General features: G+C 71.4%; 58 protein-coding genes and 1 pseudogene. 22 read left to right on the forward strand and 37 right to left on the reverse strand.

Annotated features, from left to right (window positions below; genetic code table 11):
* Positions 1-95 precede the first annotated feature (95 nt).
* Complete coding sequence (locus AB0M76_RS14155) at positions 96-578, reverse strand: CarD family transcriptional regulator (protein WP_003953493.1); 483 nt, start codon at positions 576-578, stop codon at positions 96-98.
* 649 nt (positions 579-1,227) lie between these two features.
* On the opposite strand from AB0M76_RS14155, the gene AB0M76_RS14160 reads away from it, so the two are divergent.
* Positions 1,228-1,911: a DUF461 domain-containing protein gene (locus AB0M76_RS14160; protein WP_365953116.1), complete on the forward strand. Its 684-nt coding sequence runs from the start codon at positions 1,228-1,230 to the stop codon at positions 1,909-1,911.
* Positions 1,912-2,045: 134 nt separating this feature from the next.
* Here the strand turns inward: AB0M76_RS14160 and AB0M76_RS14165 are convergent.
* The 3 genes and pseudogenes from AB0M76_RS14165 to AB0M76_RS14175 all read right to left on the reverse strand — a co-directional run.
* Positions 2,046-2,117, reverse strand: a pseudogene (locus AB0M76_RS14165) (DNA-binding response regulator); the annotation flags it as partial.
* Between the two features lie 123 nt (positions 2,118-2,240).
* Positions 2,241-2,921, reverse strand: coding sequence for a response regulator transcription factor (locus tag AB0M76_RS14170; RefSeq protein WP_007265514.1), 681 nt, complete (start codon positions 2,919-2,921; stop codon positions 2,241-2,243).
* A gap of 52 nt (positions 2,922-2,973) precedes the next feature.
* On the reverse strand, positions 2,974-4,200 hold the full coding sequence (locus AB0M76_RS14175; RefSeq protein ID WP_365953117.1) for an ATP-binding protein: 1,227 nt from the start codon (positions 4,198-4,200) through the stop codon (positions 2,974-2,976).
* A 213-nt stretch (positions 4,201-4,413) separates the two neighbouring features.
* Between AB0M76_RS14175 and phoU the strand changes: the two genes are divergently transcribed.
* Positions 4,414-5,091, forward strand: a complete 678-nt coding sequence (gene phoU / locus AB0M76_RS14180; RefSeq protein WP_053787880.1) for a phosphate signaling complex protein PhoU — start codon at positions 4,414-4,416, stop codon at positions 5,089-5,091.
* Positions 5,092-5,209: 118 nt separating this feature from the next.
* The gene (locus AB0M76_RS14185; RefSeq protein WP_266665998.1) at positions 5,210-5,359 is read left to right on the forward strand and encodes a hypothetical protein; all 150 of its coding nucleotides are present in this window, start codon (positions 5,210-5,212) and stop codon (positions 5,357-5,359) included.
* Positions 5,360-5,554: 195 nt separating this feature from the next.
* Here the strand turns inward: AB0M76_RS14185 and AB0M76_RS14190 are convergent, their stop codons facing one another.
* Together AB0M76_RS14190 and AB0M76_RS14195 are read right to left on the reverse strand one after the other, a co-directional pair.
* On the reverse strand, positions 5,555-5,890 hold the full coding sequence (locus AB0M76_RS14190) for a hypothetical protein (protein WP_365953118.1): 336 nt from the start codon (positions 5,888-5,890) through the stop codon (positions 5,555-5,557).
* Between the two features lie 272 nt (positions 5,891-6,162).
* Positions 6,163-6,921, reverse strand: a complete 759-nt coding sequence (locus tag AB0M76_RS14195; RefSeq protein ID WP_365953119.1) for a phosphoglyceromutase — start codon at positions 6,919-6,921, stop codon at positions 6,163-6,165.
* Between the two features lie 152 nt (positions 6,922-7,073).
* Between AB0M76_RS14195 and AB0M76_RS14200 the strand changes: the two genes are divergently transcribed.
* Positions 7,074-8,336, forward strand: a complete 1,263-nt coding sequence (locus AB0M76_RS14200; RefSeq protein ID WP_365953120.1) for an MFS transporter — start codon at positions 7,074-7,076, stop codon at positions 8,334-8,336.
* A 70-nt stretch (positions 8,337-8,406) separates the two neighbouring features.
* Here the strand turns inward: AB0M76_RS14200 and AB0M76_RS14205 are convergent, their stop codons facing one another.
* Positions 8,407-8,910: a YbjN domain-containing protein gene (locus AB0M76_RS14205; RefSeq protein ID WP_365953121.1), complete on the reverse strand. Its 504-nt coding sequence runs from the start codon at positions 8,908-8,910 to the stop codon at positions 8,407-8,409.
* Positions 8,903-10,240 carry a D-inositol-3-phosphate glycosyltransferase gene (gene mshA / locus AB0M76_RS14210; RefSeq protein WP_365953206.1) on the reverse strand — a complete coding sequence of 446 codons (1,338 nt, stop codon included), beginning with the start codon at positions 10,238-10,240 and terminating at the stop codon, positions 8,903-8,905. Before mshA ends, AB0M76_RS14205 begins: the two co-directional genes overlap by 8 nt.
* A gap of 254 nt (positions 10,241-10,494) precedes the next feature.
* On the opposite strand from mshA, the gene AB0M76_RS14215 reads away from it, so the two are divergent.
* The 3 genes from AB0M76_RS14215 to AB0M76_RS14225 all read left to right on the forward strand — a co-directional run bounded on the left by AB0M76_RS14215 (position 10,495) and on the right by AB0M76_RS14225 (position 14,165).
* A complete protein-coding gene (locus AB0M76_RS14215) occupies positions 10,495-11,304 on the forward strand; it encodes a class I SAM-dependent methyltransferase (RefSeq protein WP_365953122.1) in 810 nt (269 codons plus the stop codon).
* 224 nt (positions 11,305-11,528) lie between these two features.
* Complete coding sequence (locus AB0M76_RS14220) at positions 11,529-12,590, forward strand: NlpC/P60 family protein (protein WP_365953123.1); 1,062 nt, start codon at positions 11,529-11,531, stop codon at positions 12,588-12,590.
* 285 nt (positions 12,591-12,875) lie between these two features.
* Complete coding sequence (locus tag AB0M76_RS14225) at positions 12,876-14,165, forward strand: fused response regulator/phosphatase (RefSeq protein WP_365953124.1); 1,290 nt, start codon at positions 12,876-12,878, stop codon at positions 14,163-14,165.
* A gap of 20 nt (positions 14,166-14,185) precedes the next feature.
* On the opposite strand, the gene AB0M76_RS14230 is transcribed toward AB0M76_RS14225, so the two are convergent.
* From AB0M76_RS14230 to AB0M76_RS14270, 9 genes are all read right to left on the reverse strand, one after another.
* Entirely contained in the window at positions 14,186-14,533 is a 348-nt protein-coding gene (locus tag AB0M76_RS14230; protein ID WP_266665990.1) for a DUF2516 family protein, read from the reverse strand.
* A gap of 144 nt (positions 14,534-14,677) precedes the next feature.
* Positions 14,678-15,265 (reverse strand): hypothetical protein, encoded by a 588-nt coding sequence (locus AB0M76_RS14235; protein WP_365953125.1) that lies wholly within the window; start codon positions 15,263-15,265, stop codon positions 14,678-14,680.
* Positions 15,266-15,291: 26 nt separating this feature from the next.
* Positions 15,292-15,690 carry a helix-turn-helix transcriptional regulator gene (locus AB0M76_RS14240; protein WP_365953126.1) on the reverse strand — a complete coding sequence of 133 codons (399 nt, stop codon included), beginning with the start codon at positions 15,688-15,690 and terminating at the stop codon, positions 15,292-15,294.
* Between the two features lie 51 nt (positions 15,691-15,741).
* Complete coding sequence (locus AB0M76_RS14245) at positions 15,742-16,161, reverse strand: VOC family protein (RefSeq protein ID WP_365953127.1); 420 nt, start codon at positions 16,159-16,161, stop codon at positions 15,742-15,744.
* Positions 16,162-16,171: 10 nt separating this feature from the next.
* The gene (locus AB0M76_RS14250) at positions 16,172-16,606 is read right to left on the reverse strand and encodes a helix-turn-helix transcriptional regulator (protein WP_365953128.1); all 435 of its coding nucleotides are present in this window, start codon (positions 16,604-16,606) and stop codon (positions 16,172-16,174) included.
* Positions 16,607-16,615: 9 nt separating this feature from the next.
* Entirely contained in the window at positions 16,616-17,125 is a 510-nt protein-coding gene (locus AB0M76_RS14255; RefSeq protein ID WP_365953129.1) for a hypothetical protein, read from the reverse strand.
* Between the two features lie 283 nt (positions 17,126-17,408).
* Positions 17,409-18,227 carry a putative protein N(5)-glutamine methyltransferase gene (locus tag AB0M76_RS14260; protein ID WP_365953130.1) on the reverse strand — a complete coding sequence of 273 codons (819 nt, stop codon included), beginning with the start codon at positions 18,225-18,227 and terminating at the stop codon, positions 17,409-17,411.
* Positions 18,228-18,247: 20 nt separating this feature from the next.
* Positions 18,248-19,492 (reverse strand): GNAT family N-acetyltransferase, encoded by a 1,245-nt coding sequence (locus AB0M76_RS14265; RefSeq protein ID WP_365953131.1) that lies wholly within the window; start codon positions 19,490-19,492, stop codon positions 18,248-18,250.
* Between the two features lie 62 nt (positions 19,493-19,554).
* Positions 19,555-20,175, reverse strand: a complete 621-nt coding sequence (locus AB0M76_RS14270) for an AmfC protein (protein WP_365953132.1) — start codon at positions 20,173-20,175, stop codon at positions 19,555-19,557.
* Between the two features lie 162 nt (positions 20,176-20,337).
* Between AB0M76_RS14270 and dtd the strand changes: the two genes are divergently transcribed.
* Positions 20,338-20,763: a D-aminoacyl-tRNA deacylase gene (gene dtd / locus AB0M76_RS14275; RefSeq protein WP_053787895.1), complete on the forward strand. Its 426-nt coding sequence runs from the start codon at positions 20,338-20,340 to the stop codon at positions 20,761-20,763.
* A gap of 7 nt (positions 20,764-20,770) precedes the next feature.
* Here dtd and AB0M76_RS14280 read toward each other — a convergent pair whose 3' ends face one another.
* The 13 genes from AB0M76_RS14280 to AB0M76_RS14340 form a co-directional block, all read right to left on the reverse strand.
* Entirely contained in the window at positions 20,771-21,739 is a 969-nt protein-coding gene (locus AB0M76_RS14280) for a glycine cleavage T C-terminal barrel domain-containing protein (RefSeq protein ID WP_266665982.1), read from the reverse strand.
* 33 nt (positions 21,740-21,772) lie between these two features.
* Positions 21,773-22,228, reverse strand: coding sequence for a transcriptional repressor (locus tag AB0M76_RS14285; RefSeq protein ID WP_365953133.1), 456 nt, complete (start codon positions 22,226-22,228; stop codon positions 21,773-21,775).
* Positions 22,229-22,306: 78 nt separating this feature from the next.
* Complete coding sequence (locus AB0M76_RS14290) at positions 22,307-22,879, reverse strand: FABP family protein (RefSeq protein ID WP_365953134.1); 573 nt, start codon at positions 22,877-22,879, stop codon at positions 22,307-22,309.
* A gap of 274 nt (positions 22,880-23,153) precedes the next feature.
* A complete protein-coding gene (locus AB0M76_RS14295) occupies positions 23,154-24,077 on the reverse strand; it encodes a hypothetical protein (RefSeq protein ID WP_365953135.1) in 924 nt (307 codons plus the stop codon).
* Positions 24,074-24,979: a hypothetical protein gene (locus AB0M76_RS14300; RefSeq protein ID WP_365953136.1), complete on the reverse strand. Its 906-nt coding sequence runs from the start codon at positions 24,977-24,979 to the stop codon at positions 24,074-24,076. The genes AB0M76_RS14295 and AB0M76_RS14300 overlap by 4 nt, the downstream gene beginning before the upstream one ends.
* Positions 24,976-25,749 (reverse strand): hypothetical protein, encoded by a 774-nt coding sequence (locus AB0M76_RS14305; RefSeq protein ID WP_365953137.1) that lies wholly within the window; start codon positions 25,747-25,749, stop codon positions 24,976-24,978. Before AB0M76_RS14305 ends, AB0M76_RS14300 begins: the two co-directional genes overlap by 4 nt.
* 113 nt (positions 25,750-25,862) lie before the next feature.
* Positions 25,863-26,126: a DUF3099 domain-containing protein gene (locus tag AB0M76_RS14310; protein WP_030300849.1), complete on the reverse strand. Its 264-nt coding sequence runs from the start codon at positions 26,124-26,126 to the stop codon at positions 25,863-25,865.
* Positions 26,127-26,274: 148 nt separating this feature from the next.
* On the reverse strand, positions 26,275-26,565 hold the full coding sequence (locus AB0M76_RS14315; protein WP_365953138.1) for a DUF1416 domain-containing protein: 291 nt from the start codon (positions 26,563-26,565) through the stop codon (positions 26,275-26,277).
* A 58-nt stretch (positions 26,566-26,623) separates the two neighbouring features.
* Complete coding sequence (locus AB0M76_RS14320; protein WP_365953139.1) at positions 26,624-27,469, reverse strand: sulfurtransferase; 846 nt, start codon at positions 27,467-27,469, stop codon at positions 26,624-26,626.
* A gap of 216 nt (positions 27,470-27,685) precedes the next feature.
* Positions 27,686-27,775: an Ms5788A family Cys-rich leader peptide gene (locus AB0M76_RS14325; protein WP_350875872.1), complete on the reverse strand. Its 90-nt coding sequence runs from the start codon at positions 27,773-27,775 to the stop codon at positions 27,686-27,688.
* A gap of 156 nt (positions 27,776-27,931) precedes the next feature.
* On the reverse strand, positions 27,932-28,642 hold the full coding sequence (locus tag AB0M76_RS14330) for a DUF2993 domain-containing protein (RefSeq protein ID WP_365953140.1): 711 nt from the start codon (positions 28,640-28,642) through the stop codon (positions 27,932-27,934).
* Between the two features lie 118 nt (positions 28,643-28,760).
* A complete protein-coding gene (locus AB0M76_RS14335) occupies positions 28,761-30,488 on the reverse strand; it encodes a hypothetical protein (protein ID WP_365953141.1) in 1,728 nt (575 codons plus the stop codon).
* Between the two features lie 10 nt (positions 30,489-30,498).
* Positions 30,499-30,753, reverse strand: coding sequence for a MoaD/ThiS family protein (locus tag AB0M76_RS14340; RefSeq protein ID WP_266665974.1), 255 nt, complete (start codon positions 30,751-30,753; stop codon positions 30,499-30,501).
* Between the two features lie 462 nt (positions 30,754-31,215).
* Between AB0M76_RS14340 and AB0M76_RS14345 the strand changes: the two genes are divergently transcribed.
* The 5 genes from AB0M76_RS14345 to AB0M76_RS14365 all read left to right on the forward strand — a co-directional run bounded on the left by AB0M76_RS14345 (position 31,216) and on the right by AB0M76_RS14365 (position 37,008).
* Positions 31,216-32,049, forward strand: a complete 834-nt coding sequence (locus tag AB0M76_RS14345; RefSeq protein ID WP_365953142.1) for a response regulator transcription factor — start codon at positions 31,216-31,218, stop codon at positions 32,047-32,049.
* 24 nt (positions 32,050-32,073) lie between these two features.
* The gene (locus AB0M76_RS14350; RefSeq protein WP_266665972.1) at positions 32,074-33,096 is read left to right on the forward strand and encodes a LacI family DNA-binding transcriptional regulator; all 1,023 of its coding nucleotides are present in this window, start codon (positions 32,074-32,076) and stop codon (positions 33,094-33,096) included.
* Between the two features lie 309 nt (positions 33,097-33,405).
* On the forward strand, positions 33,406-34,590 hold the full coding sequence (locus tag AB0M76_RS14355) for a trypsin-like peptidase domain-containing protein (protein WP_365953143.1): 1,185 nt from the start codon (positions 33,406-33,408) through the stop codon (positions 34,588-34,590).
* 232 nt (positions 34,591-34,822) lie between these two features.
* The gene (locus tag AB0M76_RS14360; RefSeq protein WP_365953144.1) at positions 34,823-35,575 is read left to right on the forward strand and encodes a response regulator transcription factor; all 753 of its coding nucleotides are present in this window, start codon (positions 34,823-34,825) and stop codon (positions 35,573-35,575) included.
* Positions 35,572-37,008, forward strand: coding sequence for a HAMP domain-containing sensor histidine kinase (locus AB0M76_RS14365; RefSeq protein WP_365953145.1), 1,437 nt, complete (start codon positions 35,572-35,574; stop codon positions 37,006-37,008). Before AB0M76_RS14360 ends, AB0M76_RS14365 begins: the two co-directional genes overlap by 4 nt.
* On the opposite strand, the gene AB0M76_RS14370 is transcribed toward AB0M76_RS14365, so the two are convergent.
* Both AB0M76_RS14370 and AB0M76_RS14375 read right to left on the reverse strand, forming a co-directional pair.
* Complete coding sequence (locus tag AB0M76_RS14370; RefSeq protein ID WP_365953146.1) at positions 36,988-37,878, reverse strand: phosphatidylinositol-specific phospholipase C; 891 nt, start codon at positions 37,876-37,878, stop codon at positions 36,988-36,990. The genes AB0M76_RS14365 and AB0M76_RS14370 overlap by 21 nt on opposite strands.
* 102 nt (positions 37,879-37,980) lie before the next feature.
* Positions 37,981-38,550, reverse strand: a complete 570-nt coding sequence (locus AB0M76_RS14375; RefSeq protein WP_365953147.1) for a TetR/AcrR family transcriptional regulator — start codon at positions 38,548-38,550, stop codon at positions 37,981-37,983.
* A gap of 127 nt (positions 38,551-38,677) precedes the next feature.
* On the opposite strand from AB0M76_RS14375, the gene AB0M76_RS14380 reads away from it, so the two are divergent.
* A complete protein-coding gene (locus tag AB0M76_RS14380; RefSeq protein ID WP_365953148.1) occupies positions 38,678-39,463 on the forward strand; it encodes an alpha/beta hydrolase in 786 nt (261 codons plus the stop codon).
* Positions 39,464-39,604: 141 nt separating this feature from the next.
* Here AB0M76_RS14380 and AB0M76_RS14385 read toward each other — a convergent pair whose 3' ends face one another.
* Positions 39,605-41,419 (reverse strand): bifunctional metallophosphatase/5'-nucleotidase, encoded by a 1,815-nt coding sequence (locus tag AB0M76_RS14385; RefSeq protein WP_365953149.1) that lies wholly within the window; start codon positions 41,417-41,419, stop codon positions 39,605-39,607.
* Between the two features lie 175 nt (positions 41,420-41,594).
* Between AB0M76_RS14385 and mshD the strand changes: the two genes are divergently transcribed.
* The 7 genes from mshD to pstB all read left to right on the forward strand — a co-directional run bounded on the left by mshD (position 41,595) and on the right by pstB (position 50,406).
* Positions 41,595-42,527 (forward strand): mycothiol synthase, encoded by a 933-nt coding sequence (mshD, locus tag AB0M76_RS14390; protein ID WP_365953150.1) that lies wholly within the window; start codon positions 41,595-41,597, stop codon positions 42,525-42,527.
* A 231-nt stretch (positions 42,528-42,758) separates the two neighbouring features.
* Entirely contained in the window at positions 42,759-45,032 is a 2,274-nt protein-coding gene (locus AB0M76_RS14395; RefSeq protein ID WP_365953151.1) for an RNA degradosome polyphosphate kinase, read from the forward strand.
* Complete coding sequence (locus AB0M76_RS14400; protein WP_365953152.1) at positions 45,013-45,969, forward strand: CHAD domain-containing protein; 957 nt, start codon at positions 45,013-45,015, stop codon at positions 45,967-45,969. The genes AB0M76_RS14395 and AB0M76_RS14400 overlap by 20 nt, the downstream gene beginning before the upstream one ends.
* Before the next feature lie 288 nt (positions 45,970-46,257).
* Positions 46,258-47,397 carry a phosphate ABC transporter substrate-binding protein PstS gene (gene pstS, locus AB0M76_RS14405; RefSeq protein WP_365953153.1) on the forward strand — a complete coding sequence of 380 codons (1,140 nt, stop codon included), beginning with the start codon at positions 46,258-46,260 and terminating at the stop codon, positions 47,395-47,397.
* A 130-nt stretch (positions 47,398-47,527) separates the two neighbouring features.
* Positions 47,528-48,517, forward strand: a complete 990-nt coding sequence (gene pstC, locus AB0M76_RS14410; RefSeq protein WP_365953154.1) for a phosphate ABC transporter permease subunit PstC — start codon at positions 47,528-47,530, stop codon at positions 48,515-48,517.
* On the forward strand, positions 48,517-49,599 hold the full coding sequence (gene pstA, locus AB0M76_RS14415) for a phosphate ABC transporter permease PstA (protein WP_365953155.1): 1,083 nt from the start codon (positions 48,517-48,519) through the stop codon (positions 49,597-49,599). Before pstC ends, pstA begins: the two co-directional genes overlap by 1 nt.
* Positions 49,600-49,629: 30 nt before the next feature.
* The gene (pstB, locus tag AB0M76_RS14420; RefSeq protein ID WP_365953156.1) at positions 49,630-50,406 is read left to right on the forward strand and encodes a phosphate ABC transporter ATP-binding protein PstB; all 777 of its coding nucleotides are present in this window, start codon (positions 49,630-49,632) and stop codon (positions 50,404-50,406) included.
* Positions 50,407-50,547: 141 nt separating this feature from the next.
* On the opposite strand, the gene AB0M76_RS14425 is transcribed toward pstB, so the two are convergent.
* Positions 50,548-51,549: an inorganic phosphate transporter gene (locus AB0M76_RS14425; RefSeq protein ID WP_365953157.1), complete on the reverse strand. Its 1,002-nt coding sequence runs from the start codon at positions 51,547-51,549 to the stop codon at positions 50,548-50,550.
* 5 nt (positions 51,550-51,554) lie between these two features.
* Complete coding sequence (locus AB0M76_RS14430) at positions 51,555-52,175, reverse strand: DUF47 family protein (RefSeq protein ID WP_030157116.1); 621 nt, start codon at positions 52,173-52,175, stop codon at positions 51,555-51,557.
* Positions 52,176-52,382: 207 nt separating this feature from the next.
* Between AB0M76_RS14430 and AB0M76_RS14435 the strand changes: the two genes are divergently transcribed.
* Positions 52,383-52,721 carry a metal-sensitive transcriptional regulator gene (locus tag AB0M76_RS14435; protein WP_365953158.1) on the forward strand — a complete coding sequence of 113 codons (339 nt, stop codon included), beginning with the start codon at positions 52,383-52,385 and terminating at the stop codon, positions 52,719-52,721.
* A gap of 27 nt (positions 52,722-52,748) precedes the next feature.
* Here AB0M76_RS14435 and AB0M76_RS14440 read toward each other — a convergent pair whose 3' ends face one another.
* Together AB0M76_RS14440 and AB0M76_RS14445 are read right to left on the reverse strand one after the other, a co-directional pair.
* Positions 52,749-52,901, reverse strand: a complete 153-nt coding sequence (locus tag AB0M76_RS14440; protein WP_266673446.1) for a hypothetical protein — start codon at positions 52,899-52,901, stop codon at positions 52,749-52,751.
* 162 nt (positions 52,902-53,063) lie between these two features.
* Entirely contained in the window at positions 53,064-53,897 is an 834-nt protein-coding gene (locus AB0M76_RS14445) for a hypothetical protein (protein WP_365953159.1), read from the reverse strand.
* Between the last annotated feature and the right edge of the window lie 48 nt (positions 53,898-53,945).

Raw genomic sequence — 53,945 nt, forward strand, 5'->3', positions numbered from 1 at the left:
GCGCCCGGCAACAGCCCTCTCGTGGAGGAGAGGGCGTGTCATCGGGCACCGCGGCACAACCGTGTGAACGCTGTTTTCCTGGGCGGCACGCCGCGTCAGGACGCGAGAACCTCGTCGAGGAGGGCTTCCGCCTTGTCCTCGTTGGTGTTCTCGGCGAGCGCGAGCTCGCTCACCAGGATCTGGCGCGCCTTCGCGAGCATGCGCTTCTCGCCCGCGGAAAGCCCGCGCTCACGCTCACGACGCCACAGGTCACGCACCACTTCGGCGACCTTGATGACATCGCCAGAAGCGAGCTTCTCCAGATTTGCCTTGTAGCGCCGGGACCAGTTCGTCGGCTCTTCGGCGTACGGTGCACGCAGCACCTCGAAGACCCGGTCCAGCCCGTCCTGGCCGACTACGTCGCGAACGCCGACGAACTCCGCATTGTCCGCAGGCACACGAACCGTCAGGTCGCCCTGGGCGACCTTGAGCACCAAGTAGGTCTTGTCCACGCCTTTGATCTGGCGAGTTTCGATGGCCTCGATCAGCGCGGCCCCGTGATGGGGATAGACCACGGTGTCGCCAACCTTGAACGTCATGTGACAGGTACCCCTTCCGTGGCTATCCAGGGTAACACGAGAACTGACTGTTATGAATGGCGTTTTCGCAGGTCAGGGCACATCTCGGGGCTTGACAACAGCGACACGAACGTGCTGCGAAGGGCTTCCGGAGGGGGGTATTCGCAGGTCGGAGCCGCTGTGCGGACCGGGCGAAACGGCCACGTTACACCCCGGTGAGGGCCCCACCCCTGTGACGTACGTCCCGTTTTGCCGGTTTCGAAGCCGGGAAACCGAACTACTCCGTTCGACTGGCGACCACCCGTACGGAGCGGTTCCGGCCCAATCCGGAATTGATCACCGGGGGCCGTTCGAAGGAATCCCGGAATTGATCACGGCAGGTCCGGCGGGCGATATGCGGGCGGCACATGATCGGCAGATGAACGGCGCGGGAAGTATCCGGCAGGAAGACGGCCGGAAGGACCGCCGGAAGGGCGCACGGAAGAGCGGACGGAATGGAAGATCGCGGGGCCGGTGCAGGGCGGCCCGTGCCCTGCGGAGGGTCGGGTGCGGGGGCGGGGCGGCGGCTCGGTAACCTAAGCGCGCTGACACACCCTTAGGACGGCTTTACCTCGGCCGCCCTGGGACTGCCCACCCTTCCGTTCCGTACGTCCAAGGAGTTGCCGCCGCCGTGAGCCGCAGCCTTCGACGCGGCGCCCTCGCCGCCACCGCCGTCGTGTTCTCGATCGCCTCGCTGGCCGCTTGCGGTGCAGGCAGCAACGCGGAGACGCTCCAGATCAAGCCGGACAACGCCGCCGTCACCAAGGGCGACATCAAGATCCAGAACGCGCTGGTGATCACCAAGGGCGAGAAGGAGAAGAAGGGCCCGGCCGCGGTCTCCGCGACGGTCTTCAACACCGGCGAAACGCCGCAGACCCTCGACGCCATCACCCTCCCGGGTGGCAAGTCCAAGGTCGTCCTGAAGGGCGCCGAGGGCGCGGCCGGCAAGGTCACCGTGCCGGCCGGCGGCTCCGTGGTCATCGGCGGCAAGGGCAACCCCTCCGCCGTGATCGAGGGCGGCGAGGCCGTGCAGAACGGCAACGCGCAGAGCGTCGTCTTCCAGCTGAGCAAGGCGGGCGACGTCGAGCTCGAGGCGTTCGTCGTCCCGGGCACCGGCATGTACGCGGGCTTCGGCCCGACCGAGGCCCCGGCCGCGGCCCCCGGCGCCGCCCCGTCGGGCAGCCCCTCGGGCACGCCGTCGGGCAGCCCGTCCGGCTCCCCGGCCACGACCCCGTCGGGCGCCGCTTCGGGCACCCCGTCGGGCGCGGCCTCGGGTTCGCCGTCGGGTTCCCCCTCGCACAGCGCCGGCCACTGATCCGGTAGCACCACGTACGAAAGGGCCCCCCTCCGCTCCGGCGGAGGGGGGCCCTTTCGTATACGACGGCGATGCGATCTGACGGCTACGGACTACGGCTCGGGGCGCAACCGCCGAAGGCCACGGCCTACGGCCTACGGCTCGAACTTGTAGCCCAGACCACGGACCGTGACCAGGTAGCGCGGCGCGCCCGGGTCCGGCTCGAGCCCCACCCCACGTGCGCCCCTCGCACCGATCGGCCCCAGGGGCCTCCCGGGCTTCGGGACGCTGCGCCGGCCTCCGACCGGCCACGCGCAGCCAGAGCCCCCGCAACCGCCGGAGGCTACGGCCTACGGCTCGAACTTGTAGCCCAGACCACGGACCGTGACCAGGTAGCGCGGCGCGCCCGGGTCCGGCTCGATCTTGGCGCGGAGGCGCTTCACGTGGACGTCCAGGGTCTTGGTGTCGCCGACGTAGTCCGCGCCCCAGACCCGGTCGATCAGCTGCATGCGGGTCAGTACGCGGCCCGCGTTGCGCAGCAGCATCTCGAGCAGGTCGAACTCCTTCAGGGGGAGGTCCACCTTGGCTCCGGCGACGGTGACCACGTGGCGGTCGACGTCCATCCGTACGGGGCCGGCCTCCAGCGCGGCCGGGGTGACCTCCTCCGGCTCGCCGCGGCGGCGCAGGACCGCGCGGATGCGGGCGACCAGCTCCCGCGAGGAGAAGGGCTTCGTGACGTAGTCGTCGGCTCCTATCTCCAGCCCGACGACCTTGTCGATCTCGCTGTCCTTGGCCGTCACCATGATGACGGGGACGTTGGAGCGGCCGCGCAGCTGCCGGCAGACCTCCGTGCCGGGCAGGCCGGGGAGCATCAGGTCGAGGAGGACGAGGTCGGCGCCGTTGCGCTCGAACTCGTCGAGCCCGTCGGGCCCGGTCGCGGCGATGGCGACCTCGAAGCCCTCCTTGCGGAGCATGTAGGACAGGGCGTCGCTGAAGGATTCCTCATCCTCGACGACGAGCACTCGGGTCACGGAAGGACCTCCAGGGCAGGGATGGCTGGCGTGGTTCTTTGAGGAGGGTGGTTCAGGCAGGGGTGGGGTGGCTGGGTGCGGGGGCGGGCTCCGCGGCCGGGCCGGCCGTGGATGCCGGAGCCGGAGCGGCTGCTTCCGGCAGGCGCAGGGTGAACGTGGAGCCCTGACCCTCCGAGCTCCATACGGACACCTCCCCGCCGTGCGAGGCCGCTACGTGCTTCACGATCGCAAGGCCGAGGCCGGTTCCTCCCGTGGCACGGGAGCGGGCCGGGTCCACGCGGTAGAAGCGCTCGAAGATGCGCTCGCGGTCCTTTTCCGGGATGCCGATGCCCTGGTCGGTCACGGCGATCTCGATCAAGTCTCCCCCAGGTGCCGCGACCCTGCGTCCGGCTATGCCGACGCGGGTGCGGGCGGGGCTGTAGTTGACGGCGTTCTCGACCAGGTTCCCGAGGGCTGCCGCGAGCTGGCCGCGGTTGCCCCAGACGCGCAGGTCGGCGGTGCCGCCCGAGGCCATGATGATCTGCTTGGAGGACGCCGTGTGGCGGCAGCGGTCGATGGCTTCGGCCACCAGGGTGTCCACCCGTACGGGCTCCGCGTCCTCGAGCGGGTCGTCGTTCTGTACCCGGGAGAGGTCGATGAGCTCCTGCACGAGGTTGATCAGGCGGGTGGCCTCGATCTGCATGCGGCCGGCGAAGCGGCTGACCGCCTCGGGGTCGTCCGAGGCGTCCATGACGGCCTCGGACAGCAGGGAGATGGCCCCGACCGGCGTCTTCAGCTCGTGCGACACGTTCGCGACGAAGTCGCGCCGTACGGCCTCGATTCGGCGGGCCTCGGTGAGGTCCTCGACCAGGAGCAGGACGAGCCGGGAGCCGAGGGGGGCGACGCGCGCCGAGACCGCGAGGGCCTCGCCGCGGCCGGTGCCGCGCCGGGGAAGGTCGAGCTCGACCTGGCGTATCTCCCCGTCGCGGCGGGTGTCGCGGGCCATGTGGAGCATGGGCTCGACGGCCAGTTTGCCGCCGCGTACGAGCCCGAGGGCGTAAGCGGCGGACGAGGCCTTGACGACGGCGTCCCCCTCGTCGAGTACGACGGCGGAGGAGCGGAGCACGGAGAGGACGGTGTCCACGCCGGGCGGGAGCACCGCATTGATGTCGGGGCGCATGGAGCTCCGGGTGGGGCGGGCTTGGTCGCGCTCGCTCCAGCGGAACGCCAGCATCGCGATCACACCGGTGCAAAGACCGGCGATCGCTGCAGCTGCGGCGACCGCCGCGTTCACGTCCATGCATCCAGGTTAAGCAGGCACGACGGCACTTCCACAGCCGTTCGGGGGGCACCTCGAACAGTCGTCGCCCAGAGTTCACCGTGGCGACGGGGTTGATTCACTTGTGATGCCGGAGTCGGACGCGTTTGCGGCCCACCGTGTCAACGTGGGGGCATGAGGCCGCCCCGGCCCGGCCCGTGGGGCAAGAGGCAGTAGGCAAGAGAGGGACAACCCATGCGTGACGCGTACCACGAGGAACTGGACTCGATCGGAGAAGGCCTGGTCGAGATGGCACGGCTCGTCGGTTCCGCGATCGGGCGGGCCACGACGTCCATGCTCGACGCCGATCTGAAGCTCGCCGAGAGTGTCATCGCCGCCGACCAGAAGGTCGACGACCTCCAGCACGACCTGGAGGCCCGTGCCATCGCGCTGCTCGCGCGCCAGCAGCCCGTCGCCACCGACCTGCGCATCGTGGTGACCTCGCTGCGCATGTCCGCCGACCTGGAGCGCTCGGGCGACCTGGCCCAGCACGTGGCGAAGCTGGCCCGGCTGCGCTTCCCCGACACGGCGGTGCCGCGCGACCTGCACGCGACCATCCTGGAGATGGGGCAGCTGGCGCAGCGCCTGATGGCGAAGGCGGCCGAGGTCATCATCACGAAGGACGTCGACCTGGCGCTCCAGCTGGAGCAGGACGACGACGAGATGGACCAGCTGCACCGCACGCTGTTCCAGCACCTGATGGACGACCGCTGGAAGCACGGCATCGAGACCGCGGTGGACGTGACCCTGCTGGGCCGCTACTACGAGCGCTTCGCGGACCACGCGGTGTCGGTGGCCAAGCGCGTGGTCTACCTGGTGACGGGCGAGCACGCGGACGAGCTGCAGGCTCCGACGCAGGTCGACGGCGTCTGAGCCGTTCTGCCCCCGTGCGCCGTTGACGCGCCGGTGCGGCTGGGCATGAATGAGGGCGAAGGCAGTAAGAGGCACGGAAAGCAGAAGACGCCACGCACTCCGCCTGCGAGGAGGATCCATGCCCGATTCCCCCGTCCCCATCACCCCGGACCACGAGCAGCAGCCCCGGCCCGAACCCCTGCGGCTCCCGCTGCTCGCGGCCTGCGGCTGCGGCTCGGGCTGCGGCTGCGGCTGCCAGTCCGGCGCGCCCTGCCAGTGCGGCGGCTGACCCCGCCCGGCATCCCGTACGTGAAGGGCCCCGACCGCATCCGTCGGCCGGGGCCCTTCACGTGCCCTGCGCGGCTCCGGGTCCGCCGCCCGCCCGGGGGCGGACCCGGGATCCCCGTCATGCGGGGCGGGGGACGGGCTCGCCCTTGAGGTGCGGGCCGTTGTCGGTCGGAGGCCGGTTGTCCTGGGCGCCCGGCTAGTCCGTCACATCGCGTTCCGCAGGCGTGACGCACTTGCCGTCGCCCTCCCAGGCGTCACGCCAGACGTACCCCGACTGGCACTGGTTGCTCCCCGGCTGACGGTTGGGGTTCCAGGCATGCGCCTCGTCACGCTCTGCCGACGTGACGCAGAGGCCGTCGCCATCGAAACTGTCACGCCAGACGTAGCCCGGCTGGCAGTGGTTGCGCCCGGGCTCGCGGTTGGGATCGTCGGCGCGGACGCCGGTGACCGGGGACCGGACCGGCGGCCCGGTCGCCGCGGATGCCGGCAGCGCGACGGCTCCGGAGATGAACGCTGCCGCGGTGAGGGCCACCCGAAGCGCGTGATGCGGCGCCGCTTGGACGTGGCGGGGGCCGGGTGTGAAGGTCGTGGGACATGGGTGCTCCTTGAGAGTCTGCGTCCGGCGGGAGAGGCAGCCGGATCCGTGCCCGGTCACGGCGTGACCAGACCTCAAGTACGCGCGAGGCGGGCCTTCCCGTCATGACACGGATGTACGTGACTTGACGGGAGGCAGCAAACCGGAACAGCGAAAAGCCCCCTGCCGGCGGGGAAACTGCTGGCAGGAGGCTGTTCCGTGGGTCAGGGTTACTTCTTGCCCTGGTTCTTGACGGCCTCGATGGCGGCCGCGGCGGCGGCCGGGTCGAGGTAGGTGCCGCCCGGGTTGAGGGGCTTGAAGTCGGCGTCCAGCTCGTAGGAGAGCGGGATGCCGGTCGGGATGTTGAGGCCCGCGATGTCGGCGTCGGAGATGCCGTCCAGGTGCTTGACCAGCGCGCGGAGGCTGTTGCCGTGCGCGGCTACCAGGACGGTGTGGCCGTCGAGGAGGTCCGGGACGATCGAGTCGTACCAGTAGGGGAGCATGCGGACGACGACGTCCTGGAGGCACTCGGTGCGCGGGCGCAGCTCCGGCGGGATCGACGCGTAGCGCGGGTCCTCGGACTGGGAGAACTCCGTACCGTCCTCGAGGGCCGGCGGCGGGGTGTCGTACGAGCGGCGCCACAGCATGAACTGCTCCTCGCCGAACTCGGCGAGGGTCTGGGCCTTGTCCTTGCCCTGGAGCGCACCGTAGTGGCGCTCGTTCAGGCGCCACGAGCGGTGGACCGGGATCCAGTGGCGGTCGGCGGACTCCAGGGCGAGCTGCGCGGTGCGGATCGCGCGCTTCTGGAGGGACGTGTGGACCACGTCGGGGAGCAGGCCGGCGTCCTTGAGCAGCTCACCGCCGCGGACCGCCTCCTTCTCGCCCTTCTCGTTGAGATTGACGTCCACCCAGCCGGTGAACAGGTTCTTCGCGTTCCACTCGCTCTCGCCGTGACGGAGGAGGATCAGCTTGTACGGTGCGTCGGCCATGCGTACGAGCCTAATGGACGCGCGGGGGCGCCCGCGCGCGGTGTCCACGGCCGTGGATTGACGGTGCGCGTCAATCCGGTGGCCTTCGCAGACCCCCCACCCGTAGGGTGCGGTGAGCAGGAGAGCCACTTACATCGCCGGGGGGATTCCGTATGTCCGTTGCCAGTCTCAGACGGGCGGCGCGCGAGAGCGTGTCGGGGCTGCCGCGGGAGTTCTGGTGGCTGTGGACCAGCACGCTGGTCAACCGGCTCGGGGCCTTCGTCGCCACGTTCATCACCTTGTACCTGACCGTGGACCGGGGCTATTCGGCCTCCTTCGCGGGACTCGTGGTGGCGTTGCACGGGCTCGGCGGGGTGATCTCCTCGCTCGTCGCGGGCGTGATGACCGACCGGCTGGGCCGGCGCCCGACGCTGATGGCGGCTCAGGCTTCGACGGCGTTCTCGGTGGCGCTGCTCGGCTTCATGGAGCACCCGGCGGCCATCGCGGCGGTGGCGCTGCTGGTCGGTATGACCTCGAACGCCTCGCGCCCCGCGGTGCAGGCGATGATGGCGGACATCGTCCGGCCGCAGGACCGGGTCCGGGCCTTCGCGCTGAACTACTGGGCGATCAACCTCGGCTTCGCCGTCTCGGCGACGGTGGCGGGCTTCGTCGCCGAGTACAGCTACCTCGCCGGGTTCCTCGGCGAGGCGGCGCTGACGCTGGTCTGCGCGGTGCTGGTGTACGTGAAGCTGCCGGAGTCGCGGCCGGAGCGGACCGCCGCGGAGAAGGCCGCCGCCGAACCGGAGATCGGGCTCGGGAGCGTGCTGCGGGACGGGCGCTTCATGGGCGTGGTCGGGCTGTCGTTCCTGATCTCGCTGATCTTCATGCAGGGGTCGTTCGGACTGCCGCTGGCCATGGGCACGGGCGGCTTCTCCGCCGGGGACTACGGGCTGGTCATCGCCGCCAACGGGGTGCTGATCGTGCTGCTGCAGATCCCGGTGACCCGGTTCATCGAGCAGGGCGACCCGCAGAAGCTGCTGGTGGTCTCGGCGCTGCTGGCCGGGTACGGGTTCGGGCTGACGGCCTTCGCCGGCTCGGTGTGGAGCCTGGGACTGACCGTCTGCGTGTGGACGCTGGCCGAGATCATCAACTCCCCGACCCAGATGGGCCTGGTCGCCCGGCTCTCCCCGCTGCACGGGCGCGGCCGCTACCAGGGCATGTACACGATGTCCTGGGCGGTGGCCTCGCTGCTGGCTCCGCTGATGGCCGGGTTCATGATCGACCAGTGGGGCGCGGGCTGGCTCTGGGCGTCCATGGCGCTGCTGGGCACGGTGGCGGCGCTGGGCTACTGGCTGCTGATGCGGAACCTGGCCGAGAACGAGCCCGCGTCCGTGGTCTCGGCATCGGCTGCGGCCCCGGCAGCCGTCGAGGCCTAGAGCGGGTGCTGCCCCGCCGTACGAAGCCTCCGCGCGCGCGGAGGCTTCGTACGTACAGGGCGTGCTGCGCTCAGGACGACGGCTGCGTCAGGTGCTTGAAGGCGTCCAGGTTGTACGTCGGCTCGCCGCGCGAGACGCGCCATTCGTACTCGCGGCGGATCGCGCTCGCGAAGCCCAGCTCCAGCAGGGTGTTGAAGGCTCCGTCCGCCGCCTCCAGGACCGTGCCGAGCAGCCGGTCCAGGTCCTCCGGGGTGACCACGGACAGCGGGAGCCGGGCCGTCAGGTAGACGTCGCCGAGGGCGTCGACCGCGTAGGCCATCCCGTACAGCTTGAGGTTGCGCTCCAGCAGCCAGCGGTGGACGCCCGCCTCGTTCTCGTCGGGGTGCCTGATGACGAAGGCGTTCACCGACAGGGAGTGCCGGCCGGCCCGGACCGAGCAGGTGGTGCTCAGTTTGCGGGTGCCGGGGAGCTGGACCACGTACGAGCCCGGCTCCGGGCTCTCCCATGCGAGTCCGGCCTCGGCGAGGGTGCTCTCGATGATCGCGGTGGTGTCGGCGGTGTCAGCGTCAGCCATGGTGGGAGCGTACGCGACGGCGGTGATCATGCATGGCTGCGGTGTACACGTCGGCCGTGCCGCTCGCCGCCGTGTCCCAGCCGAAGAACTGCGCGTGCCGCGCGGCCTCGCCGCCCATCCGGCCCGCGAGCCCCGGGTCGTCCACGAAGCGCCGCAGCTCCCGTGCGTAGTCCACCGGGTCGTGCCCGGGTACGAGGATGCCCGTCACCCCGTCGTTGACGGCGACCGGCAGCCCGCCGACCTCGGCGGCCAGCACCGGTGTGCCGGTGGCCTGGGCCTCGATCGCGACGAGCCCGAAGGACTCGCTGTACGAGGGCATGACCAGCACGGACGCCGCCCGGAACCAGTCGGCGAGCGCGTCCTGGCGGACCGGCGGGTGGAAGTGGACGAGGTCGGCGATGCCGAGCTTCGCCGCGAGCTTCTGCAGCCCCTCCGGCTTGGCCAGGCCGCTGCCGCTGGGGCCGCCGACGACGGGGACGAAGAGGTGGCGGCGCAGCGAGGGGTCCCGGTCGACGAGCTCGGCGACCGCGCGCAGCAGGATGTCGGGGGCCTTGAGCGGCTGGATCCGGCCGGCGAAGAGCGGGATGACGGCGTCCTGCGGCAGGCCGAGGCGGGCCCGGGCGGCGGCCCGGCCGTCGGCGACGGTGAAGCGGTCGAGGTTCACGCCGGGGTGGACGACGGCGACCTTGCCGGGGTCGGCGTCGTAGTGCCGGACCAGCTCGTCGGCCTCTTCGGTGGTGTTCGCGATGAGCCGGTCGGCGGCGGCCACGATCTGGGTCTCGCCGATGACGCGGGCGGCGGGTTCGGGCGTGTCGCCCTCGGCCAGCGCGGCGTTCTTGACCTTGGCCATGGTGTGCATGGCGTGGACGAGGGGGACGCCCCAGCGCTCGGCGGCGAGCCAGCCCACGTGGCCGGAGAGCCAGTAATGGGAGTGGACGAGGTCGTAGTAGCCGGGCCGGTGGCCGGCCCAGGCCTGCATGACGCCGTGGGTGAAGGCGCACAGCTGGGCCGGGAGCTCCTCCTTGGCGAGGCCTTCGTACGGGCCCGCGTCCACGTGCCGTACGAGGACCCCGGGGGCCAGCTCGACCACGGACGGGAGGCCGCCCTCGGTGGCGCGGGTGAATATCTCGACCTCGATGTTGATCGCGGCGAGGCGCTTGGCCAGCTCCACGATGTACACGTTCATACCGCCGGCGTCGCCGGTGCCGGGCTGGTGCAGCGGTGAGGTGTGCACGCTGAGCATGGCGACGCGGCGCGGCTTGCGGTGGTGGCCGACGGCCGGCAGGCGCAGGCGGGGCGGCTCGTGGCGGGTGCCGCGGGCGGCGGCGATCCGGCCGCTGAGACTGCCGCCGAGGCGGGACACGTACTGACTCAAGAGAGCAGTTCCTCTCGCTCGGACGGCGGCGTGCTGGACGGTACGGGCAGGGGCAGGGCACGGCGGACGGAGCGCGCGGGGCGCCCTCCAAGGAGTGCAACCCGGACGGCCGTGTCCCGCATTCCGGGAGCCGGTGTTTTTTCCTCGGTGTTTGCCGCGCGGTCTGCCCTCTTTTCATCCGGCGGGGGCCCTCCGCTTACGCTCGGCGCATGTCCTCCCGCTCCGCCCCGCCCCCGCGCCGCCCTGTGGGCACGGTGACCCGCGGGACGACGAACCCGAACCGGCTGCGCCGGATGGACCGCTGGATCGCGGCCACGCACGGGGCGGTGCTGCGGCGCTCGCAGGCGCCGGTCGCGGTGGACCTCGGCTACGGGGCCGCGCCGTGGACGGCGGTGGAGCTGCTGGGGCGGCTGCGGGAGGCGGCGCCCGGGGTGCGGGTGGTCGGCATCGAGATCGAGCCGGCGCGGGTCGCGGCGGCGAAGCCGTACGAGCGCGAGGGGCTCAGCTTCCGGCACGGCGGGTTCGAGGTGCCGCTGGAGGGCGGGGCCCGGCCGGCGCTGATCCGCGCGGCGAACGTGCTGCGCCAGTACGACGAGGAGCAGGTGGCGGCGGTGTGGGAGCGGCTGTGTGCGCGCCTGGCCCCGGACGGGCTGCTCGTCGAGGGGACCTGTGACGAGATCGGGCGGCGTCATGTGTGGGTTGCGCTGGGGCCCGAGGGGGCGCGCACGGTGACGTTCGCGACCCGGCTGGGTTCCCTCGAGCGCCCTTCGGACCTGGCGGAGCGGCTGCCGAAGGCGCTCATCCACCGCAATGTGCCGGGCGAGCCGGTGCATGCGTTCCTGCGCGACTTCGACCGGGCGTGGGCGGCGGCGGCCCCATACGCCTCGTACGGGGCGCGTCAGCGCTGGATCCGGACGGCGCGGGCGCTGGCCGCGGACTGGCCGCTGGCGGACGGGCCGGGGCGGTGGCGGCAGGGGGAACTGACGGTGCGTTGGGAGGCGTTGCGCCCGGCGGGGTGAATGTGGCGGTGCGGGGAACCGGTTGCCGGGGTGGCCCGTTGAGCCGTCGGGATGTGTGTGGGGGACTGAGGAAGATCGGGATGACACCCGTGAGGGTGTTGGAATTCACCGACTCGTGGCACCATCCCGAAGGCAGTGCAAAGTTACTGACGAATAGTCAGATGTGATGTCGGATCCGGTGCGGATCCGGCGTCGGGTCGGACTCGGGGCACCTTGGGGGGACCATGGGGACCGTGGAGCGTAGGCGGCGCAGCGGTGCGTCCGCTCTCACGCTGCTGTGTGCGACGGCGCTGCTCGCCGTGGCGGGCATGAGCGGTGTGGCGCAGGCGGCGCCACTGCCGGAGCCGGGCGCCAAGTCCCTTGAGCAGGTGCGCAAGGAGATCGACGAGCTGTACCGCCAGGCGGGCACGGCGACGGACGCCTACAACCTCGCCGAGGGCGAGGCCAAGGCCCAGTCCGCCAAGATCGTCGAGATCGCGAAGCAGGTGGTGGCGGGGCAGGACCGGATCACGGCCCTCAAGAACCGCGCGGGGGCCGCCGCGCGCGCCCAGTACCGCTCGGGCGGGATGCCGGCCGGCGCGCAGCTGGCGCTGAGCAGCAGCCCGAGCCAGTTCCTCGACGGGGCGGACCGGATCCGCCGGGGCGAGAAGGCCGCCACGGACCTGATGTCCGAAATGAACCGCACGCAGAGCGACTTGCAGCAGTACGCGAAGGACGCGAGCGCGCAGTGGGAGAAGCTCGAAGCCAACCGGATCAAGCAGGAGACCTCGAAGAAGCAGATCGAGCAGAAGATCAAGGCGGCGGAGGCGCTGGAGAGCAAGCTCCAGGCCGAGGAGAAGGCCCGGCTGATCCAGCTCGAGCAGGAGGCGCAGTACAAGGCGCAGTCGGCATGGCTGTCGACGGGCGTGCTGAAGGAGATCAACAGCTCGGCGTCGGAGTCGGGGAAGAGGGCGATCCAGTACGCCACGGCGCAGATGGGCAAGCCGTACGTGTGGGGCGCCGAGGGCCCGGACTCGTTCGACTGCTCCGGCCTCACCTCGCAGGCCTGGCGGGCGGCGGGCAAGGGCATCCCGCGCACCTCGCAGGAGCAGCTGCGGCTGCTGCCGAAGGTCGCGATCAAGGACATGCGGCCGGGTGACCTGATCATCTACTTCGACGACGCCAGCCATGTCGGGATGTACGTGGGCGACGGCGCGATCGTCCACGCCCCCCGCCCGGGCCGCAACGTCACCCTGACGGGCGCGGGCTCGATGCCGATCAAGGCAGTGGTCCGCCCGGACGCATAACCGCACCCGGCGGGCTGCGGCCACCGGCCGTGAGGGATCCGCGACGCGGAGTGGGAAAGGCCGTGGCGGAGGGAACCCGCGGGGGGTTCCGGACGTCTCGCTGGGCGGGACGGCTACGGCCTCCGTCGTGACGTTGGTCATTCAGTGGTCAGTCAGTGAGGCGCATTCCCCCGCGATAACGGCATATGACGGCGGCCCTGTCCCGGAACACCATTCCGTTCTGCGGCCACCGACCGCTAGGGTCTGCCGGACGCACCCTCGGGGGGAGGGAAGGAACCGGAGACGATGGCCGTACCCGTACCGCGGCAGAGGGAGACCCCCGCCACGGAGAGCGCCCAGGCCGCTCAGCTGCCCGCAGCCCCGCACGCCACCGCACCCCAGGCGTCCCTGACCCTGCTGGTGATCGAGGACGACCCCGCCGGCGGGCTCACCGTGCCCGAGATCCTCGACGCCGACCGGCACCGCATCCGGCTCCGCACCGCCCGCAACCTCACCGAGGCCGCGCGCCTGCTCACCCACGACGTGCACTGCATCCTGCTGGACCTCTCCCTCCCCGGGACGGGGTCCACCGCAGGCGGCGGCTCGCGTACCGCGGTCGTCGACCAGCTGGACACCCTCCGCGAGGTGCTCCGGATCGCGCCCCGCCACGCCGTCCTCGTCCTCACCGCCGAGGCCGACGCCGAGCGCGCCGCCGAGGCCGTCCGGGTCGGCGCGCAGGACTTCCTCTTCCGGGACGAGCTGGACGGCCGCCTCCTCAGCCGGGCGATCCGCTACGCCGTGGAGAGAAAGCGGGCGGACATCGCCCAGTACAAGCTCGCAGAATCGAAACTTCGGGCCCAGGAGAACGCCCGCCTCGAGCGCGGCCTGCTCCCCAACCCCCTCCTCGAGGGGTCGGACCTCCGCTTCGCCGCCCGCTACCGCCCCGGCCGCAGCCGCGCCCTCCTCGGCGGGGACTTCTACGACACCGTCCGCACCCCCGACGGCACCGTCCACGCGATGATCGGCGACGTCTGCGGCCACGGCCCCGACGAGGCCGCCCTCGGCGTCGAACTCCGCATCGCCTGGCGCGCCCTGACCCTGGCCGGCCTGTGCGGGGACGACCTGCTGGCCACCCTCCAGGAGGTCCTGGAGGTGGAGCGCCCCTGCGAGGAGATCTTCGCGACCCTGTGCACGGTGGACATCTCCCCCGATGGCCGCCGCGCGGGCCTGTGCCTGGCCGGCCATCCGGCGCCGCTGATATCCCGGCCGGGCCGCCGCGCGCAGCTGCTCCCGTACGAGAACAGCGGGCCGGCGCTCGGCCTGCTGCCCAAGGCCCGCTGGCCCCGCCGCCAGGTCGAGCTGGGCGGCACCTGGAGCCTGATGCTCTACACCGACGGCCTGATCGAGGGCCGCATCGGCGAGGGCAAGGAGCGGCTCGGGCAGGACGGCATGGTCGAGATGATCAACCGGCACCTCGGCGACGGCCTGAGCGGCGAGAGCCTGCTGGAGGCCTCCGTCACCGAGGCCCGGCGCCTCAACGGCGGCGAGCTCACCGACGACGTGGCCGTGGTCCTGCTCTCCCGCTCGGAGGGTTAGCCGAGGGTCAACCGGGGGGCTCAGCGCCCGCCGTTGTACGGGCCGTACGGGCCGTCGCTGCTGCTGCCGCCCTTGCGCCGGCCGCCACCGCCGCCGCCCGAGACCTGCTTGAGGGCCGGGCGTACGTCGACGAAGAACACGATGGTGGCCACGAGGCCGGCGATCTCCAGGAACAGCATCCCCAGGAAGAAGTCCACCACCACGGTGACCCCGAGGATGACCAGCCAGAACGTCTTGGTCTGCTTGTCGGCGGCGCGGTACGCGTCCTCCCGCGCCAGCAGCGCGAAGACGAAGGCCACGACGGCGAGTGCCAGCATGGCGAACCCGAGCAACGGGAGCACGCCGTTATCGAACCCGTTCATCAACATCGCCTCGACCGCCTTCTCACGCCTCGCACGCCTGATGCCGCCTGCCTCCACGCTACCGGCAGAGCGGCCCTCGCAGACAACAACGGGCCGGACACCCCGCTGGTGCCCGGCCCGCCGTCACGGAAACCGCTTCCGGTCCGCGATTCAGCTCTCGTCGCCCGCCATTGCGGCGGCCTTCTTCGTGTTGTTCCTGCGCGCCGCGGCCTTGCGGGCGGCGGGCTTCTCCTCATCGGAGCCCGCGGCCTCGGCCGAGGCGTCGGCGGCGGGCGCCTGCGCCGGCTCCTGCTTCGGCTCCTGCTTCGGCTCGACGGCGACCGCGATGTCGACGATCTCCTCGGAGACCTCGCCCCGCCAGGTCCGTACGGCCTGCTCGCCGTGCTCGGCGACCTTGTCGTAGGTCTCCTTGGCACGCACGGCGTACTCGGCGGCCACGCCGACCCCGCGCAGCGCCAGGTCCTGCGCGGTCTCCCCGAGCTTCTTCGGGTCGATCGCGGTCAGCACCTCGGCGAACTTGGCGGTGACCGCCTCCTGCGCCTCCCTGGCCTTCTCCTGCACGATCTTCGGGTCGGTGTTCTTCACGGCCTCGATGCGTGCGGGTGCCTCGGCGCGCAGCTGCTCGATGAGCCCGGGCACCTTCTTCGCCTGCTGCACCGCGAGATCGGCGGTGCCGGCGGCGAAGTAGAGCGGAGTCGGGTCGGTGAGGGTCTTCTTCAGGTCATCGGCGATGGCCATGTGGCTGGTCCTCCCGGATCAACAGTTCAGTTCGTAGGGTGCATGTCGGTGTCGTCGTCCGCGTCGGCCAGGTCGGCCTCGGTCGCATTCTCCTTGCGGAACGAGTCGTAGATCTGGAGCAGCACCTGCTTCTGCCGCTCGTTGATGGACGGGTCGCCGAGTATCGCGGCCCGCGTCTCCACCTCGTCGCGATCCCGCTCGTCGAGGATCCCGGCCTGGACGTACAGCGTCTCCGCGGAGATCCGCAGCGCCTTGGCGAGCTGCTGCAGGATGTCCGCGCTCGGCTTGCGCAGCCCGCGCTCGATCTGGCTCAGGTACGGATTCGACACCCCCGCCGCGTCGGCCAGCTGCCGCAGCGAGAGCTGAGCCTGCCGCCGCTGCTCGCGGAGGTACTCGCCGAGATTTCCGACGTTGAGCGATGCCATGCCTCGATCCTGCCGGACTCTGCTAACTATTGCAAGCGCATGCTTGCAAAATCACCCACCGGCGCGCGGCTGGTTGAAGCGCAGCATGTTGCCGGCCGGGTCGCGGAAGGCGCAGTCGCGGACCCCGTACGGCTGATCGATCGGCTCCTGGAGCACCTCGCCGCCGGCGGCCCGGATGCGCTCGAAGGCGGCATCGACGTCGTCGGTGGAGAAGATCACGCCGCGCAGCATGCCCTTGGCCAGCAGCTCGGCCATCACCTGCTTGTCGGCCGGCGAGGCGTTCGGGTTCGCGGCCGGCGGTTCGAGGACGATCTCCACGTCCGGCTGCGCGGGTGAGCCGATGGTCACCCAGCGCATCCCCTCGAACGCCACGTCGTTGCGGACCTCCATGCCGAGGGCGTCGCGGTAGAAGGCGAGCGCCCTGTCGTGGTCGTCGACGGCGATGAAGCACTGGGACAGCTTGATCTCCATGCCATCGACGCTACGGGCGGGCGCCGGTTTCCGCTTCTCCGCCCGCGACCGTTCCGTTTCTGACCGGCCGGGTGTGGATCTTGGCGATGCATGCCGGGATGGCCGCGCCGGGGTCGTGGCGGCGGGCCCGGTAGGCGCTCGGGGTCTCGCCGACCAGCTCGGTGAAGCGGGAGCTGAACGACCCCAGCGAGGTACAGCCGACCGCGAAGCAGACCTCCGTCACGCTGAGGTCGCCCCGCCGCAGCAGCGCCTTGGCCCGCTCGACGCGCCGGGTCATCAGGTAGCTGTACGGGGTCTCCCCGAAGGCGGCCCGGAAGCTGCGGGAGAAGTGCCCGGGCGACATGAGGGCGACGCGCGCCAGCGCCGGGACGTCGAGCGGCTGCGCGTAATCCCGGTCCATCGCGTCCCGGGCCCGGCGCAGCCGTACGAGATCCTCGAGGTTCACCCTGCCAGCCTAAGGCGGCGGTGGCGGGAGACCGCGACCGCCGCCAGGAGGGGGCCCCAGGCGACGAGGGGGGAGGTAGAGGAAGCCCGCGACCATGGCGCCCGGGGCCGTCATGTCCGGGTGCGGGAGGCTCCACCACAGGACGAACGGGGTCCACAGGCAGATCAGCCCCACCGCCCCGGCGCCGGCCACCACCGTGACGGGCCGCTGCGGGATCCGGCGGCCGCCGAGCAGCGGGACCCAGGACGGGAGCACCTCGCCCCAGGGCCGGACCAGGCCGAGCGTGAGCAGCGCCAGCAGCTCGGTGGCCACGCTGAGGCCGATCACGTACACCCGGCCCCAGCCGGGCAGGCCCGCGGCCACGTACCCGGCCTCGGTGTACCCGGCGAGGAAGCCGGCGCCCAGCAGGAGGCGCCAGATGCCCGACGGCAGGGCGAGAAGCGCGGTGACGTGCGCGGCCCGGACCGCCCAGCGGGGCGCGGCCGGAGCGGCGGGGCGGAGCTGCTGCGTGTGCGACATGCAGACCATCGTCCCGACCGCCCCGCACCCCCGCATCACGCCCGTGAACGGTCCCCGCCCGGCCGCCTCCCCCGCCCGGGGGAGACCCCGTCGGCCGGTCAACTCACTCGTCACACCATCGTGTTGTCCGCAGGCAACGTTCGCCCGTCAAGGAGCGGCGTCCGGTGCGTGGTCTCGGCGTGCCGGCAGCAAGCGCTCGTACTGGACGTACTTGAGCTTTCGGCCGGTGCGGCGAGAGTACGTGCCGGGCGTCGCGACGGGGCAAACGTTGCCTGACGCGGCACTAGGCCGCGCGGGTGCCGATCACCACCGTGGCGGGCAGCTCCTCCGAGGTCGTCGCGCGGACCGCCAGGCCCGCCGCCGACAGGGCCGAGGCCGTCTGCGGGGACTGGCGGGCGCTCGTCTCGATCAGCAGCCTGCCGCCCGGCGCCATCCAGGGCAGGGCCCCCGCCGCGACCCGGCGGTGGATGTCCAGGCCGTCCGCGCCGCCGTCCAGGGAGGTCAGGGGCTCGTGGTCGCGGGCCTCCGAGGGGAGCAGCCCGATCTCCTCCGTCGGCACGTACGGGGCGTTGACCACCAGCAGGTCCACCCGGCCGCGCAGCGAGTCGGGGAGCGCCGCGTACAGGTCGCCCTCGTGGACCCGCCCGCCGTACGGGGCCACGTTGAGCCGCGCGTACGCCAGCGCCGCCGGGTCGATGTCCGCCGCGTGCAGTTCCACCCGGGAGCCCAGCTGCGCCGCCACCGCCGCGCCCAGCGCGCCGACCCCGCAGCACAGGTCCAGCACCACCGCGTCCGGACGGGCCAGGGCCACGGCCTCCTGCACCAGGAACTCGGTGCGCCGGCGCGGTACGAAGGCCCCCTCGCCCACGCGCATGCGCAGTCCGCAGAACTCGGCCCAGCCGACGACGTGTTCCAGCGGTTCGCCGCCGGCCCGGCGGGCCACCAGGCCCGCCAGGTGGCCGTCGCCCTCGGCGGCAGCCGTCAGCAGCTCCGCCTCCTCCTCCGCGAAGACGCAGCCCGCCGCGCGCAGGGTTTCCACAATCGAAGTCACGTAGTTCAGCTCACTCCTCGGTCGTCCACCAACGATCCCATGCCGTGTCATGCCGTCTCAGGCCTGCGGGATCAGAACATCGTCGGGCACCACGGGCGGCGGGCCGTACGGAACACCGCGTCCGCGAGCGCCAGCGCCCCCGGCCGCTCCTCCGCGATCCGCCCCAGCGCCCCGAGCCGCACCGCCGACTCGTCGCCGAGGTACAGCGGGCCCAGCTCCGACACGTCGAGGCGCAGGTCCGCCGGGTCCTCGGTGACCGTGCACTCCCCCGTGCCCGCGTCGAGCCGGTAGCGGCCCGCGGCCGGCCCCGCCGCGTCCGCCACCTCGAGTACCAGGACCCCGGGCACGGCATACGTCCGCGCACTCAGGGCCCGTACGACGTCGATCACCCGCACCCACAGGAAGTCCGAGGCGGTCACGATCGTGGCCGAGCGCGGGTCGGGCAGCAGGTGCGGGACGAGGTCGTCGGGGGCCCGGTAGCCGGTACGGACCTTCAGCACCCAGTCGATGGAGCACAGGAAGTGCCACAGGGCGCGCTCCGCGTCCGGGGTGACCGCGATCAGCTCCTTGACCTGCACGGTGTTGAGCGGGACCTTCCCGTCCGTCCAGTGGTCGTCGGAGGTGTACACGGCGAGGCCGGCCGGCTCGCCGTCCGCCGTCCGGTACACGGCGTGGAACTTGTCCTTGTACGGGCGCAGCGACATCTCCTCCAGCCCACAGGCCAGGCGCCACCATCGCTCGTCCCGGCTGACCGTGCCGGGCGAGACCGCCCGCAGCCGCTCGTGCAGCCCGGGGCCGATCGCGTGCGCCTCGGCCACGTCCACCAGCTCGATGCGGCCGCCGTCCGCGGGCCCGGACCAGCGCGGATCGAGCCCGGTGCGGCTCACGTCGATCTCCCACTCGGTGATCGAGGCCGCGGACCCGTAGCCGTACCGCCCGTAGATCGGGTACTCGGCGGAGATCAGCGTCGACACGACGTCGCCGCGGGCCTGCGCGGCCGCCAGCTCGGCGGCCATCATCCGGTTCAGCAGGCCGCGCCGGCGGTGAGTGGGCAGCACGGCGACATTGGTGACGGCGCTCGCGGGCACGGCCCTGCCGCCGGGGACGGTCAGCTCCTGGGCGAAGGAGCGCAAGGTGGCCACGCAGCGGCCGGTGCCGGAGTCGAAGGCGCCCAGCGTGCGGTCCAGGACCGTGTACTTGGCCCGCTGGGCGAGGTCGGACTCGGTGGTGCGGTCGGGGCGCAGGAAGCCCGTGTTCACGGCTCGGAGCCAGTCGGGGAGTTCGGATGCGGCGATCGGCCGGACGTCTGCACTCATAACCGGCCACGCTAATCGCAGCCCCCGGCCGAGTCGCCTGAATTTCCCCGCGCCCGAATTGCCTACACCAGCAGGTCGTCCACCTGCGCCTCGCCCTCCCGGTAGCGCCGGGTGATCTCCGCGCTGCAGTTGTCCGCCGTGCGCTGCAGCTGCTGGCGGCGCCGCGAGACCTGCTGCTCGTAGCGCACCAACCGGCCCATCGCATCGTGCAGTTCGCCGTCGGTACGGGCGTCCAGGTCCGACAGCTCCACGTCGGACAGCATCTCCGCGGCCAGCAGCCGGAACTCCTCGCTGTGCGGGGTGCCGAGCGTGACGTGCCGGGCGGAGGCACTGCGGCTGGAGGGCGCGTCGGCGAGGATCTCCGAGAGCCGGTCGACCACCGGCGGCTCCGGGGTCACCGGCGCCTCCGGGTCGCTGCGCCGGGCCAGTTCGGCGCGCAGGATGTCGATCCGGCCCTGGAGGAGTCTGCGTACGTAGCTCAGATCGGCCTCGTCGCGCTGCGCGTCGCGGCGCAGCGTGCGCAGTTCCGGCAGCCCGAGCGCGGTGGCGGGCGTGGCGGCGGGCGTGGTCGGCGCCTGCTCCTCGCCTGTGCGCTGCGCGGGCGGTCTGACCGCGCCTGCCGGAGTGGCCGCGGCTGATGCCGGTACGGGTGCTGCAGGTACGGAGGTACCAGAAGTATTCATGTGAACGTGTCCGTCCCCTCGACCGGTGCATGGGGTCTCGCCCGGCCCGTGGGACCGGAGGGAAGCACCGCCTGCGTGCATCGTGCCACTCTCCGTGGTGCCGGTGCAGTCCCACGCCACCCGATCGGCCCCTGATGGGTGCACGCCTGATACACAGGTGGTATGCGAGCAGTGGTGCAGAGGGTGGACGGCGCGAGCGTCGTCGTGGCCGGTGAGACCGTGGGCGAGATCGTCGGCGAGGGGCTGTGCGTGCTGGTGGGGGTGACCCACGACGACACCCCGGAGAAGGCGGCGCAGCTGGCGCGCAAGCTGTGGTCCGTACGGATCCTCGAAGCGGAGAAGTCCTGCAGCGACATCGGTGCGCCGCTGCTGGTGATCTCGCAGTTCACGCTCTACGGGGACGCCCGCAAGGGCCGCCGCCCCACGTGGAACGCGGCGGCGCCCGGCGAGGTCGCGGAGCCGCTGGTCGACGAGGTCGTCGCGCAGCTGCGCGCGCTGGGGGCGACGGTGGAGACGGGCCGGTTCGGCGCGGACATGCGCGTCTCGCTCACCAACCACGGCCCGTTCACCATCGTCATCGACATCTAAGCGGCCTCTACGGCGCTACGACGACCTCCTGCGCGGCGGCCGTCTTGCCGGCCAGCAGCGGGGCGTCGACCGGCACGTTCCGCTTGACCAGCGCGAGGGCGATCGGGCCCAGCTCGTGGTGGCGGACCGCGGTGGTCACGAAGCCCAGCTGGCGGCCCTCCTCCCCGTCGGCGGCGAGCCGGATCGGGGTGCCGTGCGCCGGGAGGAGCACCTCGGAGCCGTCCAGGTGCAGGAAGACCAGGCGGCGCGGGGGCTTGCCGAGGTTGTGGACGCGGGCCACCGTCTCCTGGCCGCGGTAGCAGCCCTTCTGGAGGTGCACGGCGGTGCCGATCCAGCCCAGCTCGTGCGGGATGGTGCGGTGGTCGGTCTCCAGGCCGAGCCGCGGCCGGTGCGCCTCCACGCGCAGGGCCTCGTACGCGAGGAGCCCGGCGGCGGGGCCGTGCGCGGCGGCGAAGGCCTCCAGCTCGGCGCGGGGCACGAAGACGTCGCGGCCGTGCGCGGTCTCCCGTACGGCGTACTCCTTGGCCACCTCGGCGATGGAGCCGGCCGGCAGGTGCACGACGGCGAAGTCGGCGGTGCGGTCGGCGACTTCGACGCGGTAGAAGAACTTCATCGACTCCAGGTAGGCGATCAGCGCCTCCTGCGTGCCGGGCTCCACGTGCGCCCACACGGTCTCGCCGTCGTCGACCAGGTAGAGCGCGTGCTCGATGTGGCCGTTGGCGGAGAGGATCAGCGCCTCGGTGGCCTGCCCGGGCGGGAGTTCGGTGAGGTGCTGGGTGAGCAGCAGGTGCAGCCAGCTCAGCCGCTCCGGTCCGGTGACGGTGACGACTCCGCGGTGCGAGAGGTCGACGAAACCGCGGCCGTCAGCGAGCGCGCGTTGTTCGCCGTACAGCTCTCCGTAGTGGGCGGCGACGCCCTCGTCGCGGCCTTCGGCCGGTACGGCGCCGGGGAGATGGAGCAAGGGGCTGCTGGTCATGCCACCAAGCCTACGACCCGGCCCGGTCCGCTCCTATGCCGGAGCGTCGTGCTGCTTGGCGGCGCACTTCTTGCAGAGTCCGAAGATCGCGAAGTGCTTCATGTCGGTCTCGAAGCCGAAGGTGGCGCGCAGCTTCGCGGTGAACTCGGCGGCGATGTCCACGTCCGCCTCGATCACCTCGGTGCACTCGCGGCAGACCAGGTGGATGTGGTGGTGCCGGTCGGCGAGGTGGTACGTGGGGGCGCCGTGCCCGAGGTGGGCGTGCGAGACGAGCTTCAGCTCCTCCAGGAGCTCCAGCGTGCGGTAGACGGTGGAGATGTTGACTCCGGAGGCGGTCTTGCGCACGTGCGCGAGGATCTCGTCCGGGGTCGCGTGCTCCAGCGTGTCGACGGCTTCCAGCACGAGCTGGCGCTGCGGGGTCAGCCGGTATCCGCGCTGCCGCAGGTCGGTCTTCCAGTCAGTACTGTCGGTGTCTCCGATGGTCCCCACCCGGCCAGTGTAAGCGCGCGAAGGGGACCACGGGCCGGCCCGTGGTCCCCTTCTTGCACAGCCTGTGGACAACCGCCGTCAGCGGAAGAAGGCGATGCCGTCGTCCGGCATGTCCGGGAGGTTGCGTGCCATCTCGGCGACCTCCTCGGGCGTGACGACCTTCTTGAGCTGGGCCGACATGTACGGGCGCAGCTCGACGTCCGGCGTGGCCTTCTCGCCGACCCACATCAGGTCGCTCTTCACATAGCCGTAGAGCCGCTTGCCGCCGCTGTGCGGCCGGGCGGCGGCGGTACGGGCCACCGCGTCGGTGGCCAGGTCGATCTGGGGCTTCTGGTCGGCGAGCTCGCCGTACCAGATCTCGCAGACGCCCTGGTCGCGGACCATGACGATCTCGACCTTGCGGGTGTCGTCGATGCGCCAGTAGCCGGACTCGGACTCCAACGGCCGCACCTTGTTGCCCTCGGCGTCGAGGACCCAGCTGTGGGAGGTGTACTCCAGGAAGTCCCGGCCGTCGTGGCTGAAGACGACTTCCTGGCCGAAGTTGCACTTCTCCTCACCGGGGAAGTCGAAGACGCCAGCGCCCTCCCAGGTACCGAGGAGGAAGGCGAGGGGGACGAGGCCCGGGTTCAGGTCGGACGGGATCTGGATCATGGTTGGCTGCTCAGGCGATCTGTGGGGAGGGGTTCCGGGTCCGGGAGGGCGGCCGATCTGAGATCAGCGCTGGCCCTGGTACAGCTTCTTCACTGCGAGGCCGGTGAAGGCGAGCACGCCGACGCAGACCAGAACCAGCAGGGAGGTGAAGAATGCCTCAAGCACGGGGTGCTCCTCGGAGTGATGTGGGCGTGTACGGGGCCGGTCCCCAAGCCTACTGGCCCGGGGACCGGCGCACTCCGTGAGGTAGGCCGCAGCCGCCTCCTGCGGGCGGTCAGCCCAGCAGCTGGCTCTGCAGGACCACCGTCTGGTGGAAGGGAACGGCGGCCACCTCGCCCTTGCGGGTCTGGACGATCACGGCCTGGACGTCACCCGCCTGGAGGCATCCGAGCTTGGTCTGCTCGTCCCCGTTCGCGGGCTTGGGCTCCTGGTACAGGCTGGTGCCGCCGCTGCTGAGGGTGTAGCTGACCGCCTCCCCGCCCATGCTGGGCTGCGCGCTCTTGACCTTGCTCCAGGCCAGGTCCATCTCCAGGGCCGGGGCCCCGGCCAGCTGCGTGTTGATGTTGCAGCCGCGGAAGGCGTTCACGAAGCCCGAGGAGTGGAAGCGCAGCAGGTAGACGTGCGTGCGCGTGCCGTCGGGGGTGGTCCAGCCGCGGGCGGCGATCTGGCGCAGCCCCTCGTACTCCAGGCCCTCCTTCAGCTTCGCCCGGCTGTCGGGGGCGTACTCCTCCAGGAAGGCATCGGTGGACACCAGCCGGTCCTTGTCCGCCTTGAGCCCGGCATCCGGCTCGGCGCCCTCGGGCGCCGGCAGCAGCAGGCCGGTGAGCGGCGCGTAGTGCGTCTCGTCCTTGTTGTCCTTGCCCGCGGGCAGCGGGGCGCCGGCGGGCAGTGCGGGCTTGGCCAGGACCGGGTACGCCCAGCGGCCGTCGTCCTTGGTGGACAGGCCGGGGAGGTCGGTGCGCTCGGCCCGGCTGATCCCGTACGCGACACCTGTGCCGGCGACGGCGAAGACGACGACGGCGGCCGTCCAGCGGAGTGCGGCGAACAGCTTGCGGCGGTCCTTGGGGGCGGCCGGTACCGCTGCTTCTGCCGGTGCCGTCGGCTCGGCGACCGGTACGAGCGTGTCGGCGCCGGCGGGCTGCTCCTCCGGGGCGGGCTCCGCCGCGGGGGCGGTGTCGGCGGTGTTCTGCTCGGTCACACGGACTCCCCGGGGGACTTCAGGTGGTTCAGCTGCTGCTTGAACAGGCCTGCGGCGTCGTTCGCGGAGAGGGGCTTCGGCCCGTACATCCGGAAGCTCACCAGCACATCGCCCTGGAGGGCCTCGCAGTCGATGGTGTCGATCTTGTTCTGGTCCTCCTGCTTCTCCTTGCCGAGGACCGACACGGAACACTTGGCGTCGGGGAAGCCCTCGATCTTCGGCGCGTCGCGGTCGCCGCCCAGCAGCTCGAGGATCTTCTTGCTGAACTCGGAGAACTTCGCGAGGGCCTGGGGGTCGGCCTGGGTGAGCTGGATCTCCATCACCTGCTGGTCGCGGAGGTGGTGGTAGCTGCGTCCGGCCACGCCTTTCAGCTTCAGGCCGTCCAGCGCCTTGTCCCGTTCCGCCCGCTCGGCGCCGGAGAGCCCGGTGTCCGAGTCCTTGACGGCCTGGAGCGCCCGCTCGCCCGACACGTAGAAGTCGTTGCCCTCTGCGTCGAGGTCGGGACCGAGCTCGAAGTCGGTGGTGACCGGCAGCAGCTTGCCCGTCAGCTCGTTCGGCGGCACGGTCGCGACCGGTTCCGGCCTACCGGTGGGCCTGGGCTCGGCGCCCGCCGCGACCCAGTACCTGGTCGGCGCGGTGCGGTCGGCGTCGGCGATCCGCCCGGCGGCCCAGAGGGCGCCGCCGGCGAGGACGGCGATGCCGAGCCCGCCCGCGATCAGCGCCACGGTCCGGCGGCTCCGCGCCCGCGGCGCGGCGGCCTGCGCCACCTCGGGGGCGGTCGCCTCGGCCGCTGCGGCCGATGCCGCAGCCCCGGTCGCCTCGCTCGCCTCAGCCGTCTCAGCCGCCTCAGTCACCTCGGCCGTCACGGCCGTCACGGCCTTGCTGTCCTGCGGGTCGCTCACAGCCGCTCCCACTGTCGCTTGGCGATCTCGACGATGTCCTTCTCGTCGAGGACGCCGCGGTTGTTCATGTAGCTGATCTCCATGACGATGTCGCCGCGCCGGGCGAGGACCCGGGCCGCCTTCATCGGGAGGTAGCCCGGCTTCTCCCGCTGCGCGGCGTCCACCCACAGGTGGCCGAGCTCGGCGGGCACGCCGGGCAGGTCCTTGCCCGAGTTGCCCGCGTACTTCTCTTCCGCCAGGTAGTCGTGGGCGTGCTGGTACCAGTCGGCACCGGAGCGGTCCCGGTACTGGAAGAGCCGGACGGTGACGAAGTTCCGGTCGTCCTGCGCCCACTCCAGCTCGGCGATCCGGCGTACGTCGTGCCGGAGCTGGCCGCCGAGGCCGCCGCCCGGCTTCTCGTAGTAGTCCGCCGAGAACTCGTCCGGGGACACCGCCCCCGAGGAGCGGACCTCCACCCCGGCCGGGGCCTCGATCAGCAGCTTCGTCAGATCGTCGTCCGTCTTGTGCCAGCGGTTGGCGTTGAGGGCGCGGGCGCTCGTCGACTCGTTCGGAGCCTGCGGCTTCGGCTGGTCGATCTTCTGCTGCGCCAGCGGCGGCAGCGGGGTGGGCTCGCGGTCGTACTGGATCGCGTAGCCGGTGACGGTGCCCGCGAGCACGCCGAGTACGACGGCGCCGGCGATCAGGAGGACCGTACGGCCGTGGCCGCGGGGGCGGCGGGCGGCGGTCTCCTCCCCTTCCGGCTGCTCAGGAAGGGTCTGTTCGTGTTCCAAGGAAGTCCCCCCACAGGACGTGAGGCACTGGGTGGTTACCCGTGCGTACCCATGACCCGTCCGTGAGGGGAGCAGTTGTACTCATGCTTATTACGTTTTGATGTCTCGGGGTTTCAATCCTCGTGACGCCGCTTTCCGTCCAGTTCGTCCCACCACTCGTCGGACTTCGGGTCGCCCGAGGGGTCGTCCCACCAGCGGTCGTCCGGCCCGCGCCGGTTCGCGATCATCGCGGCTACCGGCGGGATGACCATGGCGACCACGCACAGGGCCACGGCCGCCTCGACCGAGAACAGCCGCACGAAGGACCAGGCGGAGACGAACAGGAAGATGCAGCCGCCCATGAGGAGGAAGTAGACGCGGCGCCGCCGGGCGTACATGCCTCCATGGTAGAGCCGCAGGCTGGGGGTCCCCCCGGACGGAGTCTGGGGGAGGCGCGAAGGGCCGCACCCCGTTCCAGTGGCGTCCAACCCCCTGGGGTGCGGCCCTCCGGCCGGTTCGGCTACCGCTGCGTGCGCAGCGCGCTCGTCAGACCGCGATCGCCACGTCCGTCACGCCGCCGGCCTCGGCCACGACCACGGCGCGGTCCGCCTGGGCGCCGGGGACCAGCGCGCGCAGGGTCCACCGGCCGGTCGCCGCGTAGAAGCGGAACTGGCCGGTCGCGGAGGTCGGGACCTCGGCCGTGAACTCGCCGGTCGAGTCGAGCAGGCGCACGTACCCGCTGATGGGCTGGCCGTCCTTGGTCACCTGACCCTGGATGGCGGTCTCACCGGGCTTGAGCGTCGCGAGGTCGGGCCCGCCGATCTGTGCTCCACACATGTTCTCTGTCCTGTCCTAGAGAGGTCGTACGGTCTACGGGGCGTCGCGTGCCCGGGAACTACTTGTTGGCGCCGAGCTCGATCGGCACGCCGACCAGGGAGCCGTACTCGGTCCAGGAGCCGTCGTAGTTCTTGACGTTCTCCTGGCCCAGGAGCTCGTGCAGCACGAACCAGGTCAGCGCGGAGCGCTCACCGATGCGGCAGTAGGCGATGGTGTCCTTCGCCAGGTCGACCTGCTCGGCCTCGTAGAGGGCGGTCAGCTCTTCGTCCGACTTGAAGGTGCCGTCGTCGTTGGCGTTCTTCGACCACGGGATGTTGCGGGCGCTCGGCACGTGGCCGGGGCGCTGCGACTGCTCCTGCGGGAGGTGCGCCGGGGCGAGCAGCTTGCCGGAGAACTCGTCGGGCGAGCGGACGTCGACCAGGTTCAGGGAGCCGATCGCGGCGACGACGTCGTCGCGGAAGGCGCGGATCGAGGAGTCCTGGGCCTTGGCCTTGTACTCGGTGGCCGGGCGGCTCGGGACCTCGGTGCCGTCGACCAGGTCGCGGGAGTCGAGCTCCCACTTCTTGCGGCCGCCGTCGAGGAGGCGGACGTCCTGGTGGCCGTACAGCTTGAAGTACCAGTAGGCGTAGGACGCGAACCAGTTGTTGTTGCCGCCGTAGAGGACGACGGTGTCGCCGTTGGAGATGCCCTTGGCGGAGAGGAGCTTCTCGAAGCCCTCCTGGTCCACGAAGTCGCGCCGGACCGGGTCCTGGAGGTCCTGCTTCCAGTCGATCCGGACGGCGTTGGTGATGTGGTTCTTGTCGTACGCGGACGTGTCCTCGTCCACCTCGACGATCACGACGTCGGCGTCGTTCAGGTGGGCCTCGACCCAGTCGGCGTCTACGAGGACGTCGCTGCGGCTCATGGTGTTCTCCTCCGGGGCAGTGTGCGGCGGGGCGTGCTGTGCAGGTGCAGGTGCGGTGGAGCGGTCTGCGGGTGCTGGGTGCTGCTGGTGCGTGCCGCTGCGGGGTGCGCCCTCGGACACTGCGCGAAGAGGCGTCAGCGGATAGGAGGGGGCGGTTGCGGTGCGGTCACGCGGGAAGGACGGTCGTCCGGCTGATGGAGCGGAAGCGCTCACAGGTCACATGGATCGACAGAGCATGGCGGCGACGCGACACAGGTCTACTGCCCGTCGCTTCGTGAGGTCCGCCTGCTGATGCTTCATAGCCATGGATCGTAGGGACGAATCGGCCGCCCTGTCACCGGCGTGTCATATTCCGAGACAGGATCGTCCGGATACTGGGATGCACATGCCCCCGGGCGGCTGCCGCACCGCCTCCGGGGGCCTTCGTACGGCCCGTCCTTCTACGGATCGGACCGTACCGTCTCACGATCCGGCCAGCACCACGTCCGAGCCGGTCAGCGTGAGGTGGACGCCGGCCTCGTCCGAGGTCAGCGTGGTCAGCTTGAGCCCGGACGGCAGCCCGCCGTCGAGCCGGCGGTCGAAGTCGGTCTTCTTGCGGACCGCGCTCTCGATCGCGGGCAGGCCCTCACCGGGCACCTCGTCGGCCCGGACCCGGACCGTCTTGCCGCCGCCCGGGGCGTCCACGAGCGTGACCGTCGACACCACGCTGGGGGAGAGCTTGCGGCCGAGGACCTCCACGGCCGCCGTGACCTTCACCTTGCCCGGCGCCCCGCCGTAGGTGACCGTCACACCGGTCTGCGAGGCCTCGGTCAGGTCCTGGTACGTGACGAGGGCCGTGCCCTCGGCCCGCTCGGCGGTGCCCCCGCTGTAGTCCCCGTTCAGCTTCACGCTGCGGAAACTGGCGTCGAGCTGCGAGAGCCGCGTCTTGCGGCCGTCCGAGACGGCCTCCACGCCCTTCAGCTTCACGTCGACGCGGTCGAGGTCGTGGCTGAGCGCCTGGGTCAGGAACGGGAACCCGTGGATGTCCACCTCCGTGCTCCCCGCCAGCCCCTGGCGGGCCTGGATGCGCTCGGCCAGCCGGTTCTCGGCATAGTTGACCGCCCAGCGGTCGGCGCCCGCGAACAGCGCGCCCAGCACCACTCCGATGATCACAACGACACGCAGGAACCGCACGTGCCCCTCCCCCTGTAGATCGGTACGTGCGTTCTAGTGGACCATGATCGGCCGTACGGAGGCCGTCAGCGGCGGTGTGACTCCTGCCGCGGTCGGCCTCCGCACGGGAGATCCGGTCTCAGCCGACCACCCGTCCGATCAGGTAGACGGCGGGAGCGGCGGCCGCCAGCGGCAGCGCGACACCGGCCGTCATGTGCACGAACTTGGACGGGTAGTCGTACGCGGCCACGCGCAGCCCGATCAGCGCGCACACCCCGGCGGCCAGGCCGACCAGCGCCCCGCCCACCCCGACGGAGGTCATTCCGCCGACCGCGATGCCGGCGCCGGTGGCCGCGGCCAGCGAGACGCCGACGGAGGCCGGCGTCGGCAGCGGCAGCGCGCGGGTGAACACGGCGACCGCGACGGCCGCGGCGCCGACGCTGACGGCGGCGGAGTCGGCGGCCAGGTAGCCGGCGCAGGCGATGGCCAGCGCGGCGGAGGCCACGGAGGCCATGAGCCCGTACATCCGCTCGTCGGCGTCGGCGTGGCTGCGCAGCTGGAGGACCAGCGTGAGCAGCACCCAGGCCCCGAGGGTGCCGATGATCGCGCCGGGGCCGTACGAGTCGTCCACGGCGAGCACGGCTCCGTCGGCGACGAGCGCCCCGAGGAAGGCGAGGGCGATGCCCTGGCGGGCGGGCCACATGCCGTTGAGCCGGAACCAGCCGGCGGCGGTGAGCGCCTGGAGGGCGACCAGCGGGGCGAGCAGCGCCAGGTCCCCGACGGCGGCGGCACCGGCCAGCAGCAGCCCGAGGGCGGCGGTCAGTATGGCCGGCTGCGGGCCGGGGTCGATGATCGGCGACCGGCCCTCGGCGCGCGCCTGGGCGGGGTCGACGGCGCGCACGGTGTTGCCGGCGAGGGTGGGCGGAGAGTACTCGGGCTCCTCGCCCGGGACCTCGGAGCCGAGGGTTCCGACGGCGCCGGCCGGGGCGGCGGGCTGTGCCGCCGGAGCGGGAGCGACCGTGGCGGCCGGCTCCTCGGGACCGGGGTACGGCGGCAGGAAGGCGGTCTGCTCGGCCGCGTCACCCGCGGGGGCGGCGGCCTGGGGCGGGAGGTAGGCCGTCTGCTCGGCGGCGGAACCCTCGGCCCACGACGCCCCCGGGCCACCGCTCGGCGTCCACTCGACAGCAGGGTCCTGGACCTGGGCAGCGGGCGCCTCGTCGCGGAACCAGCCCTCGGGCGCCATGGGCTGCGCCTGCGGCTGCGGGTCGGCCGCCCCGGGGCCGGGATAGGGCGGCAGGTACGCCGTCTCGGCGGCCGCCGGTGCCTCGGGGCCGGGGTACGGCGGCAGGTACGCCGTCTGCTCGGCGGCGCCGGCCGCCTGGGGCGGGAGGTAGGCCGTCTGCTCGGCGGCGGAACCCTCGGCCCACGACGCCCCCGGGCCACCGCTCGGCGGCCACTCGGCCACGGGGGCCGGGGCCTGGGCGGCGGGCGCCTCGTCGCGGAACCAGCCATCGGGAGCGACCGGCTGCGGCTGCGGGTCGGCTGCCGCCGGGCCCGGGTAGGGCGGCAGGTACGCCGCCTGCTCGGCCACGGCGCCGGACCCGTCAGGCCACTGTGCACCGGCGCCGCCCTGGGACCAGCCCTCGGGGGCCTGGGCCTGCGGGGCCGGCGCCCCGTCGTGGAACCAGCCTTCGGGCGCCACGGGCTGGCCGGGCAGCGCACCCAGCGGCGGCTGGACCGGCTGGCCGGGCTGGACCTCGTGGACCGGCTGGTAGCCGGTGTCCCAGGTGTCCGACTGCCAGGTCTGGGTCCCGTACGGGTCCTGCCGGCGCTGCTGCTGGTGCTGTTGTTCCTCGGGAGTGCTCATCGGTTTCCGCTCACCCGCCCGCGAACGGCGGAAGCACCTCGACGGTGCCCCCCTCGGTCAGCGGAACGGCATCGTGCGGGCGCTTGCCCACGGGCTCTTCGTTCACGAGGAAGGAGCAGCGCTGCAGGACCCGGGTCAGCTCACCGGGGTGGCGTTCCCGCACGGCGTCGAGCGCCTCGGCCAGTGTCTGCGCCGAGTACGGCTCCTCCGCCGTCTTGGCCGCGGCCTTGGCCGCCGCCCAGAAGCGGATGGTTCCGGTTGCCACTGCAGCTCCTATCGTCGGCTCTCTACCGTCGGCCTCCATGATGACCCCTCCCGCCCGCTGATCCGGCGTACCCCCGCGCGCCCCATGTGCGCCCCGCGTGCGCCCGGACGGCCTGCCGTACACCCATCGATCCGGTGAAACCCGGGCATAAGCTGGGCGTAAGGGTGGCATGAACCACAGAAGGGCGGAGGCCGAAGCCTCTGCCCCGCACCGGCGGGTGGGCTATTCTGCTGGCGAGAGGATCCGGGCAACGTTGCCCCCGGGTCCTTTTGTGCTTTCAGCACGTTGAACGGACCGAGAACAGTGGTGTCCTTCCGGGCCTCAGGGCGCGGGGACCGGCGAGGCGCCACACGCACCACGTACGAAGCAGTACCGCGAAAGTCCTCGACGGGACCGAGGAGGAACCGACGTGATGGACCAGCGAACCGTGCAGAACCGCTCGACCTGGGCAGGTGGTCGGGCATGAGCTCTCTCCTGCTGCTGACCAATGCCCTGCAGCCGTCCACCGAGGTGCTGCCCGCCCTCGGCCTGCTGCTGCACAGCGTCCGGGTGGCCCCCGCCGAGGGCCCCGCGCTCGTGGACACCCCCGGCGCGGACGTCATCCTCGTCGACGGCCGCCGCGATCTGCCGCAGGTGCGCTCTCTGTGCCAGCTGCTCCGCTCCACCGGCCCCGGCTGTCCGCTGATCCTCGTCGTCACGGAGGGCGGCCTCGCCGCCGTCACCGCCGACTGGGGCATCGACGACGTCCTCCTCGACACCGCGGGCCCGGCCGAGGTGGAGGCGCGGCTGCGCCTCGCCACCGGCCGCCAGCAGCTGGGCTCCGACGACTCCCCGATGGAGATCCGCAACGGCGACCTGTCGGTCGACGAGGCGACGTACTCGGCGAAGCTGAAGGGGCGGGTCCTCGACCTCACCTTCAAGGAGTTCGAGCTCCTCAAGTACCTCGCGCAGCACCCGGGCCGGGTCTTCACCCGGGCCCAGCTGCTCCAGGAGGTCTGGGGGTACGACTACTTCGGCGGCACCCGGACGGTGGACGTCCACGTACGGCGGCTGCGCGCGAAGCTCGGCCCCGAGCACGAGTCGCTGATCGGTACGGTCCGCAACGTCGGCTACCGCTTCGTCACACCGGAGAAGGTGGAGCGGGCGGCAGCGGCAGCGGAGGCGGCGGCCAAGGCCGCGGCGCAGGCTTCGGCCCAGGCTTCGGCCCAGGCTTCGGCCCAGGCGTCGGCCGGCGTCCCCCGTATGGAGGAACCTCCTGTGATCGCCCAGTCGGCAGGACGGCCTGCCCAGAGGTAGGTCACCCCGCGTAGACTCCCGAGCGTGGCCAAGGTGACGCGGGATGACGTTGCACGACTTGCGGGTACGTCTACCGCCGTCGTGAGCTACGTCATCAACAACGGACCCCGGCCGGTCGCCCCGGCCACGCGCGAGCGTGTACTCGCCGCGATCAAGGAGCTGGGCTACCGCCCGGACCGGGTCGCCCAGGCGATGGCGTCACGGCGCACCGACCTCATAGGCATGATCGTCCCCGATGCGCGCCAGCCGTTCTTCGCGGAGATGGCGCACGCGGTCGAGCAGGCCGCCGCCGAGCGCGGAAAGATGGTCCTGGTCGGGAACTCCGACTACCGGGACGAGCGCGAGGTGCACTACCTGCGGGCCTTCCTCGGGATGCGGGTCTCCGGGCTGATCCTGGTCAGCCAGGGCATGAGCGAGCGGGCGGCCTCGGAGATCGAGGCGTGGGACGCGCGTGTGGTGCTGCTGCACGAGCGGCCGGAGGCGATCGACGACGTCGCCGTCGTCACGGACGACATCGGCGGCGCGCAGCTCGCCACCCGCCACCTGCTCGAGCACGGGCACGAGTACGTCGCCTGCATCGGCGGGGTGGAGAACACCCCGTCGGTCGGCGACCCGGTCGCCGACCACGTGGAGGGCTGGCGCCGGGCGATGCAGGAGTCGGGCCGCTCGACGGAAGGCCGCCTCTTCGAGGCCCCGTACAACCGGTACGACGCGTACCGGGTCGCGCTCGAGGTCCTCGCCGGCCCGGACCGGCCGCCGGCCATCTTCTGCGCGACGGACGACCAGGCGATCGGTGTGCTGCGGGCTGCGCGGGAGCTGCGCATCGACGTGCCGGGGGAGCTTGCGGTGGCCGGCTTCGACGACGTCAAGGAGGCGGCCCTGACGGACCCGCCGCTGACGACGATCGCCTCGGACCGCCCGGCCATGGCGCGGGCCGCGGTGGACCTCGTCCTGGACGACGCCCTCCGCGTGGCCGGCTCCCGCCGGGAACGCCTGAAGCAGTTCCCGTCGGCCCTGGTGGTCCGCCGCTCCTGCGGCTGCCACTGACCCCTTTCCACGTGCCCCTCGCACGGCTCGGCCCTGGCGGGCCTCCCCGGCTTCGGCCCGCTGCGCCGGACTCCGTCCGTCGGGCACCGGCCGAGGGCCGTCACCCGCGGCGCCAAGCCCGCCTGTGGGGCCGCTGCGCGGGGCTTCTCCCCTACCCGCCCTTCCCCCGTTCCCCGGGCTCTGACCGGACCCGCGCCTCAAACGGCGGCGGGGCCGAGAGGGCCGGTTCATGTCGGGCATACGCGGTTCTGTCGGGGTTCTCAGGGGGGACTCAGGAAGCTCTCATGATCCGCGGACAGAGTCGTGGTCATGACCGAGAGCTTCCGCCGCGAAGGCGAGTACCCGCAGGAGAACGGCCCGACCCAGAGCGCGCCCCTCGGCGGGGCCTACCCGCCGCCGCCCGCCTACCCGCCCCCGGCGGCACCCGGCTGGCACGAGGCGCACCAGCACCCGGCATCCCCCGCAACCCCGGAGGGCACCGTGCACCAGCCCCCGGCATCCCCCGCAACCACCGCGCCCCCGGAGGGCCCCGCGCACGCCGCCCGGGCCCGGCGGCCCGTCGCGCTGCTCGCCGCCGTGGCGCTGGCCGCCGCCGTCGTCGGGGGTGGCACCGCCGCCGCCGTGCAGCAGCTGCTCGGCAGCCAGGGCCGCACCGGCGGCGGCGTCACCGGCACCAACGTCTCGCAGTCCAACAGCGGGACCGTCTCCGGAGTCGCCGAGAACGTCAGCCCCTCCGTGGTGCGGATCGACACCCGCACCGGCTCCGGCCAGGGCACCGGCTCCGGCATCGTGGTCACCGCAGACGGCGAGATCGTCACCAACAACCACGTGATCGACGGCGCCACCGAGATCCAGGTGACGATGAGCGACGGCAAGAAGTACACGGCCAAGACCGTCGGCACCGACCCCGACAAGGACCTCGCCCTCATCAAGCTTCAAGGCGCTGGGGGCACCTCCCAGGCCGAAGGGCTGGGGGGAGGCCTCAAGCCGGCCAAGCTCGGGGACTCCGACGGCCTCAAGGTCGGCGAGCAGGTCGTCGCCATCGGCTCCCCCGACCGCCTCACCGGCACGGTCACGAGCGGCATCGTCTCGGCCCTGAACCGCGAGGTCAACGTGCCCAAGTCCGAGCAGCAGACACCCCAGCGGCAGCGGAGCAACGGCGGCGGCTGGCCGTTCTCGTACGACGGTCAGCAGTTCAACGGGAACACCGGATCGAACACCACCTCGTACAAGGCCATCCAGACGGACGCCTCCCTCAACCCGGGCAACTCCGGCGGCGCCCTCGTCAACATGAACGGCGAGATCGTGGGCATGCCCTCGGCGATCTACTCCCCCTCGAGCGACGGCTCCACCGCCGGCAGCGTCGGCCTCGGCTTCGCCATCCCGGTGAACACGATCAAGGCCGACCTGGCCTCCCTCCGCAAGGGCGGCACGGGCCATGCCGGCAACGACAACAGCGGCGCCGCCGCCGACGGCTTCGGGACCTCGTACTAAGCGGCCTCGGGGAAGTGGGGTTGCGTTTTCGCGTCGTCCGGTGCGGTGCATCGCAAGGCGGAGCGGCACGCTTGTACTGGATGTACCAGGGTGCTGCGACAACGCGGCGAGGCGCCGTGCCGGGCGGCGCGGGGGCGTACCCCACTTCCCCGACCCCGAGGCCGCTTAGGCGTTCGCTTAGGCGTCCCGTGCGAGCCTGGTACGACCGACCACGACCCCTGGGGGACCGCAGATGAATCCGGCCGAAAGCGACCCGCACCGCATCCTCGTCGTCGACGACGAGCCCGCCGTGCGGGAGGCGCTGCGCCGCAGCCTCGCCTTCGAGGGGTACGCCGTGCAGACCGCCGTCGACGGGCTCGACGCCCTCGACAAGGCGGCCTCGTACGACCCCGGCCTGATCGTCCTCGACATCCAGATGCCCCGTATGGACGGCCTGACGGCGGCCCGCCGGCTGCGTGCCTCCGGCAGCACCACCCCGATCCTGATGCTCACCGCCCGCGACACCGTCGGCGACCGCGTCACCGGCCTCGACGCGGGCGCCGACGACTACCTCGTCAAGCCCTTCGAGCTCGACGAGCTCTTCGCCCGCGTCCGCGCCCTGCTGCGCCGCAGCGCGTACGCCGCCCCGCGGCCCGGCGGCGCGGAAACCGAGGAGACGGACACCCTCGCCTTCGGCGACCTGCGCATGGACCTCGCCACCCGCGAGGTCACCCGCTCCGGGCGCCGGGTGGAGCTGACCCGCACCGAGTTCACTCTGCTCGAGATGTTCCTGGCGCACCCGCGCCAGGTGCTGACCCGCGAGCAGATCCTCAAGACCGTCTGGGGCTTCGACTTCGAGCCCAGTTCCAACTCCCTGGACGTGTACGTCATGTACCTGCGCCGCAAGACCGAGGCCGGCGGCGAGCCCCGCCTGGTCCACACCGTGCGCGGGGTGGGCTACGTCCTGCGCGCCGCCGGGGCCGGCGACTCCGGAGGGCCCGAGTGAGCCCGGTCGCCCGATTCCGTGCGCTGCCCCTGCGCTCGCGGCTCGCGCTGCTGGTCACGGTCGCGGTGGCGGTCGCCGTCGCGGCCGTCGCCGTCGTCAGCTGGTTCATGGTCCGTACGCAGCTGAAGGGCCAGCTGGACAGCTCGCTGCGCTCCACCAACGCGAGCGCGCAGGCCAACCAGACGCTGCCGCAGCTCGGCTGCCGGGAGCAGGTGCCCGGCGCCATCGTGAACAACCTGAGCGCGCAGGTGCAGATCGTCCTGCCCACGGGCGGGCGCTGCTGGGTGGACGGCAAGAACACCCTCCCGGTGACGGGGTACGACCTCGAGGTCGCCCGGGGCGAGCGCGGCCCGGTGCTGTACGACGGCCACACCACGGACGGCACGCCCGTACGGGTCTACACGCAGCCGGTGAACGTCACCGGCCCGGTGGGCGGCAGTGTCGCCATCTCGGTCGCCAAGCCGCTCGCCGACATCGAGAAGCCGCTGTCCACCCTGGCCTGGGTGCTGCTCTTCGTCTGCGGGGTCGGTGTCGTCGGCGCGGGCGCGGCCGGCCTGTGGGTGGCCCGTACGGGGCTGCGGCCGGTCGACGAACTCACGGGCGCCGTCGAGCACATCGCCCGGACCGAGGACCTCACGGTGCAGATCCCGCACGACGGCGACGACGAGATCGCCCGCCTGTCGCGGTCCTTCAACTCCATGACGGCGGCGCTCGCCTCCTCCCAGGAGCGGCAGGCCCAGCTGATCGCGGACGCCGGCCACGAGCTGCGCACCCCGCTGACCTCGCTGCGGACCAACATCGAGCTGCTGGCGCGCAGCGAGGAGACCGGCCGGGCCATCCCGCCCGAGGACCGCAAGGAGCTGCTGGCCTCGGTCAAGGCGCAGATGACGGAGCTGGCCGCGCTGATCGGTGACCTCCAGGAGCTGTCCCGCCCGGACGCGGCCCCGCCCGCCAGGCTGGAGGTGGTGGCCCTGCACGAGATCGCGCGGAGCGCACTGTCCCGCGCCCGGCTGCGCGGCCCCGAGCTGCACTTCACCGACGAGATCGCGCCCTGGTACGTACGGGGCGAGGCGACGGCGCTGGAGCGGGCGGTGGTCAACGTCCTGGACAACGCGGTGAAGTTCAGCCCTCCGGGCGGCGCGGTGGAGGTCTCGCTGCGGGCGGGCGAGCTGACCGTACGCGACCACGGGCCCGGTATCCCGGCGGAGGACCTGCCGCACGTGTTCGAGCGGTTCTGGCGGTCCGAGTCTGCGCGGGCCCTGCCGGGCAGCGGGCTGGGCCTGTCGATCGTGGACCGTACGGTGCGCCGCGCGGGCGGCAGCGTCGAGCTGCGGGCGGCCCCGGCCGGGGGCCCGGGCACGGAGGCGGTGCTCCGCATCCCGGGCGCCCCGGCGCCGCCGCCGGAGCAGCCGTCAGTTGTGCCGGATCAGTGAGGCGACCAGGCCGGAGCGGGTGTTGGGGAAGTCCATCGGGACGATGCCCAGCCCTGTCCGGCCGGCCGGCTCGCCGCCGTCGACGAACGAGTGCACCTGCGGGTTGAGCCGGTCGGAGTTCCAGCGCGGCGGCATGTACGCCGAGGTGCTGGTGTAGTTCACGAAGAGCTTGCCGGGCTGCTGGACGGCCCGGCGGAACTGGTTCTCGATCTTGCCGCGCTTGGCGAAGGGCTCGGCGTTCCAGTCGTCCTGGATGTCGAAGACGTTGCCGTCGCCGTAGCGCAGGCCGGGCAGGCCGCCGTTGTCTGCGAGCAGGACCACCTTGCCGCGGGCCTGGCCGAGGGCGGGCAGGGTGTCGGCGATCCGGAACAGCGGGCGCCAGCCCCGGTGGTCGAGGTAGTCGTCGAAGACGGCGCGGAAGGTGGCGTCGCTGTCCTCTGAGTACTCCTGCTTGAGCCGCATCAGCACGGTCTCGGAGGGGTGCGCGGCGAGGAAGTTCGCGCAGGCGACGAGGACGTCCCCGAACATCAGGTCCTGGAAGAAGGCCGCGTGGTGGATGGCGAAGGAGCCGCCGGTGACGCGGCAGCGGACGTCCAGGAACCGGATCCCGGAGTCGAGCTGCTGGGCGATCGAGGTGTTCTGGCAGGCGACGTAGAGCCCGCCTTTGGTGGCGCCCGAGTCGTGGGTGCCGGGGATGGTCATCCGCTGGAGCGCGGTCGCGTCCCCGAGCCCGGCCATCCATTCCTGAGTGGACAGAGCCTGCGTGCCGAGCGTACGGGCCGAGGCCGCCCCCGCCGCTCCGAGGCCCACGGCCGCACCCGCTCCCGCCGCCATCGCCCCGACCAGAAATGCCCGACGATCCAGTGCCATGTCCGCCCCTTTGCCGACCCGGTGGTGGATTCCCAGCCGCGGCTGGGAGGTGCCCCCGGATTCTGGCGTGCGGGACCGGCCTTTACTACCCTTCGGTAGCGCTCACCTTTCGAGCAACTCGGCCATGGCGCGCAGCCCTTGGGCGAGCTCCCGCCCGTTCGGCGCCTGCTCCGGGTCCGTCAGGGTCTGCACCATCACCCCGGTCAGCAGCGCGATGTGCACCGACCCGAGGGCCCGTACGTCCTCCTCGGCGACCGCGTCCTCGGGGACCCCGCGCAGCTGCGCGGCGACCATGCGGCGGGAGCGGCGCTGGCCCTCGGCGAGGGCCGCGAGCAGCTCGGGCGAGGACTGCGCGTGGACGAAGGCCTCGACGTTGGCGACCCAGAGCCAGCGCATGTCGCCGAAGTCCTGGATCTTGCGGTCCCAGGTGTCGGCGTACCGCTCCTCGGTGGTGTCGCCCTGGCCTGCCAGCCGGCCGGACCCGGCGGCCCACTCGTCCATGGCGGCGAACAGGGCGAGGTTGAGCAGGGCCTCGCGCGAGCCGAAGTGGTAGCCGATCGCGGCCATGCTCACCTTCGACGCCGAGGCGATATCGCGCACGGTCGTGCGCAGGTACCCCTTCTCCTCCAGGCAGCGGCGCGCTCCGGCCAGCAGGTCCTCGCGATTTCCCATGCCGGGATCGTAGCCGCGCACTGTATTGCACAAATGCCCAAGACAAACGTATTGCGCGCTTGCCCAAATCCTGGCAGGCTCGGATTACGCCACCGTCACCGCAAGACACACAGGGGAGAGCGGAACCATGCGCCACACGCTGACGATCGACGGCCGCACGTTGTCGTACCGGGACTTCGGCGGCCCGGGCCGCCCGCTGCTCGCCCTGCACGGGGGCCTGTCCGAAGGCCTCGCCTTCGCCGGCCTCGCCGACGCCCTGCACGACGCGTGGCGGGTCATCGCCCCCGACCAGCGGGGCCACGGCGACTCCGACCGGGCCGCCGACTACGGCCGCGCCGGATACGTCTCCGACGCCGTCGCGCTGCTCGACCACCTCGGCCTCGACGCCCCCGTCGCCGTCCTCGGCTACTCCCTCGGCGGGCTCAACGCCGTCCACCTGGCCGCCGCCCACCCCCACCGGATCTCGGCGCTCATCGACGTGGACGCCACCGTCGAGGTCCACCCCGTCCCGGAGGGAGCGGTCTTCGACTTCCTCCGGGACATGCGGTACACCGCTCCCACCCGCGAGGAGCTCCTCGCCGCGGCCGGGCCGGTGGGCTCCCGGTTCGTCGACCGGGTGCTGCGCCCGCTCCCCGCCGGCAAGGGCTGGCGGCTCCCGTTCCACCCGCAGGACATGATCGACTCCGTCGAAGGCTGCCGCGGCGACCACTGGGACGCCTGGCTCGCGAGCACCTGCCCGGCCGTGCTGATCCACGGCACCGGCAGCCAGGCGCTCAGCCAGGACACCGCCGACGCGATGGTCGCCCGGCGGCCCGGGACCTCGTACACGCCCCTGGACGGGGACCACTTCGTGCCGTTCACGGACCCGGCGGGCTTCCACGAGGCCGTGGGGAAGTTCCTCGCGACGCTCTGAAGGCCATGACGGCCCCGTCACGGGGGTACGGGGCGAACGCCGAAGGGGCGGCGGGCCGCAGGGGCCCGCCGCCCCTTCGGGCGTGGCTGCTGTGGTGTACAGGCCGTCGCAGGTGCTGTACGCAGGTGCTGTACGCAGGTGTTACTTGACGACCGTGATGCGGTCCGCCGTCGGCGGGGCGATCGGAGCGGCCTCGGTCGACTTCGCCAGGTAGGCGTTGAACGCCTCCAGGTCGGGCACGCCGACCAGCTTGTTCTTGTGCTCCTTCAGGACGGTGAAGCCGTCACCGCCGCCCGCGAGGAACTCGTTCATCGCGACCCGGTAGGTCTTGGCGGGGTCGATCGCCGCGCCGTTCAGCTTCACCGAGTCCACGACGATGCGGTCCGCGCCCGTCTTCGTCATGTCCAGGGTGTAGGTGAAGCCCTTCGAGACCTGGAGGATCTTCGGGTTCGGGCCGTTGACCGTGCCGCTGACCTGCTGCTGGAGCGCGGTGATCAGCTGCGCGCCCGTCAGGTCGACGATGTTCATCAGGTTGTTGAACGGCTGGACCGTGTAGGACTCGCCGTACGTCACGACCCCGTCGCCCTCGGCGCCCGCGGCCTTGTAGGCCAGGTCGGCACGGATGCCGCCCGGGTTCATGATGGCCAGCTGCGCGCCGCCCTTGGCCGCCGGGGCCGTGGCCTCCAGCTGCGCGTCGGCGATCAGGTCGCCGAGCGGCTTCTCGGGCGCCTCGGAGCCGCGGCCCGCGATGTCCGCCGTGATGTAGCCCATCGGGCGGTTGGCGACCGGGGCCGCCAGGGTCTTCCAGCGGTCGATCAGCTCGGTCATGTCCGGGGCCTTGGGCTGGTCCCGGATGACGGCCTTGGTGACCGGCTTGGGCGCGGAGACCGGCGTACGGACGATGTCCTTGGTCTGCCGGTCGTACGTCAGCGTGGTGTCCGTGAACGCGCGGCCGTAAGAGGCGGCCGAGGTGACCATGCGCGGGTTGCCCGCCGGGTCGGGGATGTTGCACGCGTACGCCTGGTGCGTGTGGCCGGTGACCAGCGCGTCGACCTTCGGGTCGAGGTTCTTCGCGATGTCCACGATGGCGCCCGAGACGCCGGCGCCGGCACCCGGGACGTTGCAGTCGTAGTTGTACGCGCCGCTGGCGGGCAGGCCGCCCTCGTGGATCAGCGCGACGATCGACTTGACGCCCTGCTTGTCCAGCTCGGCGGCGTACTTGTTGATCGTCTCGACCTCGTCGCCGAACTTGAGGCCCTTGACCCCGTCGGCGGTCACGACGTCCGGAGTGCCCTCCAGGGTGACGCCGATGAAGCCGATCTTCACGTCGCCCTTCTTCCAGATGAAGGTGGGCGACATCAGCGGGCGCTTGGTCTTTTCGTCGGTGACATTCGCGGCGAGGTACTTGAACTCGGTGCCCGTGTACTCCTTGCCGTACTCGAAGCAGCCCTCGACCGGGTGGCAGCCGCCGTACACCATGCGGCGCAGCTCGGTCTTGCCCTCGTCGAACTCGTGGTTGCCGACACTGGTGACGTCCAGCTTCAGCTTGTTCAGGGCCTCGACGGTGGGCTCGTCGTGGAAGAGACCGGACAGCATCGGGCTGCCGCCGATCATGTCACCGGCCGCGGCCGTGACGGAGTACTCGTGGCCCTTGCGGGCCTCGCGCAGGCTGGTCGCCAGATACTCGACACCACCGGCGGGTATCGCCTTGGTGGTGCCGTCCGCCTGACGCTCGCTCACGGTGCCGGAGGAGCCCTGCGGCGGCTCCAGCGTGCCGTGGAAGTCGTTGAACGACAGCATCTGCACATCGACGGTGCGGCTCTTGCCGGCACCGCCACCACTCGCGGCACCGGCCGGCAGTGCGGCCGCGACCATCGCTCCGGCCCCGGCCGTGACGGCGAGAGCGGCGAAGGTCAACCGGCGGGTTCGGCGGTGCCGTTGTGGCGTCGCTGACATTTAGTCCCCTTTTGGACAGCGGTAAAACTCGGGAGGTCGGCGGCAGCCTATGGTCAACGCGCGTAGCACGACAGGGGGTACGGGTGTCGGCCTGGTTACACGTAGAAGACGGCTCACCGTCGGTCCGCTGCACGCACACCACCGCAGGCGCCTTCCGCGGTCGTACGCTCGACGTATGACTGACGACGCAGCAGCGGCCCTGGAGCCGGGACGCCAGATTGAGACCCTCGACGAGCTGACGGACGAACAGGCCGAAGCCGTGCTCGCCCTCATCGAGGACGCGGCGCGCACGGACGGCACCACCGCCGTGTCCGAGCAGGGCCGCCTCCAGCTGCGCGGCGGGCGCCGCGAGGGGATCCGGCACTTCCTGCTCACCGAGCGGGGCCGGCTCGCCGGGTACGGGCAACTGGAGGACACCGACCCGGTGGAGGCCCCCGCCGCCGAGCTCGTCGTCCACCCCGCACTGCGCGGGCGCGGGCACGGGCGGGCGCTGGGCTCGGCCCTGCTGGCCGCCTCCGGCAAGCGGATCCGGGTGTGGGCGCACGGCGGCAAGTCCGCCGCCCGCCACCTCGCGCAGGTCCTCGGCCTGACCCTGTTCCGCGAGCTGCGCCAGCTGCGCCGCCCGCTCGGCCCGGAGGGACCCCCGCTGCCCGAGGTGGTGCTGCCGGCCGGGGTGACCGTACGGACCTTCGTGCCCGGCGAGGACGACGGGGCCTGGCTCGCGGTCAACGCGGCCGCCTTCGCCCACCACCCCGAACAGGGCGCGCTGACCCAGCGGGACCTGAACGACCGCATCGCGCAGCCGTGGTTCGACCCCAAGGGCTTCTTCCTCGCCGAGCGGGACGGGGAGCTCGTCGGCTTCCACTGGACGAAGGTCCACGCCGAGGAGCGGCTCGGGGAGGTCTACGTGCTCGGCGTCCGCCCCGGCGCCCAGGGCGGCGGCCTCGGCAAGGCCCTCACCGCGATCGGCCTGCACCACCTCGCCGGGGCGGGCCTGCCCACCGCGATGCTGTACGTGGACGCCGACAATCCGGCGGCCCTCGCCGTCTACGAGGGCCTCGGCTTCAGCACCCACGAGGTCGACCTGATGTACCGCACCGAGAGCTGATCCACAGCCCCGGGGGAAGCCCGTACGGGTGCGCCGGGGGCGCGCGGGGCCCGTACGGGTGTATTCCGGGCGCGGAAAAGACGTACTCGTGCACCACCCGGAGCCTGGAAGCCATACGCCATTCACCGGACCTTAAGACGCGCTTGCGACTCTCCCCGCATGCAGCCCCGACTCCGACCGACGGCGACCACTTCCGACGCGCCTGTGCCGCTTGCGCGGAACAATGGAGTCATGAGCCACCAGCCCAGCGCAGGCCCCACCGAGGTCCCCGCCCAGCACCCGTCTCACACGTCCCCCGCCGCCTCCCCCGGCCCGGCGGCCAAGCCTGCGCGGATCGGCTCCATAGCCGCGCACCGCCCGCATTCCGGCCTCGAGCCCGGGCTCGCACCCGATCTCGACGCCGACCTGGACGCCTACGACGACAAAGAGAGCGGTGAGCTCCCCCCGGGGCGGTTCCTCGACCGCGAGCGCAGCTGGCTGGCCTTCAACGAGCGGGTCCTGGAGCTGGCCGAGGACCCGGCGACCCCGCTGCTGGAGCGCGCCAACTTCCTGGCGATCTTCGCGAGCAACCTCGACGAGTTCTTCATGGTCCGCGTCGCCGGCCTCAAGCGCCGCATCGCGACCGGCGTCGCCACCCGTTCGGCCTCCGGTCTGCAGCCCCGCGAGGTGCTCGACCTGATCTGGACGCGCTCGCGCGAACTCATGGCCCGGCACGCCGCCTGCTTCCAGCAGGACATCTCCCCGCAGCTCGCCGAAGAGGGCATCCACCTCATCCGCTGGCCGGACCTCACCGAGAAGGAGCAGGCCCGCCTCTTCACGCTGTTCCGGAACCAGATCTTCCCGGTGCTCACCCCGCTGGCCGTGGACCCCGCGCACCCGTTCCCTTACATCTCCGGGCTCTCCCTGAACCTGGCCGTCGTCGTACGCAACCCGGTCAGCGGCCACCGCCACTTCGCCCGCGTCAAGGTCCCGCCGCTGCTCTCCCGCTTCCTGGAGGCCTCCCCGCACCGCTACGTCCCCCTCGAGGACGTCATCGCCGCGCACCTGGAGGAGCTCTTCCCCGGCATGGAGGTGCTCGCGCACCACATGTTCCGGGTGACCCGCAACGAGGACCTCGAGGTCGAGGAGGACGACGCCGAGAACCTGCTCCAGGCCCTGGAGAAGGAGCTCATGCGGCGCCGCTTCGGCCCGCCGGTGCGCCTGGAGGTCGAGGAGTCCATCGACCCCGGCATCCTGGACCTCCTCGTGCAGGAGCTGAACGTCTCCGCCGCCGAGGTCTACCCGCTGCCCGGCCCGCTGGACCTGACCGGCCTCTTCGGCATCGCCTCGCTGGACCGGCCCGAGCTGAAGTACCCCAAGTTCGTCGCCGGCACCCACCGCGACCTCGCCGAGGTCGAGTCCGCCTCCGCGCCCGACATCTTCGCCGCGCTGCGCGAGCGGGACGTGCTGCTGCACCACCCGTACGACTCCTTCTCCACCTCGGTGCAGGCCTTCCTGGAGCAGGCCGCCGCCGACCCGGACGTCCTCGCGATCAAGCAGACGCTGTACCGCACCTCCGGCGACTCCCCGATCGTGGACGCCCTGATCGACGCCGCCGAATCCGGCAAGCAGGTCCTCGTACTCGTCGAGATCAAGGCCCGCTTCGACGAGCAGGCCAACATCAAGTGGGCCCGCAAGCTCGAGGAGTCCGGCTGCCACGTCGTCTACGGCCTGGTGGGCCTGAAGACCCACTGCAAGCTGTCGCTCGTCGTCCGCCAGGAGGGCGACACGCTGCGCCGCTACTCCCACGTCGGCACCGGCAACTACCACCCCAAGACCGCCCGCCTGTACGAGGACCTCGGCCTGCTCACCGCCGACCCCCAGGTCGGCGCGGACCTCTCCGACCTCTTCAACCGGCTGTCCGGGTACTCGCGCCGCGAGACCTACCGCCGGCTGATCGTCGCGCCGCGCTCGCTGCGCGACGGACTGATCGCGCGGATCGACAAGGAGGCCGCCCACCACCGGGCCGGCCGCCCCGCGTACGTGCGCCTCAAGATGAACTCGATCGTCGACGAGGCCCTGATCGACTCGCTCTACCGGGCCTCCCAGGCGGGAGTGCCCGTCGACATCTGGGTCCGCGGCATCTGCGCCGTGCGTCCCGGGGTTCCCGGGCTCTCGGAGAACATCCGGGTCCGCTCGATCCTCGGCCGCTTCCTGGAACACTCCCGGGTCTTCGCCTTCGGCAACGGCGGCGAGCCCGAGGTGTGGATCGGCAGCGCCGACATGATGCACCGCAACCTCGACCGCCGCATCGAGGCACTGGTCAGGGTCGCCGACCCGGCCCACCGCGCGGCACTGGACCGGATGCTGGAAACCGGGATGTCCGACGCCACCTCCTCATGGCACCTGAGCCCGGACGGCGAATGGACCCGGCACAGCACGGACCACGAAGGCCAGCCGCTGCGGCACGTTCAGGAGATGCTCATAGACGCCCGGAGGCGCCGGCGTGGCTCTGCCAAACCATGACCTGACAGCGCGTGGAGAAGGCTTCGCGGGGGACGTGCTCGGCACGTACCTGCGGACCCAGGCCACCACCTTCCTGCGCGGGCTCCGCCTCCACGAGGAGAGCGGGGCCGACGCCGCGGAGGGCAGCGATGCGGCGCGCAGCCTGCGGGGGGCTGCGCGCCGGATCAGCGGGTCCCTGACCACCTTCCGGGTGGTGACCGAGTCCTCCTGGGCCGACGGGCTGCGCACCGAGCTGGTGTGGCTGTCCTCGACCCTGGCGGACGAACACGCGTACGCCGCCCGGCTGACCCGGCTGCTGGACGCCCTGCACCGGCTGTCGGGCTCGCCGGAGGTGCCCGCGCCCCGCGGTGCCTCGGGCGCGCTGACGGTGGGCTCGGCGCGGGCGGCCGCCCTGCTGGAGCGGCAGCTGACGCTGGCCCGGACCCGCGCCCACTCGGCGACCCTGCAGGCGCTGGGCTCGTCCCGGTTCCACGCGGTCGCGGACGCCGTGGCGGTCCTGGCCTCCGAGGTGCCGCTGGACGCGGTCGCGGCCCGGGGGCGGGTGGACGAGGTCCTGATCCCGCTGGCGGAAGTGGCCCGGACCCGGCTGGCGACGGCCGTCTCGGCGCTGCCGCACGCCGCCGAGGCCCACCCGTACAACCCCGACCACGACGGCTCCTGGCACGAGGTGCGCCGGCTGCTGCGGGTCCACCGCTACGCCCGGGAGGCCCTGGGCGAGGACGTGGCCCGGCTCGCGGCCGCCGGTGACGCCCTGGACCGCCACCGCGACGCCGCGGAGGCCGCGGCGGCCTCGGCGACGGCGGCCCGCACCCCGCGGATCGCCCCGGCGACGGCGTACGCGCTGGGGGTGCTGCACGCGGACCAGCGGCACGAGGTGGAGGCGGCCCGGTTCACGTTCCAGGACCTGTGGCAGCCCGCGGCGGCCCCCGCCCTCTGACCGAAAGGAATCAGCCACCCCCAGGTCAGTCACATAACGGTAACGACGGGACAACGGCGGATGACACTCCGGAGCAAACCCGGCCATCCACACCAGGCCGTCCGCCATGGTTCACCGTCCGTTCACTTGCCCCGGTCGGCCGCTTCACCTGATCTGCCTAATTTCAGTGATGCAAGGAGCGCGTCACCGACCAGATCGAGGGACTCGCCCTGCACCCGACGTAGTCCTCTTCGCACGCCGCCCCGATACAGAAAGCGGCCGGCGGCTTCTGGAAGGAACACCCGAAAAGTGAAGCTTCAGCGCAAGAACATGCTTCGTGCCTCCGCCCTCGGGGCGCTCGTCGTGTCCGGCGCCCTGGTCCTCACGGCGTGCGGTTCGGACGACAACACGAAGGACGGCGGCGCCGCCAGCGGCAAGCCGTCGGCCGCCGCTGCGGGCGACATCAAGTGCGACGACGCCAAGGGCAAGCTCCTGGCCTCCGGCTCCTCCGCCCAGAAGAACGCCGTCGACCTCTGGGTCAAGGCCTACATGGCCTCCTGCTCCGGCGTCGAGGTCAACTACAAGTCCTCCTCCTCCGGCGAGGGCATCGTCGCCTTCAACCAGGGCACCGTCGGTTTCGCCGGCTCGGACTCCGCGCTGAAGCCCGAGCAGGTCGAGGAGTCGAAGAAGATCTGCACCGGTGGCCAGGGCATCAACCTGCCCATGGTCGGCGGCCCCATCGCCATCGGCTTCAACGTCGCCGGCGTGGACAAGCTGACGCTGGACGCCCCCACCCTCGCCAACATCTTCAACGACAAGATCAAGAAGTGGGACGACGAGGCGATCAAGAAGCTGAACCCCGGCGTCACGCTTCCCTCCACCGCCATCCAGGCCTTCCACCGCTCCGAGGACTCGGGCACCACCGAGAACCTGGGCAAGTACCTCAAGGCCGCCGCTCCCGAGGCCTGGACGTACGAGGCCGCCAAGAAGTGGCCGGCCCCCGGTGGCCAGGCCGCCTCCGGCTCCGCCGGTGTCGCCTCGCAGGTCAAGGCCGTTGACGGCGCGATCGGCTACTTCGAGCTGTCCTACGCCTCCGCGCAGAGCATCAAGACGGTCGACGTGAACACGGGCGCCGCCGCCCCGGTCAAGGCCTCCGCCGACAGCGCCTCCAAGGCCATCGCCGCCGCCAAGATCGCCGGGACCGGCTCCGACCTGGCGCTTAAGCTCGACTACACCACCAAGGCCGAGGGTGCCTACCCGATCGTCCTGGTGACGTACGAGGTCGTCTGCGACAAGGGCAACAAGCCCGAGACGCTCGCCACCGTCAAGTCCTTCCTGAACTACACCGCCTCGGACGCGGGCCAGAAGGTCCTCTCCGAGAACGGCTACGCGCCGATCCCGGCCGAGATCAACACCAAGGTCCGCGAAGTCATCAAGTCGCTGGCCTAATCGCTGAAACCCCCAGGTGCCGGGCAGCTCCCGTCCGAACTGCCCGGCACCTGAGGACCCTCCCCTCCACCCAGGGGATCCGGTGCACCGCCGCCAGGGGGCCTTCCCCCCCACCCAGACCGGAAAGATCATGGCTTCCACCACACCCACCCAGATAGACCAGGCTCCGCCTGTCTCCAAGAGCGGAAGGTCCACCGGCCGCGCCGGTGACAAGATCTTCGCGGGGCTCTCCAAGGGCTCCGGCATCCTGCTCCTGGTGATCATGGCGTCGATCGCCATCTTCCTCACCTACCGTGCCTCGATCGCACTGTCGAAGAACGAGGGCAACTTCCTCACCACCTTCGACTGGAACGCGTCGGCCAACCCGCCCGTCTTCGGCATCGCCGTCCTGCTCTTCGGCACCGTCGTCAGCTCGATCATCGCGATGGCCATCGCGGTTCCGATCGCTGTCGGCATCGCCCTCTTCATCTCGCACTACGCGCCGCGCAAGCTGGCCGCCCCCCTCGCCTACGTGGTCGACCTGCTGGCCGCCGTGCCGTCGATCATCTACGGCATCTGGGGCGCGCTCTTCCTCGTCCCGCAGCTCGGAGGCCTGAACCTCTGGCTCGACGAGTACATGGGCTGGACCTACGTCTTCGACAAGACCCAGGTCGGCGTCGCGCGCTCGCTCTTCACCGTCGGCATCCTGCTCGCGATCATGATCCTCCCGATCGTGACCAGCGTCAGCCGCGAGGTCTTCCTGCAGGTCCCGCGCATGAACGAGGAAGCCGCCCTGGCCCTCGGCGCGACCCGCTGGGAGGTCATCCGCATGTCGGTGCTGCCCTTCGGCCGCTCCGGCGTCATCTCCGCCTCGATGCTCGGCCTCGGCCGCGCCCTCGGCGAGACCATGGCCGTCGCCACGGTCCTCTCCCCGAGCTTCCTGATCAACGGACACATCCTGGACCCGGGCGGCGGCACGTTCGCGCAGAACATCGCCGCGAAGTTCGACGAGGCCAACGAGTTCGGCCGCGACGCCCTGATCGCCTCCGGCCTCGTGCTCTTCCTGCTCACCCTGCTGGTCAACGGCGCAGCCCGGCTGATCATCGCCCGTCGCAAGGACTTCTCGGGGGCGAACGCCTGATGAGCCACGCACTCCAGGACCAGCGGCCCGCCCGGGCCCCGAAGTCCGCCGCTCCCGCCGGCCTCACCCGAGGCGGCCTCCCCCGCTGGGCCCCGGCCGGCATCGCGGTCCTCTCCATCGCCCTCGGCTGCGGCATCGGCGTCGTCGCCGACCTCCACAGCAAGATCCAGTGGGGCCTGATCGCCGCCGTCCTGTTCCTCGCGATCACGTACACCGCCAGCGCGGTGGTCGAGAACCGCCGCCAGGCCAAGGACCGCATCGCGACCTCCGTCGTGTGGGTCAGCTTCGTCCTCGCGGTCATCCCGCTGCTCTCGCTGATCTGGACCACCGTCAGCCGCGGTATGGAGGCCTTCTCCGGGGACTTCCTCAGCCACTCGATGAACGGTGTCACCAGCTTCGAGGAGGGCGGCGGCGTCTACCACGCGCTGCTCGGCACCATCGAGCAGGTCGCCCTGGCCACCGCGATCGCCGCGCCGATCGGCCTGCTGACCGCCGTCTACCTGGTCGAGTACGGCCGGGGCTCGCTCGCCAAGGCCGTGACCTTCTTCGTCGACGTCATGACCGGCATCCCCTCCATCGTCGCGGGCCTCTTCATCCTGACGACCTGGAACCTGGCGCTCGGCTTCGGCCCGTCCGGCTTCGCCGGCTCGATGGCCCTGTCGATCCTGATGATGCCCGTCGTGGTCCGCTCCACCGAGGAGATGCTGAAGCTCGTCCCGAACGAGCTGCGCGAGGCCGCACTCGCCCTCGGTGTGCCGAAGTGGCGCATGATCCTCAAGGTCGTGCTCCCCACCGCCATCGGCGGCATCGCGACCGGCGTCATGCTGGCCGTGGCCCGTATCGCCGGTGAGACCGCGCCGATCATGCTGCTGGTCTTCGGTACCCAGCTGATCAACCCGAACCCCTTCGAAGGTGCTCAGTCCTCGCTTCCGCTGTACATCTGGGAGCAGTACAAGGTCGGCAGTGACGCCTCCTACGACCGGGCATGGGCCGCAGCGCTCGTCCTGATCGCCTTCGTCATGATCCTCAATCTGGTGGCCCGCGGCATCGCCCGCTGGAAGGCCCCGAAGACCGGTCGCTGACGCGACCACATGAAAGCGAAGTGACCCCTCATGGCGAAGCGAATCGACGTCAGCGGACTGTCCGCCTTCTACGGCGCCCACAAGGCCATCGATGACATCTCGATGACCGTGGAGCCCCGCTCCGTGACCGCCTTCATCGGCCCGTCCGGCTGCGGCAAGTCCACCTTCCTGCGCACCCTGAACCGCATGCACGAGGTCACCCCCGGCGGCCGCGTCGAGGGCAAGGTGCTCCTGGACGACGAGAACCTGTACGGCGTCGGCGTCGACCCGGTCGCGGTCCGCCGCACCGTCGGCATGGTCTTCCAGCGTCCGAACCCCTTCCCCACCATGTCGATCTTCGACAACGTGGCGGCGGGCCTGCGCCTGAACGGCAGCTTCAAGAAGTCCGAGCTCTCGGAGATCGTGGAGCGGTCCCTGAAGGGCGCCAACCTCTGGAACGAGGTCAAGGACCGCCTGAACAAGCCGGGCTCCGGCCTCTCCGGCGGCCAGCAGCAGCGTCTGTGCATCGCCCGCGCCATCGCGGTCGAGCCGCAGGTCCTGCTGATGGACGAGCCCTGCTCGGCCCTGGACCCGATCTCCACCCTCGCGATCGAGGACCTGATCGGCGAGCTGAAGGAGCGCTTCACGATCGTCATCGTGACGCACAACATGCAGCAGGCCGCCCGCGTCTCCGACCGCACCGCGTTCTTCAACCTCTCGGCGGTCGGCCGGCCCGGCAAGCTCATCGAGATCGACGACACGGACCGGATCTTCTCGAACCCGTCCGTGCAGGCGACCGAGGACTACATCTCGGGCCGCTTCGGCTAAACCGAAGCCCCTCGGATGTGAATACACGTCCTGCGGTGCTGCATGGCGGTGCCACCGCAAGGCGAAAGAAAAGGGCCGGCTCCCCCTGGGTGGGGGGAGCCGGCCCGCTTTCGTTCTCCGGCCGGACTGGCCGTCGTACGACTAGCCGACGAAGGCCAGGTCGACGATCCAGAAGCTGAGCGCGGCGACCAGGGCCGCGGCCGGCATGGTGATGAACCAGCCCAGGACGATGTTCTTGGCGACGCCCCAGCGGACCGCGTTGACCCGCTTGGTCGCGCCCACACCCATGATCGCCGAGGTGATCACGTGGGTGGTGGAGATCGGCGCGTGGAAGAGGTACGCCGAGCCGAACATGATCGAGGCACCGGTGGTCTCGGCGGCGAAGCCCTGCGGCGGGTCCAGCTCGATGATCTTGCGGCCGAGCGTGCGCATGATGCGCCAGCCGCCCGCGTACGTACCCAGCGACAGCATCACGGCGCACACGATCTTGACCCAGACCGGGATCGCCGCGTCGGCGCTCTGCACATCGGCGATGACCAGCGCCATCACGACGATGCCCATCGTCTTCTGCGCGTCCTGGAGACCGTGGCCGAGGGCCATGCCCGCCGCGGACACGGTCTGCGCGATACGGAAGCCGTGCTTGGCCTTGTGCGGGTTGGACCGGCGGAACATCCACAGGATGACCACCATCACCAGGTAACCGATTATCAGACCGACGACCGGCGAGACGAACATCGGGATGACGACCTTGTCGATCACACCGCTCCAGATGACACCGGTGCCACCGGCCAGCGCCGCACCCACCATGCCGCCGAACAGCGCGTGCGAGGAGGACGACGGCAGGCCGAAGTACCAGGTGATCAGGTTCCAGACGATCGCACCGACCAGAGCCGAGAAGAGGATCCACATGCCCCGGGTGCCCTGGGGCGTCTCGATCAGGCCCTCGCTGACCGTCTTGGCTACCCCGCTGCCCAGGAAGGCGCCGGCGAGGTTCATCACGGCGGCCATCGCGAGAGCCGCCCGCGGGGTCAGCGCCCGCGTGGAGACGGACGTCGCGATCGCGTTCGCCGAGTCGTGGAAACCGTTGGTGTACGTGAAACCGAGCGCGACACCGATGGTCACGATCAGAGCGAAGGTGTCCACGAGGTTCAGGACTCCTTGACCGCGATGGTCTCCACCGTGTTCGCAACGTGCTCGAACGCGTCGGCCGCCTCTTCGAGCACGTCGACGATCTGCTTGAGCTTCAGCACCTCGATGGCGTCGTACTTGCCGTTGAAGAGCTGTGCGAGCAGCTTGCGGTGGATCTGGTCGGCCTGGTTCTCGAGGCGGTTGACCTCGATCCAGTACTCGGTCAGGTTGTCCATCGTCCGCAGGTGCGGCATGGCCTCGGCGGTCAGCTCGGCCGCCCGCGCCAGCACCTCGATCTGCTGCTCGACACCCTTGGGGAGCTCTTCCACCTGGTACAGGACGACCAGGTCGACGGCCTCCTCCATGAAGTCCATGATGTCGTCGAGCGACGAGGCCAGGTTGTAGATGTCCTCGCGGTCGAACGGCGTGATGAAGGAGGAGTTCAGCTGGTGGAAGATCGCGTGAGTGGCGTCGTCCCCCGCGTGCTCGGCTGCCCGCATCCGCTCCGCGATCTCGGCCCGGGCGGAGGAGTCCGCTCCGAGCAGTTCCATAAGGAGCTTGGAGCCCGTGACGATGTTGTCCGCGGATGCGGCGAACATGTCGTAGAAGCTCGTCTCCCTGGGGGTCAGACGAAATCGCACGTGAGGTCCTCGGGGTGCATTGGATTCGGTCAGGCTGATGCTAGGCGCATCCCCCGGCCACGGCTAACCGGCGGTTCCGGGCGGTTCCCCAGTGTCCTCCATCAGGCAGAGTGAGGACCACGGGCCCCTGTCCCTTCGGCCAGGGCCCAGTACCCTATACCCATGAGGGGTATGCACACCCCTCATGTCCGGACCACGGGAGGACGCATGACTGCCATCGAGGCGGAAGGCTCCGGAGCCGACGTCGCCACCGCTGCCGGCGCGGTGCACGGCTACCACCACCAGAAGGACGAGCACCTCAAGCGGCTGCGCCGGATCGAGGGTCAGATCCGGGGTCTGCAGCGGCTCGTCGACGAGGACGTCTACTGCATCGACATACTCACCCAGGTCTCGGCGAGCACGAAGGCCCTCCAGTCCTTCGCGCTCCAGCTGCTCGAGGAGCACCTGCGGCACTGCGTCGCCGACGCGGCCGTCAGGGGCGGGGACGAGATCGACGCCAAGGTCGAGGAAGCGACGAAGGCCATCGCGCGCCTGCTGCGCACCTGAGCCCTTCGGCCGGTGCTGCGGATGCGGCTACAGCCCGAGACCCATCAGTACTTCGTCGATCCGGTCCTGGCTGAGCCGCTCCTCGACCGCCGCGGACGCCGCGATGATCAGCTCGCCGCACAGTTCGATCTCGGCGAGCGCCACGTGGTCCTGCACCGTCGTACCGCCAGCGGGAGTCACGCGTGTCACCTCAATCAGCCGTCATCGGTCATCGGGTCATCGGTCGTCGGCGCTCGATTTCTCAGCGTAGGGAGGACGGGGCGCTGTGCGCATGACACGGATGGACCATTTCCGGATACCGGGCCATGGCCCGATCGCGCCGCCCCGGGACCGTCCGGCCGGCTATTCGGCGATCTTCCCGGCGTAAATGTCCCCGCTTGCGGGCAATACGACGGTCACCGGCGTCCCGAACCCGTAGAGCAGCGTGGTGGAGGAGACATCGATCACGCCATTGTTGACATAGGTGAAACGGTGCCGGACCTTCCGCAGCCGGCCCTCCTCGTCGAGATAGACGTCGAAGGGGACCGCGCTCTTGCTGAACCCTTTCGCCGCCGCCTCCAGTGCTCCGCGGACCGCCGGTGAGGCGCTCTTCGCGGCCTGCCCGATGTCGGTGGTCCCGCGGTAGTGCCGCACCTTCGTGCCCGCCACCTCGGTCTCGCCCACGTACGTCGCCTCCTGTACGCCGCGCAGCAGCTCGGCGGCGGCCAGCGGGTCGGTGGCCCCGCCCGTGACGAGGTTCCCGTCCGCGAGGGTCGTCGTGTCGATCCGGACCCACTTGTCGGCGGGCACGCCCGCGCCCCGGTTCTTCATGTAGAGGGCGCCGGGTACGAGCAGCTCGGTGATCGGCCGGTGCTCGTCCTTGCCGGCCGCGTCGGCCGGGAGCATCACCAGGAGCTGGCCCATCCCGTTCTTGAAGTCGACCCCGCCCTCGCCGCGGATCGTGACCCGGGTCCCGCCGGTGGCCATCTCCATCGCCGTACGGGCCTGCGCGCTACCGGTCTTCGCCAGTAGGTCGGCGACCCCCCGGACGGTCGCGGCCGGGTCGGCGGCGGGCCGGTCGTCGTCCTTGTCCGCGCCTCCGCACCCGCTCATCGCGGCCACGGTCACGACCATGCCGAAGGCGAGCACCGCCTCACCCGCACGCCCGCGCCGTCGCCTGTGCTGGTGCACCACCATCGCCTGCCAACCCCCAACGCGTGACCGCTGTTTGCCCGAGGCCCCACC

Source organism: Streptomyces sp. NPDC051364, from assembly GCF_040682115.1.
GTDB lineage: Bacteria > Actinomycetota > Actinomycetes > Streptomycetales > Streptomycetaceae > Streptomyces.

Excerpts from the sequence above, each read along its gene's own strand:
- AB0M76_RS14235 (WP_365953125.1), bottom strand. The coding sequence starts at position 15,265 with ATGGCCATCGCCGATGACCTGAAGAAGACCCTCACCGACCCGACTCCG.
- AB0M76_RS14265 (WP_365953131.1), bottom strand. The coding sequence starts at position 19,492 with ATGAGTGCAGACGTCCGGCCGATCGCCGCATCCGAACTCCCCGACTGG.
- AB0M76_RS14315 (WP_365953138.1), bottom strand. The coding sequence starts at position 26,565 with ATGTGTGGAGCACAGATCGGCGGGCCCGACCTCGCGACGCTCAAGCCC.
- AB0M76_RS14200 (WP_365953120.1), top strand. The coding sequence starts at position 7,074 with ATGTCCGTTGCCAGTCTCAGACGGGCGGCGCGCGAGAGCGTGTCGGGG.
- AB0M76_RS14220 (WP_365953123.1), top strand. The coding sequence starts at position 11,529 with ATGGGGACCGTGGAGCGTAGGCGGCGCAGCGGTGCGTCCGCTCTCACG.
- AB0M76_RS14445 (WP_365953159.1), bottom strand. The coding sequence starts at position 53,897 with ATGGTGGTGCACCAGCACAGGCGACGGCGCGGGCGTGCGGGTGAGGCG.
- AB0M76_RS14325 (WP_350875872.1), bottom strand. The coding sequence starts at position 27,775 with ATGGCTATGAAGCATCAGCAGGCGGACCTCACGAAGCGACGGGCAGTA.
- AB0M76_RS14195 (WP_365953119.1), bottom strand. The coding sequence starts at position 6,921 with ATGGCCGACGCACCGTACAAGCTGATCCTCCTCCGTCACGGCGAGAGC.
- AB0M76_RS14310 (WP_030300849.1), bottom strand. The coding sequence starts at position 26,126 with ATGTACGCCCGGCGGCGCCGCGTCTACTTCCTCCTCATGGGCGGCTGC.
- AB0M76_RS14205 (WP_365953121.1), bottom strand. The coding sequence starts at position 8,910 with ATGGCTGACGCTGACACCGCCGACACCACCGCGATCATCGAGAGCACC.
- AB0M76_RS14175 (WP_365953117.1), bottom strand. The coding sequence starts at position 4,200 with ATGGACGTGAACGCGGCGGTCGCCGCAGCTGCAGCGATCGCCGGTCTT.
- AB0M76_RS14380 (WP_365953148.1), top strand. The coding sequence starts at position 38,678 with ATGCGCCACACGCTGACGATCGACGGCCGCACGTTGTCGTACCGGGAC.
- AB0M76_RS14335 (WP_365953141.1), bottom strand. The coding sequence starts at position 30,488 with ATGAGCACTCCCGAGGAACAACAGCACCAGCAGCAGCGCCGGCAGGAC.
- phoU (WP_053787880.1), top strand. The coding sequence starts at position 4,414 with ATGCGTGACGCGTACCACGAGGAACTGGACTCGATCGGAGAAGGCCTG.
- AB0M76_RS14345 (WP_365953142.1), top strand. The coding sequence starts at position 31,216 with ATGAGCTCTCTCCTGCTGCTGACCAATGCCCTGCAGCCGTCCACCGAG.
- AB0M76_RS14215 (WP_365953122.1), top strand. The coding sequence starts at position 10,495 with ATGTCCTCCCGCTCCGCCCCGCCCCCGCGCCGCCCTGTGGGCACGGTG.
- pstC (WP_365953154.1), top strand. The coding sequence starts at position 47,528 with ATGGCTTCCACCACACCCACCCAGATAGACCAGGCTCCGCCTGTCTCC.
- AB0M76_RS14255 (WP_365953129.1), bottom strand. The coding sequence starts at position 17,125 with ATGTCGCACACGCAGCAGCTCCGCCCCGCCGCTCCGGCCGCGCCCCGC.
- AB0M76_RS14360 (WP_365953144.1), top strand. The coding sequence starts at position 34,823 with ATGAATCCGGCCGAAAGCGACCCGCACCGCATCCTCGTCGTCGACGAC.
- AB0M76_RS14185 (WP_266665998.1), top strand. The coding sequence starts at position 5,210 with ATGCCCGATTCCCCCGTCCCCATCACCCCGGACCACGAGCAGCAGCCC.
- AB0M76_RS14155 (WP_003953493.1), bottom strand. The coding sequence starts at position 578 with ATGACGTTCAAGGTTGGCGACACCGTGGTCTATCCCCATCACGGGGCC.
- AB0M76_RS14385 (WP_365953149.1), bottom strand. The coding sequence starts at position 41,419 with ATGTCAGCGACGCCACAACGGCACCGCCGAACCCGCCGGTTGACCTTC.
- AB0M76_RS14395 (WP_365953151.1), top strand. The coding sequence starts at position 42,759 with ATGAGCCACCAGCCCAGCGCAGGCCCCACCGAGGTCCCCGCCCAGCAC.
- AB0M76_RS14260 (WP_365953130.1), bottom strand. The coding sequence starts at position 18,227 with ATGACACGGCATGGGATCGTTGGTGGACGACCGAGGAGTGAGCTGAAC.
- AB0M76_RS14230 (WP_266665990.1), bottom strand. The coding sequence starts at position 14,533 with ATGTTGATGAACGGGTTCGATAACGGCGTGCTCCCGTTGCTCGGGTTC.
- AB0M76_RS14245 (WP_365953127.1), bottom strand. The coding sequence starts at position 16,161 with ATGGAGATCAAGCTGTCCCAGTGCTTCATCGCCGTCGACGACCACGAC.
- AB0M76_RS14270 (WP_365953132.1), bottom strand. The coding sequence starts at position 20,175 with ATGAATACTTCTGGTACCTCCGTACCTGCAGCACCCGTACCGGCATCA.
- AB0M76_RS14370 (WP_365953146.1), bottom strand. The coding sequence starts at position 37,878 with ATGGCACTGGATCGTCGGGCATTTCTGGTCGGGGCGATGGCGGCGGGA.
- AB0M76_RS14355 (WP_365953143.1), top strand. The coding sequence starts at position 33,406 with ATGACCGAGAGCTTCCGCCGCGAAGGCGAGTACCCGCAGGAGAACGGC.
- pstA (WP_365953155.1), top strand. The coding sequence starts at position 48,517 with ATGAGCCACGCACTCCAGGACCAGCGGCCCGCCCGGGCCCCGAAGTCC.
- mshD (WP_365953150.1), top strand. The coding sequence starts at position 41,595 with ATGACTGACGACGCAGCAGCGGCCCTGGAGCCGGGACGCCAGATTGAG.
- AB0M76_RS14375 (WP_365953147.1), bottom strand. The coding sequence starts at position 38,550 with ATGGGAAATCGCGAGGACCTGCTGGCCGGAGCGCGCCGCTGCCTGGAG.
- AB0M76_RS14290 (WP_365953134.1), bottom strand. The coding sequence starts at position 22,879 with ATGATCCAGATCCCGTCCGACCTGAACCCGGGCCTCGTCCCCCTCGCC.
- dtd (WP_053787895.1), top strand. The coding sequence starts at position 20,338 with ATGCGAGCAGTGGTGCAGAGGGTGGACGGCGCGAGCGTCGTCGTGGCC.
- AB0M76_RS14240 (WP_365953126.1), bottom strand. The coding sequence starts at position 15,690 with ATGGCATCGCTCAACGTCGGAAATCTCGGCGAGTACCTCCGCGAGCAG.
- AB0M76_RS14435 (WP_365953158.1), top strand. The coding sequence starts at position 52,383 with ATGACTGCCATCGAGGCGGAAGGCTCCGGAGCCGACGTCGCCACCGCT.
- pstB (WP_365953156.1), top strand. The coding sequence starts at position 49,630 with ATGGCGAAGCGAATCGACGTCAGCGGACTGTCCGCCTTCTACGGCGCC.
- AB0M76_RS14225 (WP_365953124.1), top strand. The coding sequence starts at position 12,876 with ATGGCCGTACCCGTACCGCGGCAGAGGGAGACCCCCGCCACGGAGAGC.
- AB0M76_RS14280 (WP_266665982.1), bottom strand. The coding sequence starts at position 21,739 with ATGACCAGCAGCCCCTTGCTCCATCTCCCCGGCGCCGTACCGGCCGAA.
- AB0M76_RS14320 (WP_365953139.1), bottom strand. The coding sequence starts at position 27,469 with ATGAGCCGCAGCGACGTCCTCGTAGACGCCGACTGGGTCGAGGCCCAC.